The organism is Pseudomonas sp. CGJS7, from assembly GCF_036961695.1.
Genome location: NZ_JBAMDI010000023.1, coordinates 57,482 through 102,683, shown reverse-complemented (window position 1 = coordinate 102,683; position 45,202 = coordinate 57,482). Strand labels below are relative to the sequence as shown.

The following is a 45,202-nucleotide window of genomic DNA, read 5'->3' as shown; positions in this document are numbered from 1 at the left end:
CCCTCTGAACCACCACGCCCCTCTCCCCGACCCAGCGGCAAACCCAGCCCCCGGCCACCCCCGTCGCAAAACCACCGATCCGGCCCCTGCCGGCGCCACCATTCGCCGTAGTATCCTCGCCTTCCCAAGGCATCGAACGATACGGAGCGGCGGCATGAAAGCAGGGGTCTGGGTGCGGGTCTTCGGTCTGGCGCTGGTGTTCGCGCTGCTGGCCGCATGCAAATCCGGGCCGGTGCGCCGCGTGTCCGAGCCGGCCGCGCGCATTCAGCAACTGACCGTGCGCGCCGACGGCAGTTGGTCGGTGGACGTACGGATCGAGAACTTCAGCAGCATCCCGATGCAGTTCGATCGCCTGGACCTGCAGCTCAAGCTCGGCGACGACAGCGCCGGCCAATTGCAGGCGCAGCCGGCCTTGTCGATCGGCCCGGAGTCGGCCGACGTGGTCACCGTCGCGCTCAAGCCCAGCGGCACCGCCAAGCTCGCCATCGCCGACGCCCTGGCCGGCGGCCGCAGCCTCAACTACAGCCTCAAGGGCGAGATCGCGGCCACGCCCGATCAAACCAAGCAACGCGTCTTCAACATCGAGCGCAGCAGCGCGCTGAGCCCGGCGCCGGGCTTGCCCGGCGTGATGCGCTGACGGCCGCGATTCGGGATTCGGGATTGGCGATTCGCCCAAGCGAACGCCAGCCTCCGGTTCCGCCCGCCGCCTCATCCACTCCCGAATCCCCAATCTCGAATCCCGGACAGCCATGAGCACTTATAAAGCCCCCCTCACCGACATGCGTTTCGTCCTGTTCGACGTGCTCGGCGCCGAAGCGCAGTTCCAGCGCCTGGGCTACGCCGACGCCAGCCGCGACACGCTCGATGCGGTGTTGGAGGAAGGCGCGCGTTTCAACGAAACCGTGCTCGCGCCGCTCAACAGCGTCGGCGATCAGATCGGTTGCAGCCACGACAAGGCCACCGGCGCGGTCACCACGCCGCCGGGCTTCAAGCAGGCTTACACCCAGTTCGTCGAAGGCGGCTGGTCGGGCCTCACCGCGGAAGTGAAGTTCGGCGGCCAAGGCCTGCCGCACGCCGCCGGCGTGCCGCTCAAGGAAATGATCGACGCGGCCAATCTGGCCTGGGGCAACTTCCCGCTGCTCTCGCACGGCGCCACCGAAGCGCTGCTGCACCACGGCGAGGAGTGGCAGCAGGAAGTCTTCCTCAAGCCGCTGGTGGAAGGCCGCTGGACCGGCACCATGTGCCTGACCGAACCGCATTGCGGCACCGACCTGGGTCTGCTGAAGACCAAGGCCGAACCGCAGGCCGACGGCTCGTATTCGATCAGCGGCACCAAGATCTTCATCACCGCCGGCGACCACGACCTCACCGACAACATCATCCACCTGGTGCTCGCGCGCCTGCCCGACGCGCCGGCCGGCAGCAAGGGCATTTCCTTGTTCATCGTGCCCAAGGTCAAGGTCGCGCGCGACGGTTCGGTCGGCGACGCCAACGCGGTGCGTTGCGGCAGCCTCGAGCACAAGATGGGCATCCACGGCTCGGCCACCTGCGTGATGAATTTCGACGGCGCCCAGGGCTATCTGATCGGCCAGCCGAACAAGGGCCTGATGGCGATGTTCACCATGATGAACACCGCCCGCCTCGCGGTCGGCCTGCAAGGCCTGGGCCTGTCCGATCGCGCACTGCAGAACGCGCTGCGTTACTCGCGCGAGCGTTTGCAGATGCGCTCGCTGTCGGGCACCAAGTTCCCGGAACTGCCGGCCGATCCGATCATCGTCCACCCCGACGTGCGGCGCATGCTGCTGACCTGCAAGGCGCTGGTCGAAGGCGGCCGCGCGATGGGTTACGACGCCGCGTTGCAGGTCGATATCGCCCACGCCGCACCGGACGAAAGCGAACGCGCCGAAGCCGATGCGCTGATCGGTTTCATGACCCCGATCGTCAAGGCCTGCCTGACCGAATGGGGCGTGGAATGCACCTACCACGCGCTGCAGTGTTTCGGCGGCCACGGCTACATCGCCGAGCACGGCATGGAACAACTCGCCCGCGACGCGCGCATCACCACCTTGTACGAAGGCACCACCGGCATCCAGGCGCTGGACCTGCTCGGCCGCAAGGTCATGCAGATGCAGGGCGCGGGCCTGCAGGTGATGCTGAAGAAGATCGAAGCGTTCTGCGCCGAAAACGCGGACAACGCGGCGGTGGCCGAATTCGTCGCGCCGCTGCGCCAGGCCGCCGGCGAGTGGCTGCAGCTGACCATGAGCATCGGCAAGCGCGCCGCGGCCAATGCCGACGAAGTCGGCGCGGCTTCGTACGATTACTTGTTCTACTCGGGCTATGTCTCGCTGGCTTATTGGTGGGCGCGCAGCGTCGCCGCGGCCGAGGCGTCGAATCAGAGCCAGAGCTTCAAGGACGGCAAGCGCGAAACCGCGCGTTTCTACTTCAGCCGGATCCTGCCGCGCACGCTCGCGCACAAGGCGGCGATCGACAGCGGCACGGCGCCGTTGATGAGCCTGACGGCGGAGAGTTTCGGCGACTGAGCGGGAAGAGTCGGGATTCGAAAGAGCACCCGATCGCCCCTCACCTCACGCAAGCATTCCCCCCTTTGAAAAAGGGGGGTTAGGGGGGATTTGCTTTTAACCCGCGCCAGTCAAAGTTCCAGCGCTTCGTTTTGCGAGATCAAGAGCAAGAGCAAATCCCCCCTACCCCCATTTTTCAAAGGGGGGAATGCTTTACGTTGGGGGCAACAGCGATCGGGCCGATTCGAGCGTCGTCCCTCATCACGCCCCGCTCATGCCCTGACCGGCGGCACGGCGCTCTACACAAAATGTAACCGAGAGGGTATAAGCTGGTTTCCCGATGGAGACCGATAGAGCGAAGATCCGCCTGGTCAGAACCGGAACCCACGCTGAAATGCTTCAGCGTGAGCCGGACCCCTCCGGCGTCGGCGATCCTTATTCGCCCTGGACCGGCCCGCGCGCCGTCCCTCGCAACGCCCTGGAACGATTGAACTCGGTGCGGCTGTTGTCGCTCGATGCGCACGGCCGCGTGCTCGACTGGATGAACTGGCAGGAAGCCAGCTGCCTCTACGCGCGCGGCGCGGTCGCCTGGACCTTGGGCGATCCCTGCCTGCAGGTGCACGGCGGCATCAACCGTTTCACCGGCGAGCGCAGCGTGCTCGATCTGCACCCCATCGTCGCCGCGCGCGGACACGCCCGTCCCGGCGCGCTCGACCCCACGCCCGCGCTCACCAACGCCGCGCTGTTCGCCCGCGACGGCCATCTGTGCATGTACTGCGGCCACGACTTCCATCGCCCGCACCTGACCCGCGATCACGTGGTGCCGGTGTCCAAGGGCGGCCGCGACCTGTGGGAGAACGTGGTCGCCGCCTGCTTCGCCTGCAACTCGCGCAAGGGCAACCGCACCCCGCAGCAGGCCGGCATGCCGCTGCTGGCGGTACCGTATCGGCCCAGTTGGGTCGAACATCTGATCCTGTCGAACAGGAACATCCTGGCCGACCAGATGGCGTTCTTGAAAAACCAGTTGCCGAAGAACGCGCGACTCAGCGGTTAAGTCATGAAGGCCGTCACAGTATGTGGCGACCAGCCACATCCGACGTGCCGATATGCGCGCAAATGCGACGAATAACGCTCGTTGACGACCATCGTGTCGTCCCCGACACTCTTGGCCATCGACTTTCGGATGTGACCAGATGCCTCTGACCCTCGGTCTGACCGGTATGGACCCGGCGACGGAGTCTGCTTTGCAGACCGCCTTCAAGGTGGCCAATGCGCAACTCGGCGGACACTGGACCCTGGTTCCGGAACAACAAGCCCACTTCGTCGTCGTCGACATGGACAGCATGTACGGCCCGATGAGCTGGCTGCGTCTGCACGCCTCGGGCAAGGCGGTGGTCGCGCTGACCGCGGCCCAGCGCACCCAGGCCGATTATCTGTTGACCCACCCGTTCAACGCCGATTCGCTGGTGCGCCTGCTCGGCGAAATCGCGGTCCAGAACGGCAAGTCCCTGCCCGCCGCCGCGCCCGCGCCGACGGCGCCGGCCGCGGTGGTGGAGATTCCGCAACAACCCAGCACCGATCCGACCGCGGCGCTGCCGGATGTGGTGGTCGAACTGCTGCAGACCGACCTGGCCCAGGCCAAGGCCGCGGTGGCGCAGCAGGCGGCGACTTCCGCGGTCGCTCCCGTCGCGGCGACGCCGACGGCTGAGGTTTCGACAGCGCCGGCCACGCCCGCGCCCGTTGCTGCCGCACCCGCTGCCGCCACGCCCGTCGCTCCCGCACCTGTCGCGCAAGCGCCTGCAGCCCCGGCACCGACACCGGCGCCGAACGCAGGAGCCATCGCCGCTTCGTCTTCGGCGCCTTCCATCACCCTCAGCGGCGACGGCCTGCTCGACTGGCTGATGCCCGGCCGTCTGCGCGGCCTGTTGCGCGTGGGCAGCGGCGAAGAACGCATCCTGATCGACGCCGATCATCGCAAGTACCACGGCCCAGCCGCGCTCAAGCCGCTGTCCGGCCTGTTCGATCGCGGCTTCGCCCCGGCCGAATTCGAGATCCTGCCGGCGGCGCAGTGGGACAGCGCCGCGGCCCAGCTCGGCGCGCCGATGCCGCTGGCCCGGCTGGTGTGGTTCGGCAACCTGCTCGCCGGCCGCGGCCGGCTGGCGCCGGGCCACGATCCGCATCGCCGCTACCGCATGACCAAGTGGCCGCAGACCGAGCGCGAATACCCCAAGCACTTCCGCATCGCCACGGTGATGATGAAGGCGCCGGCGACGGTCGCCGAAATCGCCGAAGCCAGCGGCGTGACCGAGGCCGAGGTCGCCGACTTCATCAACGCCAACCTGGCCACCGGTTTCGCCGAGCCCGAGGGCGACCCGACCCCGGTCGAACCGGCCAAGTCCGGCGGCCTGTTCGGGCGCCTGCGCGGCCGCTGAGCCGGCTGCGCGACCGATCGTCGCAGCCGCGAGGTTGCGACGGCGTGCCGGAATCCGGCCAATGGCGGTATTCGGCACGGTTCGGCGCAGATCGGCCCGAATTGGCGTAATTTCAGCCCCGTTCGATGCCTGAGCCGCGCTTGCCGGCGGCCCGGGCCGAACTTCAAACGGTCACACTTCTTGCCCGCCTCACACTGGGGCAGGACAATACTCGACTAGCTGAATGCCAGATGGTCGTGATGATCGATTCACAGCGCTACCCGCGTCTTTCCCGTATCCAGGTCCCCGCCGATCTGCGCGGCTTTCCCGAAGAGGAACTGCCGGCGATCGCGGATGAATTGCGCGCCTATCTGATCGAACAAGTCGCCCTGGTCGGCGGACACTTCGGCGCCGGCCTGGGCGTGATCGAGCTCACCGTGGCGCTGCACTGGCTGTACGAAACCCCGGTCGACCGTCTGGTCTGGGACGTCGGCCACCAGTGCTATCCGCACAAGATCCTCACCGGCCGCCGCGATGAGATCCACACCGTCAAGCAGAAGGACGGCGTCGCGCCGTTCCCCAAGCGCGACGAATCCGAATACGACACCTTCGGCGTCGGCCACAGCTCGACTTCGATCTCGGCCGCGCTGGGCATGGCCATCGCCGCGCAGCGCAAGAACGACGACCGCAAGATCGTAGCGGTGATCGGCGACGGCGCGATGACCGCGGGCATGGCCTTCGAAGCGCTGGCCCACGCCGGCGGCATGGCCGATCCGGAACCGAACCTGCTGGTGATCCTCAACGACAACCAGATGTCGATCTCCGAGAACGTCGGCGGCGTGACCAAGATGCTCGGCCGCCTCACCGGCAGCCGCACGCTCAACGCGCTGCGCGAAAGCGGCAAGAAGCTGCTCGGCGACAAGCGCAAGCCCGCGGCCAAGTTCGTGCGCCGCTGGGAAGAACATTGGAAAGGCATGTTCGTGCCGTCCACGTTCTTCGAGGAAGTCGGTTTCCACTACACCGGCCCGATCGACGGCCACGACCTGCCCGCCCTGCTCGGCGCGATGAAGACGCTCAAGGGCCTGAAGGGTCCGCAGCTGCTGCACATCATCACCACCAAGGGCAAAGGCTTCGAACTGGCCGAGGGCGACCAGATCGGTTATCACGCGGTCGGCCCGTTCGATCCGGAAAAGGGTCTGGTCAGCAAGCCGGGCGCGAAGAAGCCCACCTATACCGACATCTTCAGCGAATGGCTGTGCGACATGGCCGCCGCCGACGAACGCCTGATGGGCATCACCCCGGCGATGCGCGAAGGCTCGGGCCTGGTGCGTTTCAGCAAGGAATATCCGCAGCGCTACTTCGACGTCGCCATCGCCGAGCAACACGCGGTGACCCTGGCCGCGGGCATGGCCTGCGAAGGCGCCAAGCCGGTGGTGGCGATCTACTCGACCTTCCTGCAGCGCGGCTACGACCAACTGGTGCACGACGTCGCCATCCAGAACCTCGACGTGCTGTTCGCGATCGATCGCGGCGGCGTGGTCGGCCCGGACGGCGCCACCCATGCCGGCAACCTGGATCTGTCGTATCTGCGCTGCGTGCCGAACATGGTGGTGATGGCGCCGGCCGACGAAGACGAATGCCGCAAGATGCTCAGCACCGGCCATCGCTACGAAGGCCCAGCCGCGGTGCGTTATCCGCGCGGCACCGGCCCCGGCACGGCGATCCAGCCGGGCCTGGACACGCTGCCGATCGGCAAAGCCGAACTGCGCCGGCAAGGCTCGCGCATCGCCCTGCTCGCGTTCGGCGCGATCGTCCCGGCCGCCGAAGCCGCGGCCGCCGAACTCGGCCTGACCGTGGTCAATATGCGCTTCGTCAAACCGCTGGACCGCAGCCTGATCCTGGAACTGGCGCACACCCACGAAGGCTTGGTGACCCTGGAAGACAACGTCGTCGCCGGCGGCGCCGGCAGCGGCGTGGCCGAACTGCTGGCGGCCGAAGGCATCGTGCTGCCGATCCTGCACCTGGGCTTGCCGGACGAATTCCAGCACCACGCCAGCCGCGAACAATTGCTGGCCGAAGCAGGACTGGATACGGCCTCGATCCGCGCCTCGGTGCTGAAGCGGTGGCCGCAGTTGGCGGCGCAGCCGGCGCAGCCGGCGCAGTCGGCCGCGGGCTGATCCGCGGCGTCGAGAGCCGCACGATGCAAAACAAAACGCCCGGCTTCGTGCCGGGCGTTTTCGTTATGGATTACGCCGTGGTCGCGTTTGCGCGGTCGCGGCTTGCGCCGCTCCTACAAGGGCTACAGCCGGTTCGTTTGCGACTGTAGGAGCGGCGCAAGCCGCGACCGCGCCAATTCGGCTACGGCGAAAGCGCGATCGCGCCCAATCAGCCCAACCAGAACGGCATCGCCACGAACGCGCTCAACACCGCCGCCGCCGCCACCTTGGTGCTGGCCTTCGGCGCCATCGTCATCAGCAACGTCCACGCCAGCGCCGACACGATCAGCGCCGCGGTCCAGAAGATCGGGCCTTGCGCCCAACCCCAGGCGTAGACGAACAAGCCGAAATCCAGCGCCAGCAATGCCCAACCCAGGCCGCGCAACGCGCGCGCGCGAGCCGGACGGAATGCGCCGGCGAACACCTGCTGATGGTGTTTTTCCAATCCCAGGCTCAGCAAGCACCACGCCGCCACGCCCAGACACAGTCCCAACCAAAGCATCGCTACGCGCTCCTCAACCGTCCGCCAACGCCGGATTGCGTCCGCCGTGCTCGCCGCCGGCGCGTTCGCGCCGCGGCTTGCGTTCCGGCGCCGGCTGCCGCGCCTTGGCGAAGGAACGCCGCGCCAGCAGCGCGAAGCCCGTCGCCAGCGCCAGCGCGGTCAGATCGACCGCGGCCAGGCTCCAATCGCCGCGGCCGATGGTCGCGATCAGATGGCTGTTCGGCGCGGTCGCCAGATTGACCAGCGGAATCAGCGCGAACGCGACCGCGTTGAGGGCGAAGAACTGGCCCCAGCCGCGTTTGTGCACGGCCGGAATCGCCGCGTACAAGCTCGCCGCGATCCACACCGCGCAGAACACCGTGATCTCCGCGCTCGCGCGCGCCGCCACGTCGGCCGGGATCAGACGATTGGCGATCACCATCGCCGCGCTCGCCAGCGGCATGCCGCCGACCACGCCCAGATTCAAAGCCTGGACCAAGCCGTAACCCGAAGCGCTGCCGGCTTCGGCGATCTTCTTGGCGCGCTTGTTCACCCACACCTGCATGCCGCTGGCGATCATCACGCAGCCGGCGATGCCCATGACGAAATACAGCCAACGCAAGGCGCTTCCGCCCCACTGCGCCATGTGCATGCCGCCGATGAAGGTGTAGGTCTTGTAACCGGCGGCCATCGGCCCGGACTGGTGCAGGAACTTGCCGTCGCCGGCGTCGTAGAACACCGAGTTGAAATTCCAGGCCACGTCGCGGCTGTGATCGCCGCCGAAGGAAATCGTCGCGCTGGTGTCGTCGGGATGGTGCACGCTGGCCCAGGTGATCGGCTGGCCCAGGCGCGCGCGCGCGTCGGCGACCAGCTTGTCGATCGGGTAGATACTCTTGAGCGGCTTGTGCGTTTCCGGGCGCTCGTAGCTGTCGCTGGCCTCGACGAAGAATTTTTCCGCGTCGCCGTTGTAGGCGGCGAACAAACCCGCCGGCATGTAGTTGGCGACGAAGATCGCCACGCCGGTGTAGGCGATCATCAAATGGAACGGCAGGCCGAGCACGCCGGTGAGGTTGTGCCCGTCCAGCCAGGCGCGCTGGCCGCCGTTCTTCGGCCGGAAGGTGAAGAAGTCCTTGAAGATGCGCTTGTGGATGACGATGCCGGTCACGATCGCCAGCAGCATGAACATGCCGGCGATGCCGACGATGTACATGCCCCAGGTTTCCGCGTGCAGGTTGTAGTGCAAGGTGAAGAAGAACTCGCCGCCGGCGGTCTCGGGAATCTTGGCGCCGGTGGCCGGATCCAGGGTGACCAGATCGGGCGTACCGACGTCGTAGTACACGCCGCCTTCCAGCGCCTTGGATCGCTCGCCCGGCAAGGTGACGTAATACGCATGCGGATGCGGCTTGGCGACCTTCTGCAATTGCTCGACCGCATGGGTCAGGCTGACGCTGTCGCCGCTGCGCTCGTGGCCGTGCAGCGCCGGCTGCATCCAGTGGGTGAGCTCTTTGTCGAAGCAGGCGATGGTGCCGCCGACGAAGATCACGAACAACAGCCAGCCGATGGTCAGCCCCGCCCAGGTGTGCAGCCAGGCCATCGCTTGCGAGAAGGTGTTCTTCATTGCGCGCTCCTCACGCCGCCGGCAACGTAGCTGGGGAGAACAACGCGACCGCGCCGAGCCACTTCGCCGCCGCCAGCAACAGCGCCGTCGCCAGCGCGGGCGCCCAGCACGCGCGCCAGGCGCTGCGCGCGGCGAAGGCGTACATCGCCGCCGCGCACCAGATGAAAAAGCTGAGCAGACTCGCCGCGACCACCCGGTCGACCCGCTCGAACGGCAGCACCATGCTCAGCACCGCGGTCGAGGCGTAGGCCAGCAGATAACCGAGCACCAGCGCCGCGAACGCGCGCACCGCGACCGCGCCGCGATAGCGCCAGGACAGCTTCGCGCGCGGCTTGCGCGCGGGCGCGGCGCCGGCGGACGGACGTTGCGAAGCGCGCGCGCTCGGAGGCGCGGACGCGGCGGCCGGATTGGCGAGGGTCTCGGTCATGCGGTATCGGTAGCGAAGGGCGGCCAAGCCGGGGCGGCATCCTGCCGGGTTGGCGGGCTCCCGCGCGGGCGGGACGGTTGCCAGTCTAGTTGGCAATAGTTCTCATTTGCAAACCTGGTCACGCCGCATCCGCGCGCTGGTGCGGCCGTTTACGGGTCGCGGCGCGCACAATCGCCTTGCCGCAACGGCCGGGTTACAGACCAGTACACAGTCCTCGGCGCGGACCGGCTACGATCCGGCTTCCCGCCCAAGCCCCGGCCTGCCCGCCCCCAGGAGCGCCACGGATGCGTCGAGCACTTGTTACCGCCCTGCTGTTGAGCGCGGCCCTGTCGGGCACCGCGGCGGCGCAGAGCGCGCCTGCCCAGAGCGCCGCCGGACCGGCCACGCCGCCGGCCGATATCCGCGACCTGGACACCCTGGTGGTCACCGGCGAGCAGCCCGGCCCGGGCATGTGGAAGATCATGCGCGGCGGCCATGTGCTGTGGATCCTCGGCACCCTGAGCCCGTTGCCCAAGGACATGACCTGGCTGTCGCGCGACGTCGAGGCGACCATCGCCGAATCGCAGGAAGTGATCGCGCCGCCGTCGGTGAGCTTCGGCACCGAGTTGGGCGTGCTGCGCACCATGATGCTGATCCCGACCGCGCTGAAGGCGCGCAAGAATCCCGACGGCAAGACCCTGGACGAAGTCGTGCCGGCCGATCTGTACGCGCGCTGGTCTACCTTGAAGGCGCGCTACATCGGCCGCGACGGAGGGGTGGAGAAATGGCGCCCGATCTTCGCCGCGCAGGAACTCTACGAAGCGGCGATCAAGCAATCGGGCATGAGCATGAAGGGCGTGGTGCAACCGGTGGTGGAGAAGACCGCCAAGCGCCACGGCGTGCCGATCACCGAAGCGCGGGTGACGCTGAAGATCGACGACCCCAAGGCCACGCTGAAGGAATTCTCCGCCAGCGCGCTGGACGACCGCGAATGTTTTTCCAAGACCCTGGCGCGAATCGAGGGCGATCTGGAATCGATGCGCGCGCGCGGCAACGCCTGGGCGGTCGGCGATATCGCCACCTTGCGCGCGTTGCCGCAGGGCGATCAGTACCGCACCTGCCTGGAAGCGCTGGCCGCGACCGGCGTGGCCCAGCGCTTGAACATCGGCGACCTGCGCCAGCGCGTGACCGCGCAATGGCTGCAACGCGCCGAGGCGGCGATCGCCAAGAACAACAGCACCTTCGCCACCTTGCCGGTGGCGGATCTGCTGGAGAACGGCGGGCTGCTCGATAAGCTGCGCGCGGCCGGGTATACGGTCGAGGATCCCTGATCGGGAACGCGATAGCGCCCCGCATCGCCGATCACTCGGCGACGCGGCGCACCTCGCCGCGATAACCATCGACCTCGACGGTTTCGCCGTCGCGCAATTGGCCGAGGATGCCGGGCAGATTCGCCACCGCCGCGATGCCGAACTCGCGCGCGACGATCGCGCCGTGCGACAGGAATCCGCCGGTCTCCATCACCAATCCGCCGGCCTTGAGGAACAGCGGCGTCCACGCAGGATCGGTGCTCGCCGCGAGCAGAATCTCGCCGCGCTGCAAGGCCGCGCCGTCGCCGGGATCGCGCACGATCCGCACCCGCCCGCGCACCCGTCCGGCGCCGATCGGCGTGCCCGACCACACCTGCCCGCCCGAGTCGCCGCGATCGGATGAGGGCGCTTCGGCAACGCTGGCGGTGTCGGCCCATTGTCCGTGTTCGACCACCAATTCCGTCTCGACCGAACTCGCCCACTGCAGCCGCGTCGCGCGCCGCTCCAGCGCCCGCGCCCGCACGTGCGTCGGCGCCAATCGGCCTTCGGCCGCATCGCAAATCTCTTCGCCGGTCAGTTCGAACACCTGCTCGACCGCGTCCAATCCGCCGATCTCGACCAGTCGCGCGCCCAACGCCAGCGCGGTGCGGCGCAAGGCTTCGAAGTACGCCATCAACGCACTGCGCGCGGCCTCGCGCTGATTGCAATCGTTGGCCGCGCTGCGCGCCAGATGGCGCAGCAAGGGCCGCTGCCACGCCGGCATGGATTCGCGCAGCCGCTGCCACGCCTGCTCTGAGAACTCGCCCTGACGGCGGCGCAACGCGATCGGGTCGCTGTCGTGCAGGCTTAAGGCCATGTCCAGCAGATAGCCCGGCTGTTCGCGCCAACGCGGATTGCGCAGATAGCTTTCGCCGATCGCGCGATGGCCGTAGCGTTCGAGAAAGGCTTCGAACTCGCGCCGGAAAGCGCTGGCCGCGGGCAAGCGCTCGCGCCATTGCGCGTCGGCGCGGGCCGGATCGCGCAACCACGCTTGCGCCTGGGCATCGCCCGCGGCCGTGTGCGCCAGCGCCATCAAGTCGTAGCCCTGTTGCGCGGTGACACTAGGTTCGCCGCCGGCCATCAATGCCGCCGTCAGCGCATGACCTTCGCCCGGGCACTGCTTGTCGATCAGATCGACCAGGCTGGTCAGGGTGCCGCCGGCCGATCCTTGCAGGAAAAACAGCGCGTCCGCGCCGCGCACCTGGGCCAGCTGCCGGCGCAACAGTTCGGCCAGCCCGCGCGTGCCCAGGGAAAGATCCTGCTCGCGCCACTGCCGCGCTTGTTCGCGCGCCCGGATCAAATCGGCCGCGGCCGCGCGCCGCTGCTTGCCGGCGCGGCGCATGTAGCGCAGCAAGCGAGCGCCGCGGCGCAGGCGGTCGCGCCAGGTCGGCGGCGGCACCGCGATTTCGTCCTGGCTGCCGCCGAGCAATCCGTTCATCGCCTTGGGCGCGATGCCGTAAGCGTCGAAACCTTCCCACTGGATCAGCGAGGCGTTCAAGTACACCCGCCCGCGATGCAGCGCCGTGTGCGGCACGCCGGCCAGCACCGGATAGCCGCCGAGTTCGTAGCCGAGCGTGAGCATGCGGTCGGCGGCGATCGCGTACACCGACCAATCCAGCGCCGACAACGGTTCGGGCAGGATTTCGCGGGTGTTGCCGCGCGTCCACCAGGTCGGCTGACGCTGCAGCGCCGGATAGGTATGCCGCGCCGCGGCGGTCACCGGCCGCGCTTGCACGATCCACACCCGCGCCCCGTCCCACACCCACTCGATGTCGAAATGCGGCCGGGCGAAATCCAGCGCGCGCGCGGCGTCCAGCGCCAGGCTCGCGATCTGCACCGCCTGCGCCGGTTGCAGCACCGCGCTGGCGGCTTGCTGCGCCGGGGTGTCGGCCAGTTCGGTGCCGCCGTCTTCGCGCGCGCGGCTGTGGCGCAGCTTGGCGCCGATGCGTTGTTCCAGCAGTTCGGGGCGGCCGTCGATGCGGCCGGTGCGCAAGCGGTATTCGTCGGCGTCGGCGATCCCGCCGACCATCGCCTCGCCCAGGCCCCAATGCGCGTTGATCGTTACCCGGTCCTCGCGTCCGCTCATCGGATCGCAGGTGAACGCCACGCCCGAGGCCACCGCCGGCAACAGCGGCATCACCACCACCGCCATCGCGGTGTCGTCGGCGGCGAAGCCGAAGCGCTCGCGATACGCGGCGGCGGCGCTGTCGTGCGCGGAGTCCCACACCTCCGCCACCGCTTGCGCCAGGGCTGCGGCGCCGCGCACGTTGAGGCAGGAACGGTGGATGCCGGCGAACGACGCGCGTTCGGAGTCTTCCTGCGGCGCGGAGGAACGCACCGCCAATGCGCGCTCGTGCCAACCGCGACGCCGCAATTCTTCGTCCAGCCGTTGCAGCAAGTCCGCCGGCACCGGATCGCCGCGGCGGCGGCCCTGGCTGGCCTCGGCGCCGATCACGAAACCTTCGGGCACGGCGATGCCGAGCCGCGCCATGCGCCCGAGCTGCCAGCCTTTGCCGCCGGCGCGCGCCGCGCCGGCCTCGGCCGCCTGCGCCCAGTCCAGCAGCGCGCTCATGCGCGTTCCTGCGCGCGCCCGGCGCCGTGGACGAACAAGTCCACCACCGCGGCGAACTCGTTCTCCAGGCGCGTCTGAGAGCGCTCCTGCGAGGCGTCGTCGTCCACCGCGACCCAGCGCATCAACGCGCCCAGGTACAGGTGCTGCAGCAGCGCGGCCAAATGCTCCGCCGGCAGGTCGGCGCGCACTTCCCCCGCGCCCTGCGCGGCCTCGATCAGGGCCTGGAACAAGCGCTCCATGCCGCTGCGCGACGGATCGCGGCCGCGGGTCCGCGCGTCCAGGCTCATGAAGCGGAACCGCAGGTAATGCGGCAGATACGGGCGCCGGCTCTGGCACCAGTCCGCGGACACCTGCAGCCAGCCCGACAGCCGCGCCACGAAGCTCTCGCGCTCGGCCAGGCTGGCGGCCAGACCTTGCGCGCCGCGGGCGATCTCGCCATGGAACTGGTGCGCCAGCAGCGCTTCCTTGACCGGGAAGTGGTTGTAGAGCGTGCCCTTGGCGACATCGGCCTCGGCCGCGATCTGCTCCATGGTCACCGCGTCGAACCCCTGGCGTTCGAACAGGGCGAACGCGGTCGCGGCCAGGTGGTCCAGGGTTTGCTGGCGCTTGCGTTCGCGCCGGCCGGGGTCGGGATCGGGGATTGGCGGGATCATGCCGAAGCCTAAATATGAACTATGGACAATTTTATACGTCGTTCAATTTTTAACGCAAGCATCGATCTGCCCTACCTCGACCCCGATCGATCCCCCTGCCCAGCCCCGTCGCCACAACGCAAACGGCCCGCCGGATCAGGGCGGGCCGTTGCAAGCGCACGAGCGCGGCGAGGGTCAGGCGGCGATGCGCGGCGAGACGATCGGCTTGGCGTCGCGGCCGAACACTTCGTAGATCCGGCGCAGCAACGCCGGGGTGTCGTCGAACACTTCGTGACGCAGACGCAGTCCAGCGTCCTCGCGAATCCAGAACTTGAGCACCCAACCGTTGTCGGTGCGCTCGAACTCGCCGGTCTTTTCCAAAGGAGTCGGGGTCATGGGCTTGCTCGCAATGCCGGCATCCTGCCCTGCCGGCCCGGGGTCGGGCCCGTTGGTTGGCCAGGCGTTATTGTCGCCGGAGGGGTTCGCACGGGCTGCGATTGCGCGGGGGCAGCGCGAAAATCTTCGTCCGAGCGCGGCGTTCGGCTGGCGCGCGTGCATCCGCCGACCTGACGAAATTCCCGATGATCCGATCGAACCGCGATCGCGGACGCCAACAAGCGAAAGCCCCGCGGATGCGGGGCTTCGCCGATGCCGAATATGCGCTTGCGGCGCTTACTGAGACATCGCCTTCTCCGGACGCTCCTCGCGCTGGCGCTGATCGTTGGCGTCCTGCGCGCGCACGTTGTTGGACACCTGCGTGGCCTGCTCGCTGCTTTCGCGCACCGATTGCTGCACCGCCTGCTGGGTGCCGATGCCGTCGGTGGCGCGGTTCAACTCGGGCCGGTCGCCCATCGCACTGAGTTGGACCACGCGCGCCAGCGATCCGTCGCGGCTCAGCTCGACCCGCTCGGGCTGAGTGATGCGTTCGCGCACGGCTTCGACAGTGAGCGCGGCGGCGAGGTTGCGGCTGTGATCGCCCGGCGGAATGCCGCGCGCGCGCTCGGCCTCGTGGACCTTGCCGAGAATCTGATTGAACAAGGGATTGTTCGGATTCTGCGGATTGGTCAGCAACTCTGGGCCGCCGACATTGCCCGGAACCGGTCGGGTTTGGTTGCCCGGCTGCTGCGGATTCGCGGCCGGCGCTTGCGGGTGCGGATGTTCGTGCGAGTGCGAATGCGGCTGCTCGCCCGGCACGGCGCGCGTGGGTGCGGCCTGAGTGCGTTCGCGCGCGGCGGTTTCGATCGCCTGACGGGTGGCGGCATCGGCCACGCCGGTGGGATCGAGCTGATGCGAACGCTGGAAATCGCGCACCGCGGTTTCGGTTTGCTGACCGTAGAAACCGGTCGCGGCGATGCGCTGCCCGCGCGCGTCGTGGAACTGCACGCCGAGCGTTTCCAGATTCTGCTGCAACGCGCGCACCGGCTCGCCGCGCTCGTTGCGTTGCAGACGTCCATCGCTCAGCGGATCGGCCGCCGGAGCCGCCGGACCCTGGGCGCGCTGCTGATTGTTCCAATAGGCTTCCGGATCGATGATCCGGTTATTGGGATCGCGCAATTGGTAATGCACGTGCTGGGCGATGTCGCGGTTGCCCGGAACTTCGCCGCCCATGGTGCCGATGGGATCGCCGGCCTGTACGCGCGTGGGCGGGTTGGTCACCTGCACCGAACGCGAATCCAGATGCAGGATCTGGTGGACGTTGCCCTGGTCGTCGCGGATGCCGACGGTGTTGTAGCCGCCGCCGGAAAACACCACCGTGCCGCTGACCGGCGAATGCACGGTCGGATGGCGCAGGTTGATGCCGCTTTGCCCGCCGACGTAGTTGAAATCCACGCCGCCGTGATCGTCGGGCCTGCCGTTGAGCGTGCGCGGGCCGAAATCGCTGGTCATGTGCGGGTTGACGCCGTTCTGCGGCGGCAGCATCACCCGCATCACTTCGTTGAACGAGCGCGGGCCGCTGGCTTGCTCGGCCGGTGCCGGCTGCGTCGGCTGCCCCGGCTGAGTCTGCGCGGGCGCAGGCTGCGACGGTGCGGTTTGCGCGGGTTGAGGCTGGGTGGTCTGCGCGCCCGGCTGCGGCTGAGTCTGGGTCTGGCCTTGAGTGCGCTCGCGCACCGCCGCATCGATCGCGGTCCGGGTCGCCTCATCGGCGATACCGCTGGGATTGAGCCCATGGGTTTGCTGGAACTTGACCACCGCTTCGCGGGTGCCGTCGCCGTAATAACCGTCCACGCCGACCGGCTGGCCGTTGGCGCGGGTGATCTCAAGCGTGGTCAGATTCTGCTGCAAGCCGCGCACGGTCCGATCGATCGAACCCAAGGTCTGCGGGCCGGCGCGGCCGTCCACCGGTTCCAGCCGCGCGCCGCGCTGATAGTTCTCCACCGCCTGCTTGGTCTCGGCGCTGAAATTGCCGTCCACCGTCAGCGGCCGGCTCTGGTTGTCGTTGATGCCCAGGCCGGCCAGATTAGATTCGAGCTTGCGCACCTCGCGGCCGCTCTCGCCCAACTCCAGCGTGGTATTGGCCGCGGCCCGGCGCGGCGCGCCGCTGGGAAGCGCGGCCAAGGCGGCGCTGACGTCGGGATCGTTGCGTTCGTTGGCCGGGTTGTAATTGGCGCTGGACACGCGCGCATGCGCGCGATCCATCGCCGGCTGCCGGGCCGGATTGTTGTAGTTGTTTTCGTAGCCCTCCGCGACCGACGCCGCCTTGGGACCGGCGTAGTACGAGACCCGCCCCTGGATCGCCTTGGCCTCATCGAGCAAGGCATCGTAGTCGCCGCCGTTGCGCAGCACGGTCTGCAATCTGTCCAGGCCGCCCGGGTACTGATTGGCGGTCTTGGCCAGGATGTTGATCGCCTCGAAACGGCGATCCTCGGAAATGTTGCGGCCGTGGGTGTTGACGATGTTCAGCGCCGTCTCGGTGGCGCTGCGGACTTGCGGATAGTCGACCTTCTCGTGAATCCATTGCTTGCCCTGCTCCGATCCCGCCCAGGCGTTGATGGTGTCGCGGGTGGAAGCGTCGATGAAACTGATCGAAGAACGCCGGCTGCCGCCGCGGGTCACCCCGCCGTCGCCGTGACTGAGCAGATCGGCGCGCAAGTCTGCGGTATCGCGAGGGAACGGCAGATTGTGGGCGCGGGCGTAAGCCGAAGCCTGGGCGATGATCCCGTCCACATAGGTGGTTTCTCCGGGCCGCAGCGCGCGGCTCTCGGTCGCCCCCAGCGGCCAGGTGCCGCGCTGGCCCAGATCGACCTGGATGGTGCCGATGCTGTAGCCGCTGTTGGCCGCCACCGCCGAGACCTGGCCCCACTCGCTGTTGCTGACGCCGGCCACCGACAGCCGGTACGACGCCGAGCCGCCTTCCGTGCCGCGACCGACGGTGAAATACACCGCGCCGGCCAGGGCATTCAAATTCCGGGTATCGATGTTCGCCATGATTCAATCCTTGAGATCGGACGACAGAGAGGGAACGAAAGGATCAGAGCTTCGCCAGTTCCAGATACGTTTCCAGGCGATCGGCTCTTTCGCTGATGCTGAGCGCTTCGGATTCGACCGATTGCAGATTTCCCAGCGGCCCGAGCTCATCGAACACCGAGGCTTCGAACGCACCGTCCTTCTGTTGCAATTGCACCCACACGCGTTGCGCTTCCACGATCTGATTGCGGCGTTCGCCTTGCAACGTGCCGATCAGTTGCTTGTAGACCTTGTTCAAGCGCGCGTCCTGGCGGCTGCGCTCGGCGGTCAGGCATTCGGCGCTGGCGATGGTTTGCGAGCCGGCGCGCTGCATGCACGCGGCGAACTCCGCGCTCAGGCCCTTGGGCGCGCGGTAGCTGCCGTCCGCAGCCGGCTGCGGCGCGCTGGCGCTGGCGCTCGCGGCGGTATCGGTGCGCGCCACCGGCTTGGCCGGCGCCTGCCCCGGAAACGCCTTGCCGAAGGCAGGGTCGACGATCTTGATCAGGGTCCAGCAACGGTCGCGGCGGAAGGTGTAGCGCAGGTTCGCGTCGGTGTCGGGCACCTCGAGGATGACGACGGCGCGGTCGCCTTCGGGCGACATCTCGCGGAACTTCAGCCCTTCCTTGGCCTGCTGCGCGCGATTGGGCATAACCGGGAACTGCAGCTTCGAGCGCGGCAGCGCCTCGACCGATTCGGCCGGCTCGGGCATCGCGGTCAGGTCGTCGAAGGCGGTGTCCACGGTTTCGGCGGTGAAAGCCTTCTGCAGCGCCGGATCCTCGGCGAAGGCGGCGACGAAGGTCTTCAGATCCTGCGACGGGCAGGCGATCGCCGAAGCCGTGCCGGACGCAGGCGCCGCGGCGGCGGCGGTCGCGGGCTTGGAGGAATCGCACGCGGCCAGCGCGAAGGTGGCGCTGGCGAGGATGCCGAGCCACAGGGGCGAGCACACGCGGGAGCGGTTGAGCGGAATCATGAGCGGCGGTCACCCCAGAGATGCGACGCGGCCGCGGTTATTCCGCTGGGGCGTCCAATGTCGAACAGCGAATGGCCGAAATATCCTGCGTTCCCAGGCGATTTGCAATCGCGCGCGCGGTTTCGCGCTGCGCTGCCCGGCCTCGCGCGAAGCGCGCCCGAGGCTCATGCGCTCAAGCAAAAGGCTGGGAACAGGCTGGAAACAGCCCGCAAACAAAAAAGCGGCCCCGGGAAAAACCCGTAAGCCGCTGATTCGATTCGCAATAATGGTCGGGACGGCCGGATTTGAACCGACGACCCTCTGCCCCCCAGGCAGATGCGCTACCAGGCTGCGCTACGCCCCGACGTGTACTGCGATGTCCGCTCGTTGCGAGCGGGCGGCAAGTATAGCCGCAACTGCGAGGATTCGGGATACAGGATTCGGGATTGGCAGAACGTGGCCGTTGCCCATCCGCGATCCCGGCTCGCCGATCCGGTTGCCGCGGACTTATCGCCGCAACAACTGCAACACTTCTTCCAATTCCATCCGCACTTGCTTGACGATCTGCGAGCTCAGCGCCGATTCGTCCTTGCCGGCGTCGCCTTCCAGACGCAGGCGCGCGCCGCCGATGGTGTAGCCCTGTTCGTACAGCAGGCCGCGGATCTGCCGGACCATCAGCACTTCATGGCGCTGGTAGTAACGGCGGTTGCCGCGACGCTTGACCGGGTTGAGGGTCGGAAATTCGGTTTCCCAGTAACGCAGCACATGCGGCTTGACGTCGCACAGCTCGCTGACCTCACCGATGGTGAAGTAGCGCTTGGCCGGGATCGGCGGTAGTTCGCGGTTACTGCCCGGATCCAGCATGCTCGCCTCCGCTGTAAGCCTCGACGCGTTCCTTCAGCTTCTGGCCCGGACGGAAGGTCACCACCGTGCGCGCCGAGATCGGGATTTCCTCGCCGGTCTTCGGGTTGCGCCCCGGCCGCTGATTCTTGCGGCGCAGATCGAAATTGCCGAAACCCGAGAGCTTCACCTGACGGCCCTGCTCCAACGCTTCGCGCAACGCATCGAAAAACGCGTCGACGAATTCCTTGGCTTCGCGCTTGTTCAGTCCGACTTCGTCGAACAGACGTTCCGCCATTTCCGCTTTGGTAAGTGCCATTGTGTCCTCTGCGCTACGCCGGGTTCGGGCGATCCGTCGCGGGTTCAGGCGCGCAATTTGGCGCCATGTTCCCGTTCCACGGCGGCCGTCACTTCGGCGACCACCGCATCTACATCCCGGTCGGTCAGGGTGCGCGATTCATCCTGCAGAATCAAGCCCATAGCGAGACTCTTGAATCCGGTTTCCACACCCTTGCCCTGGTAGCGGTCGAACAGCACCAACTGCCGCAGACTCGGGCCCGCGGCCGCATGAACGGTGGCCTGAACGGCCGCCCAGGACACCGAATCGGCGACGATGAACGCGCGATCGCGGCGCACCGACGGGTACTTGGATTGCGCCCCGGCCTTCGGGATGGCGCGCTCGACCAGACCGGCCAGGTCCAGCTCGAACGCGATCACATCCTGGTCCAGGTCCAGCGCGCGTTGTAGGCGCGGGTGCAGCTGGCCGATCCAGCCCAGCCGCTGCTCGCGGCCGCCGTCGATGCGATAGACATCGGCCGAACGGCCCGGATGGGCCCAGGCCGGCGCCGAGGGGCGGTAGTCCAGCTGCGCGCCGCTGGCCAGGGCCAGGCTGTCGAGGTCGCCGCGCAGGTCGTGGAATCCGACCGGCTTGGCCGCCACCGCCCATTGTTCGGCGTGGGCCGCGCCGCAGACCGCGGCGGCGACGCGCTGGGTCTCGATCGGCGCGCCGCCCTGCGGGCCGGAATCGCCGCTCTTGAACACGTTGCCCAGTTCGAACAGACGCACCCGGTCCTGCTGGCGCGAGGCGTTGCGGCCCAGCGCCGCGACCAGCCCCGGCAACAACATCGTGCGCATCACCCCAAGCTCGGCGCTGAGCGGATTGGCCAACGGCACCGCGCCCTCGCCCGCCTGCCACAGTTGCAGCCAGGCGGCATCGACGAAGGCGTAGTTGACCGCTTCCAGATAGTCGCGCGCAGCCAACTGGCGGCGCACGGTGGCGGCATCGACCCGGGTTTCGCTCGGCGCGATCAAGCGCGAGGCGCCGCCGGGCAAGGTCGTGGGAATGGTGTCGTAGCCGTGGATGCGGGCGATTTCTTCGATCAGGTCTTCCTCGATCGCGATATCGAAGCGGCGGCTCGGCGGCACCACCGTCCAGCCGTCGTCGCTGCGCTCGACCTTCAGGCCCAGCGCTTGCAGGATCCGCTCGACCTCGGCATCGGCCACGCTCAAGCCGAGCACGCGCGCCAGGCGGGCGCGGCGCAGCGCGACCGGCTGCGGCTGCGGCAGGTGCTCGGGCAAGGCCGCTTCGGTCACCGGGCCGGGCGTGCCGCCGGCGATGTCCAGGATCAGCCGGGTGGCGTATTCGATCGCGGTGCGCGGCAGCTCGGGATCGACGCCGCGTTCGAAACGGTGGCCGGCGTCGGTATGCAGGCCGAGCTTGCGCCCGCGGCCGATGATCGCGGCCGGGGCGAAATGCGCGGCTTCCAGGAACACATTGCGGGTCGCGTCGGTGACGCGGCTGTCGAAGCCGCCCATGATCCCGCCGAGCGCGATTACCCGCTGCGCGTCGCCGCTGCCGTCGGTGATCGCCAGGAATTGCTCGTCCAGGACCGCGTCCTGGCCGTTGAGCAATTTGGTGGTTTCGCCCGCGCGCGCATGGCGCACGCCGACCGGCCCGCGCAGGGTGTCGCGGTCGAAGGCGTGCATGGGCTGACCGAGATCGAGCATCACGTACTGGGTGACGTCGACCAGCAACGACAGCGGCCGCACGCCGCTGCGGCGCAGGCGTTCGGCCATCCACACCGGGGTCGGCGCGGTCGCGTCGACGCCTTCGATCACCCGGCCGCAATAGCGCGGCACATCGGCGCCGGCGCTGAGTTCGACCTGCATCGCCGCGTCGCTGGCGGCGGGCACCGGCGCGACGTCGAGCGCGGCGACCGCGCTGCCGGTCGCGGCGGCGACGTCGAAAGCGATGCCGCGCACGCTGAAGCAATCGGCGCGGTTGGGGGTGAGTTTGATCTCGATGCTGGCGTCGGGCAGACCCAGGTATTCGGCCAACGGGCTGCCGACCGGCGCGTCGGCCGGCAATTCCAGCAAGCCCGAGGCGTCCGGATCGACGCCCAGTTCCTTGGCCGAGCACAGCATGCCGAACGACTCGACCCCGCGCAGCTTGGCCGCCTTGATCGCGATGCCGCCGGGCAGCAGCGCGCCGACCTGGGCCAGCGGCGCGATCAAGCCCGCGCGCGCATTGGGCGCGCCGCAGACGATCTGCACGGTGCCCGTACCGGTCTCGACCTGACAGACCTGCAGGCGATCGGCTTCGGGATGTTTTTCCGCGCTGACGATGCGCGCGACCACCACGCCGTCGAGCGAGGCGCCGAGCGCGACGACTTCTTCGACTTCAAGCCCGATCGCGGTCAAGGTCGCGGCGAGCTGCTCGCGCGAGGCGCCGGTCGGGACGTGTTGGCGCAGCCAGTTTTCGGAGAATTTCATTGAAGGGCCGGGATTTGTGATTCGGGATTAGGGATTCGCAAAAGCGGGATTCGCCGGGCCGGGCCGGATTCGCTTGCGCGAATCCCGAACCCCGGATCCCGAATCCCGTTTCTCAGGCGAACTGCCTGAGGAACCGCACATCGTTCTCGAAAAAGCTGCGCAGATCGTCCACGCCGTAACGCAGCATGGTCAGCCGCTCCACGCCCATGCCGAAGGCATAGCCGGTGTAACGCTCCGGATCGATGCCGACGTTGCGCAGCACGTTCGGATGGACCATGCCGCAGCCCAGCACTTCCAGCCAGCGGGTGCTGCCGTCGGGCTGTTGCCAGGCGATGTCGACTTCCGCCGACGGCTCGGTGAAGGGGAAATAGCTCGGGCGGAAGCGCATTTCGAAATCGCGCTCGAAGAACGCGCGCACGAATTCGGCCAGCGTGCCCTTGAGGTCGGCGAAGCTGGAATGCTCATCGATCAGCAAGCCTTCGCACTGATGGAACATCGGCGTGTGGGTCTGGTCGCTGTCGCTGCGGTAGACCTTGCCCAGCGCGATCATCCGCAGCGGCGGCTTGTGCTCGAGCATGTAGCGCACCTGCATCCCGGAGGTATGGGTGCGCAGCAGACGCGCGACGCCGGCGCTGTCGGGCGGGAAATAGAAGGTGTCGTGCATCGCCCGCGCCGGATGGTGCGGCGGGAAGTTGAGCGCTTCGAAGTTGTGCCAGTCGTCCTCGATCTCCGGACCGTCGGCGAGTTCGAAACCCAGCCGGCCGAAGATGTCGGCCATGCGCTCCATGGTCCGGCTGACCGGATGCAGGCCGCCGCGCGCGGCGTCGACGCCGGGCAGGGTCACATCGATGGTTTCCGAGGCCAGACGCGCGTCGAGCGCGGCGTCGTCGAGCGCGCTCTTGCGCTCGCCCAGGGCGGTGGTCAGCGCGTCGCGCAGTTTGTTGATCGCCTCGCCGGCGGCCTTGCGTTCCTCGGCCGGCAGCGCGCCGAGTTGCTTGAGCTGGGCGGTGACGCTGCCGGACTTGCCCAGCAGGGCGACGCGCAGCGCTTCGATGGCGTCGGGAGAATCGGCCGCCGCGATGTCGGCCAGCGCCTGCTGCATCAGTTGCTCGGTCTCAGCCATGTGCTCTGATTTCCTTCACTTGCCTTGCGTTGAATTGCCTCGCGAGCGACCCCGGCGGAGTTCCTCCGCCCAGTTCCTCGCGTTTTCGCTGCCCGCCTGGATCAACTGCCTGGACGCCTCGTCGCAACCGGCCGCCGATTCCGGCGCGCCGGTGGCGACGGTGGCGTTGAGCACCACGCCGAACAACTTCTGGGCCGGAATCCGCTTTTCCAGTTTCTTCAAAATCGCGGCGACATCTTGGTCGTATTGCTCAACGCGCGCCTGGTCCAACACTTTGCACTGTTGGTCGCGTCCCTTCGCCAGCATCACCTCGCCGAAGCGCTTGAGTTCGTCGGCCTCGCGCTGCGCGCGTGCGTCCGACTCCTGCGCCGCGACTGCCGTCGATCCCGCCATGCCGCCCAGCAACGCCAGCGCCCACAACGCGCTTCGGCCGTGCCCGCAGATTCCTTTCATCGCCAGCTCCTTGGGTTCGACGACCCGTTTACCGGGTCCAGAAACGGCAATGGGGAAGGACTCGCGCCCTTCCCCATGCCTTAACCTCATGCCCCTCGCCGCGAACCTCGTGCGGGGCACGGGCTCGGGACGGGGAATGAAACAGGTTACGCCGCGAGCGCGCTCTTCGCCTTTTCGGCCAGCGCCGCAAAACCCTTCGCGTCGTGCACGGCGATGTCCGCCAGCACCTTACGGTCCAGGGTGATGCCGGCCTTCAGCAGGCCGTTGATGAAGCGGCTGTAGCTCATGCCGTTGATGCGGGCAGCCGCGTTGATGCGGGTGATCCACAGCGAACGGAACTGACGCTTCTTCTGCTTGCGGCCGATGTAGGCGTACTGCAGCGCCTTGGTGACCGCCTGCTTGGCGACGCGGAAGACTTTGCGGCGGGCGTTGTAGTAGCCCTTGGCCTGCTTCAGGATTTTCTTGTGGCGGCGACGCGCCGTAACACCACGTTTAACTCGTGCCATTGTTCAGTCTCCTCACAAATACGGAAGCATGCGGTCCAGACGGCCAGCGTCCTCGGCACGAACGTGGTTCGTCTGCCGCAGGTTGCGCTTCCGCTTGGTCGCTTTCTTGGTGAGGATGTGGCTCTTGTTGGCGTGGCCGCACTTGTACTTGCCGGAAGCGGTCTTCCGGAAGCGTTTGGCTGCCGCCCGATTGGTCTTGATCTTGGGCATTGCGATGTCCTTTCGGAGGTTTATGTCACTGGCCTGGGCGGTGGCACCTGTGCGCTTGCGCGCGGCCACTCTTTCCGTCCTGCCCTTGCCGGCTTGTAAGTCGTTGATCTAAAACGAATCTACGACAGGTCCGTGCTACAGCAAACAACAAACCCGGCGAACCGGGCCGCACATTATGCAGGCCTTGGTAACCCGATGCAAATCAGCGATTTAGAGCCTCGCCGGGAACTCGACTGGGGTGGGGACCGGCGCCGTGCTGGCCGGCGCGGGGCCGGCGGGCGCGGCGGGCGCAACCGGCGCACCGAACAGCCCGGCGTCGATGGCGTCGCCCAAGCGAGCCAGCGCCTGGGCCACCACCGCCGAGACCGAACGGTTCCATAGCGCCTGCTCGTCTGCCTTGGCCCTCTTGCCCGGCGGCATCACCAGGCCCTGCCCGCTGCCTGGGGCCTCATAGGCGGCGATCGCCCGCGCATGGAACGGCCGGCCGTCGATGCGAAGGTTGACGACCACGATGATTGGCGCCTTGCTTGAACCGATCTCCGCCACCCGGTAACTGCCAACGGTGTCGTCGTCGGAGCAGCCGGTTTTGTCCTTATCGTTGAGCAGGTCCGGAATTAATCCGGTGATCATGCGCCCCTGCATCGCGCGATAGCCGGCGGCGCTGTTGAGGTGGACGGCGAAATCCGTCAGTTCCACCGAACGCCCCGCCAAACGATCGCCGTATCGCTCCGTCAGGGCCGCCTGAACGATCGAGGCCGGTTCGGGCGTGATGTCCTGGCCGCCGACGCGTATCGCGTAGAACGAACACTTGGTGATGAGCATCGACTCGAACGCTGATTTCAGCTGCGCCGGCGGCCGCAGGTCGCTGAAAGAAAAGGCAGGTGCCCCGACCCGCGCCGGCCGATCGAGCGCAGTCGGATAACGCGCGGCGGTCAGCACGCACAGGGCCACGACGGCCACGATCCAGGAGCTGCAACGATGCGACATGGCCATTCCCCAACGGCATGAAGAGCCGTCGCGGCATCGGGCCGGAAATCGCGGCGCGCGAACGGCGGCGGGTTCGGAAGACGGAAAAGCGCGGACACCAAAGCAGCGCGGCGCCCCACGCGCGCGCGGCGATGCTCCCGTAAAGCCCGGGGCGCGGGCACGGCGCCCCACAAAACAAGGGCCGCGAACGCGGCCCTTGTGGATAACTCAGATCTTCTTCTTCGGCGCGATCATCATGACCATCTGCCGCCCTTCCAGGCGCGGACGCGACTCGACCACGATCTCATCGCCCAGGTCGGCCTCGATCCGGGCCGCCATTTCGCGGCCGAGTTCCTGATGGCTCATCTCGCGGCCACGGAAACGGATGTTGACCTTGACCTTGTCGCCCTCTTCCAGAAAACGGCGCATGTTGCGCAGCTTGATCTGGTAGTCGCCCTCGTCGGTGACCGGACGGAACTTGAGCTCCTTGATCTCGACCTGCTTCTGCTTCTTCTTGGCCTCGTTGGCCTTCTTCTGCTGCTCGAAGCGGAATTTGCCGAAGTCCATGATCTTGCAGACCGGCGGATCGGCATTGGGCTGGATTTCGACCAGATCCAGGCCTTCCTCTTCGGCCATGCGCAGCGCTTCGTCGCGCGTGAGCACGCCGATCATTTCGCCATCGCTGCCGATCACGCGCACGCGCGGTACGCGGATTTCCTGGTTCTTTCGATTCGGCTTCTCGGGGGTACTGATTGTTGCGTCTCCAAAATGATTCTGGCCGTCCCGGATCGTCGCCGGGACGGGATCTGTTGCGGGCTGCGCGCGGTTAGCCGGCCGCTTCGCCGTTCAAACGCGAGGCGAACTCGGCGACCGACATGGTCCCCAGGTCTTCCCCTGCCCGCGTACGCACCGCAATCATGCCATTTTCCTTCTCGCGGTCGCCGGCCACAAGCAGATAGGGCACGCGATCGAGCGTGTGCTCGCGAATCTTACGACCGATCTTTTCGTTGCGCAAATCGGCCTCGACCCGGAACCCTTGATTTGCAAGGAGTTTCCTGACATCGGCCACATAATCGGCCTGGGCGTCGGTGATGTTCATGACCGTGGCCTGGACCGGGGCCAGCCAGGCCGGGAACTGGCCGGCGTGGTGCTCGATCAGGATGCCGATGAAGCGCTCCATCGAGCCGACGATGGCCCGGTGCAGCATCACCGGGGTCTTGCGCTGGCTGTTTTCGTCGACGTATTCCGCGCCCAGGCGGCCGGGCATCATGAAATCGACCTGCATCGTGCCCAACTGCCAGGTGCGGCCGATCGCATCCTTGAGGTGGTATTCGATCTTCGGGCCGTAGAACGCGCCCTCGCCCGGCAGTTCCTGCCACTCCACCCCGCAGGCCGACAGGGCGCTGCGCAGCGCGCCTTCGGCCTTGTCCCAGGTGGCGTCGTCGCCCAGGCGCGATTCCGGGCGCAGGGCGATCTTGATCTGGATTTCTTCGAAGCCGAAGTGCCGGTAGACCGCCAGCGCCTGCTGGTGGAACGCGGTCACTTCCGACTCGATCTGGTCTTCCAGGCAGAAGATGTGGCCGTCGTCCTGGGTGAAGCCGCGCACGCGCAGGATCCCGTGCAGCGCGCCGGAGGGCTCGTTGCGGTGGCAGGAGCCGAACTCGCCGTAACGGATCGGCAGATCGCGGTAGCTGTGCAAGCCCTGATTGAACACCTGCACGTGGCCGGGGCAATTCATCGGCTTGACCGCGTAGGTGCGCTTCTCCGACTCGGTGAAGAACATGTTTTCCTTGTAGTTGTCCCAGTGGCCGGACTTCTGCCACAGCGACACGTCCAGGATCTGCGGGCAACGCACTTCGCCGTAGCCGCTGTCGCGGTAGACCTTGCGCATGTACTGCTCGACCACCTGCCAGATCGACCAGCCCTTGGGGTGCCAGAACACCAGGCCCGGCGCCTCTTCCTGCAGGTGGAACAGGTCCTGCTGCTTGCCGATCTTGCGGTGGTCGCGCTTCTCGGCTTCTTCGATGCGCTCAATGTAGGCGGCCAGCTGCTTCTTGTCGGCCCAGGCGGTGCCGTAGATGCGCTGCAGCTGCTCGTTCTTGGAATCGCCGCGCCAGTAGGCGCCGGAGATGCGGGTCAGCTTGAAGGCCTTGAGGAAACGCGTGTTCGGCACGTGCGGGCCGCGGCACATGTCGACGTATTCCTCGTGGTAGTACAGGCCCATCGATTTTTCTTCGGGCATGTCCTCGACCAGGCGCAGCTTGTAGTCCTCACCGCGCGAGGCGAACACTTCGATGACTTCGGCGCGCGGCGTGACCTTCTTGATCACGTCGTAGTCCTTGTCGATCAGCTCGACCATGCGCTTTTCGATCGCTTCCAGGTCTTCCGGGGTGAACGGGCGTTCGTACCAGATGTCGTAATAGAAGCCCTCGTCGATGACCGGGCCGATCACCATCTTGGCGGCCGGGTACAGCTGCTTGACCGCGTGGCCGACCAGGTGGGCGCAGGAGTGGCGGATGATCTCGACGCCTTCGGCATCCTTGGGGGTGATGATGCGCAGCTTGGCGTCGTGGTCGATGCGGTCGCTGGCGTCGACCAGCTTGCCGTCGACTTCGCCGGCGACGGTGGCCTTGGCCAGGCCGGCGCCGATCGAGGCGGCGACCTCCATGACCGATACGGGGTTTTCGAATTCGCGGCGGCTGCCGTCGGGGAGCGTGATGGCGATCATGGCGGGGTCTTATTGGGCGTAAGTGGTGCGGTGAACGTCCGCGTCGGCGGCGGCGACCCGGGTGGGTCGGATCGCGACGGCGGCTCGAACAGGCGATTCGGGGCGATCGGGGGACTGCGGCCCACCGGTCGGGCGCTGGCGGTTGCGGCGGCCCGGCGAACGGCGGACAAGAAAAAAGCGCCGCGAGGGCGCCTGCGTGAGCGGGGGCCTCGGGCGGTTCAGCGATGGGCGCGGGTAGTGTCCATGTCGCACGCTCGGCCGGCGTTCGCCGCGGGCCACCTCGATTCGGGACACGGCCGGATGCCGCGTCGCAGGGGTGAATAGTTGGGGACGCCGCCCGGCAAGTCAACCGCGCGATTGTGTGCGCCCTATCCATGTCCGAATGCGCCCCGGATAGGCAATCCTGGCACCTTCCGGTACCGTAAGTCGGACAGGGAAGCCATCTGCTTGGGGCGTGATGGGGCATAGGGAAATCATTCGCGGCCCGGGCCGCCCGCAACGCGTGCCACGCCGCCCTCGGCCGGAGCGCGCATGAGCGCGGACGCCGATCGGGCCGCCGGCGCGGCGCCCTCGCCGCCCAGCATCGGCGCGCTGGCCATCGTCCGCCGGGTGCTGCCGACCGTCTGGTATTACCGCGGCCGGGCGGCGTTCGGGGTGTTGCTGGTGGTGGCCACCAAGCTGGCGGTCACCGGCGTGCCGCTGCTGCTCAAGCAGCTGATCGACGCGCTCGACCAGAAACCCACGCCGCTGACCGTGCCGGTGCTGCTGTTGTGCGCCTACGGCGGGCTGCGCCTGTCCTCCTCGCTGTTCCAGGAACTGCGCGGCATCGTGTTCGCCCGGGTGCTGGCGCGGACCTCGCGCGAAATCACCTTGCGGGTGTTTTCGCATCTGCACGCGCTGAGCCTGCGCTTCCACCTGGACCGCCGCACCGGCGCGGTCACCCGCGATCTGGAACGCGGCATGTCCTCGGTGTCGGAACTGCTCGATACCGCGCTGTACACGATCGTGCCGACCTTCATCGAGCTGGCCCTGGTCACCTCGATCCTGGTGATCAGCTACGACGTCGGCTTCGCCGCGATCACCCTGGGCACGCTGGCGGCGTATCTGGTCTTCACCTTGCGCATGACCGAGTGGCGCCAGCGCTACTACAAGGCGATGAACGAGGCCGACACCGAGGCCGCCGCCGGCGCGGTGGATTCGCTGCTGAACTACGAAACGGTCAAGTACTTCAACAACGAACGCTATGAAGCGCAGCGCTTCGATCGGCGCCTGCGCACGCTGGAAGACGTCGCGGTGAAGAGCCTGAAGGCGCTGTCGCTGATCGGCATCGGCCAGGCCACGATCATCGCCATCGGCCTGACCGCGCTGCTGTGGCGCGCGACCGAGGGCGTGATCGCCGGCCGCATGACCCTGGGCGATCTGGTCCTGGTCAACGCCTTCCTGCTGCAACTGGCCGCGCCGCTGAACTACCTCGGGATGATCTATCGCGAGACCAAGCAGATGCTGGCCAACCTGGAGCGGATGTTCGCGCTGCTGGACGAATCGATCGAGGTGAGCGACCGCGAAGGCGCGGCGGATCTGCGGGTCGGCGGTGGCGAGGTGCGTTTCGAACAAGTCGATTTCCGCTACGGCGAACGCGACATCCTCAGCGCGATCGATTTCGTCATCCCCGCCGGCCGCACCGTCGCCGTGGTCGGCAGCACCGGCGCGGGCAAGTCGACCCTGGCGCGGCTGCTGTACCGCTCTTACGACGTCGGCGGCGGGCGCATCACCGTCGACGGGCAGGACCTGCGCGAGGTGAGCCAGGACTCGCTGCGCCGGCAGATCGGCGTGGTGCCGCAGGACACCGTGCTGTTCAACGATTCGCTGTACTACAACATCGCCTACGGCCGCCCCGACGCCAGCCGCGAGGAAGTGCTGGAAGCCGCGCGCGCCGCCCACATCCACGACTTCATCCAGGCCTTGCCGCAAGGCTACGACACCAACGTCGGCGAACGCGGGCTCAAGCTGTCGGGCGGGGAAAAACAGCGCATCGCCATCGCCCGCACCCTGCTCAAACGGCCGGCGATCCTGATCTTCGACGAAGCCACTTCGGCCCTGGACACCCACACCGAACACGGCATCCAGCGCGAACTCGACCAGGCCGCGCAAGGCCGCACCACCCTGGTGATCGCGCACCGGCTGTCGACCGTGGTCGGCGCCGACGAAATCCTGGTGCTCGAACGCGGCCGCATCGTCGAACGCGGCAACCACGCCGCCCTGCTCGCCGCCGCAGGCCGTTACGCGGCGTTGTGGGCGATGCAGCAATACGGCCACACCGGCGTGGCCGGCGCGTCCTCCGAACCCTCCACTACCGCAGCATCCACCGTTACGACATAGGACCCGTCATGACGATTTTGATAGTCAGCGATCCCTGGGACATCCACGCGCGCGCGGTGGCCTGGGCGTTGGAAAACGAAGGCGAAACCGTCCACTGCTGGTACACCCACGATTTTCCGCAAAAACACGGGGTCAGCCTGCGCGTGGACGGCCGCGGCGACGCGGGCGCCGATCCGGCCGACGTGTCGATGCGCTGCTCCCGCCACCATCGCGACTTCGCCGCGCGCGACATCGACACGGTGTGGCTGCGCCGCTGGTATCAGCCGCAGGCCTCGCCCGACCTGCACCCGGCCGACGTGCGTTTCGCCCAGGTCGAAGCCAACGAATTCATCCGCGCCACCGTCGGCCTGCTGGACGAAAGCCCGCGCTTCTGGATCAACCCGGTCGCGGCCAAGGCGCGCGCCGACCGCAAGGCCGCGCAGCTCAAGGTCGCGGTCGATATCGGCCTGACCACGCCGAGCACCCTGATTTCCAACGACCCGGCCGCGATCCGCGCGTTCTTCCACGAACACGGCGGCAAGCTGATCTACAAGCCGATGACCGGCGCCTCGTGGGTGTCGGAGGAAAAATCGCTGGCCACCTACACCGCCGCGATCAGCGAAGAACTGCTCGGCAACGACGCCTCGCTGTCGAACGCGCCGGGCATCTACCAGCCGCTGCTCGACAAGAGCTACGAGTTGCGGGTCACGGTGATGGGCCGCACCGTCATCGCTGCGCAGATCAAGTCGCAGAACTCCGGCGGTTACCTGGTGGACTGGCGCGCCAACGACTTCGACCAGGCCATGGGCTACACGCGCTATCAGTTGCCCGAAGCGATCGAGCGCGGCTGTCTGGCGTTGATGGACCGTCTGGGCCTGGTGTTCGGCTGCATCGACTTCGTGGTCACGCCCGCGGGCGAATACGTGTTCCTGGAGGTCAACGAAATGGGCCAGTTCCTGTGGCTGGAAGGGGTCAATCCCGACTTGCAGCTGCTCGATTGCTTCGTCCGCTTCACCCAGAGCCGCGACCCGAACTTCGTCTACGACTGGCGCGAGCCGACCTACCGCTATCGCGAATACTGGGACTCGATGCAGCAGCGCGGCGACGTCGATCCGGCCGCGCATTTGCACGTGCCGCTGCCGCGTACCTTCGAAATGCGCGAATGAGCGCGTCGCGGCGCCAACACGGGGCGGCGCCGTAAAACCAGGCCGGGCGGCGCGGGAATCGCGTTCTGCGCAGGCCAGATGCGAATAGAGCCGGCAGGCGCACCTCCCGGCTCTACTCAAATAATCCGTGGCGTGCGGATTACGGGATCTGATCCCCGTTGTCGGTCCGGTCGATCTCGTTGAACGGCTTGGTGCGGACAAAGGTCGACGCGGCGGCGAAGGACACTTCGTTGCCGGCATCGTCCGACATCGAGACGTCGATAGCGACCATGCGGCCGATCAAGCGGGTCTGTTCGTTCTGCATTGCCTACTCCTTAAGCGAATGGCGGCGGGATCGCCGCGATCCGAGCATAGGAAGCGCTAACGGGGCACAACAAGCTGTCAGTTTTGGCACATAGCGGGCCACGGACGGGGTGCTACACAAAAAAACACCAAAAATCCGCTATTTAGGCGGAATGAGGGCACTGAATAGACACGCCAAAATCGGCAAATACGGCCAGTACGGTCGTCCGATCCGATGCCCGCGCAGGCCGAATTCCGATGCCCGTCTTTGTGCGGCCGATACCCGCGCACATGGCTCATGCCACGCGAACCCGCGCATGTCGCGGGACGTCCAAGTCGAAGCCCCTCGCCCGCCGACCGAGCCCTCGACGCCGCGCCGATCGCGCAGGCATGGAGCGCATGCCTGCTGTGTCGGGCATGACCCGAACCGAACGCGTTCGTCTCTTGATGGAAGCCGCGCGCGGCCGCCGCTGGAATTTCTGTCGTCGTCCCCGGCGCCGGACGTTTTCGTCTTCATCGAGACCTAAGCGAGATCGCGGGCCGCTTGCGTCGACGCCGACGCTCGACCGCGGCCACAAAGAAAAACGGCGGATCCCGAAGGACCCGCCGTTCATATCCACCGAATTGGTGGGCGGTACAGGGTTCGAACCTGTGACCCCTACCATGTCAAGGTAGTGCTCTACCGCTGAGCTAACCGCCCGTCGCCGTATTTCGTTGCAAACTCCCCGGCGAGGGGCGCGCAGTGTAGCCCAGGGCCGGACGGGGGACAAGCCTTTTCGGTTTCGGCATCGCCGAATCGGCCGCGGCCGCGAAAAGAGCTTCGTTTCCCGGCTGCGCGCGGTGCGGCCAGGGTCAGCGCCCATCCCGCCCCGCCGGCGCGCTCAGGCCCCGAATCCCGCGTCCTTGAGCTTGCGCAGCTGATCGCGCACCGCCGCCGCCTGCTCGAACTCCAGGTCGCGCGCGTGCTGGTACATCTGCTGCTCGAACTGCTTGATCTTGGCGGCGAACTGGGCCGGGCTGAGCGAGGCGTACTCGGCGGTCTCCTCGGCGACCTTGCGCGCCTTGTTGCGGGCCTTGAGCGCCTCCGGATCGACCCGCGCGCCCTCCATGATGTCGACCACCGCCTTGGCCACCGACTTGGGGGTGATGCCGTGCAGTTCGTTGTACTCGACCTGCTTCTGCCGGCGGCGGTCGGTTTCCTCGATCGCGCGCTGCATCGAGTTGGTGACGCGGTCGGCGTACAGGATCGCCTTGCCGCGCAGGTTGCGCGCGGCGCGGCCGATGGTCTGGATCAGCGAGCCGGTGGAGCGCAGGAAGCCCTCCTTGTCCGCGTCGAGGATCGCCACCAGCGACACCTCCGGCATGTCCAGGCCTTCGCGCAGCAGGTTGATGCCGACCAGCACATCGAACTTGCCCAGGCGCAGGTCGCGGATGATTTCCACCCGCTCCACGGTGTCGACGTCGGAGTGCAGATAGCGCACCTTGACCCCGTGTTCGCCGAGGTACTCGGTGAGGTTCTCGGACATGCGCTTGGTCAGGGTGGTGATCAGCACCCGGTCGCCCATCGCCACGCGCTCGCGGATCTCGCCGAGCACGTCGTCGACCTGGGTCGCCACCGGGCGGATTTCGACCACCGGATCGATCAGGCCGGTCGGGCGCACCACCAGCTCGGTGATCTGCCCTTCCGACTTGCGCAGCTCGTACGGCCCCGGCGTGGCGGAGACGTAGATCGAACGCGGCGAGCGCCCTTCCCATTCCTCGAACCGCAGCGGCCGATTGTCCAGCGCCGAGGGCATGCGGAAACCGAACTCGACCAGGGTTTCCTTGCGCGAGCGGTCGCCTTTGTACATCGCGCCGATCTGCGGGATGGTGACGTGGGATTCGTCGACCACCAGCAGCGCGTCGGGTGGCAGATAGTCGAACAAACACGGCGGCGGCTCGCCGGGCATGTGCCCGCTCAGATGCCGCGAGTAGTTCTCGATGCCGTTGCAGAACCCGACCTCGGCCAGCATCTCCAGATCGAACTGGGTGCGCTGCGCCAGCCGCTGCGCCTCGACCAGCTTGTTGTTCGCGTACAGGTACTCCAGGCGCTCGCGCAGCTCTTCCTTGATCGTCTCGATCGCGTCGAGCACGGTGCGCCGGGTGGTGACGTAGTGCGAGCCGGGATAGATCGTGTAGCGCGGCACCCGCTCCAGGGTCTCGCCGGTCAAGGGATCGAACAGGGTCAGGTTCTCGATCTCGCCGTCGAACAACTCGATCCGCAGCGCCTGGGCGTCGCTTTCGGCCGGATGCACGTCGATCACCTCGCCGCGCACCCGGTAGGTCGCGCGGCGCAACTCGCTGTCGTTGCGGTCGTACTGCATTTCGGTCAGGCGGCGGATCAGCTCGCGCTGATCGATCCGCTCGCCGCGGACCATGTGCAGGACCATCCGGAAGTATTCGTTCGGATCGCCCAGGCCGTAGATCGCCGAGACCGTGCACACGATCAACGCGTCGCGGCGCTCCAGCAAGGCCTTGGTCGCCGACAGGCGCATCTGCTCGATGTGCTCGTTGACCGAACTGTCCTTCTCGATGAAGGTGTCGCTCGAAGGCACGTAGGCCTCGGGCTGGTAGTAGTCGTAATAGCTGACGAAGTACTCGACCGCGTTGTGCGGGAAGAACGCCTTGAACTCGCCGTACAACTGCGCCGCCAGGGTCTTGTTCGGCGCCATGACCAGGGTCGGCTTCTGCACCGCCTGGACCACGTTGGCGATGGTGTAGGTCTTGCCCGAACCGGTGACGCCGAGCAGGGTCTGCTGGGCCAGGCCGCTTTCGAAACCCTCGACCAGTTTGGTGATGGCTTGGGGTTGATCGCCTGCGGGGGAGTACGGCGAGACCAGCTGGAAACCGGAGGACTGGGAGGTGTCGTCCATCATGCTGACCGGGTGTGCGAATCGGTCAGTTTAGCCTGATCCGCGCGGCCGGGCCTCTGCGGCAAGGCCGCGGTGCAGGTATCGCGGACCGGTCCGGTCCTGAAACGACAACCCCGCCGTGATCAGCGGCGGGGTTGTTTGAACGGTTCAGCCGGGAGCTGCGCTTACTGGTCCCAGCACCCTTCCACTCCTACGGCGGCAGTTTTCAACCCCGCGGAGTCGATCGTCATGGTGCCGCACTTGTCCTTCTCCTGACCCGTGTTTTTCTGCGGCGTGGCCTTGATCTTGAACTGCGTCGCGCTGACGGCGCCGTCGAACTCCAGGGCGTAGAACTTCGCAGCCGGCTTACGCGGCGACTGGTCGAAGCCCGCGTAATCGGCGACCGAGGCCTTGCCGTCGTACTTGTTGTTCACCGTGTAGTAGCGCTCCATCGCCTGGGCCGCTTCCAGCAAGTCCGCCTTGGCCTGCCCTCTGCGGCTTTTGCGCACGCTGTCTTGATAGGTGGGGACCGCGATCCCCACCAGGATGGCCACGATGCCCACGGTCACCATCAACTCGATGAGCGTGAATCCTCGATTCTTGCGCTTCGCTCCGATCATCGGCTGCAGCTTCATATCGTCGATTCCCCTTTATCGGATCTGGCGCCAGGACTGACGTCCGCACGGCCTTGGCAAGTAGTACGGCTGCGAGCCGGAGGTCTGGATCATGACCGAGCACTTGGACTTCTTGGCGTCCTCGATCGCGGTCGGACCCGCTCCGCCTTCCACGTAGTTGACCTTGTCGCCGGCCAACACGACCACGTCCTTGACCGGCGCGGTCATCGGCTTGCCGTTATCGGATTTCAGCTTCGCCGCGCCGGTGCCGGCCTTGCCTTGAGCGCCGGTCGGCGAGCCGATCCGCGCGTTGTACAAGGCGCTGCCGCCATCGACCGCCGCCAGGCCGTAGAGCCAGTTGTTGCCGTCGGTCGCGCAGGCGTCGGTACTGGTCGGGTCGAAGGTCGGGAAGAACACGATGCCGTTCTGGATTCGCGGATTGCCGACCATGCGCTCGCCGGTGGCCTTGGGATTGCCGGCCGAACCGACATCCACGCCCAGATCCAGGTACCAACCCAGAACCCCCAATGCCAGACGCTTGTTGCCGGTAAGAATGCGCTCGCCGTTCTCCTCCTTGACGATGAACTGACGCTGCAACTTGCTCCGCCCGGCCACCGGCTCGTTCGGATCCATGACGCCGTACATCGTCTGGATTTCCGTGCTGGTCGGATCGCCGTCGAACGAGAAGCTGCCGGTACCGAAGAAGATCATCGCCCGGTTGTTGACGCTGGTGGCCTCCAGGCCGCCAACGATGGGCTGGCGCTTGGCGAAATCGTCGTTGTGGCGGGCCACGAACAACGGCTTGCCGTCGAAGGCGACCTTATTGCTGCGCAGGTCGAACTTCCACAGCGCACCGTTCAAGTCGCCGGCGTACACCGTATCGGCGTAACCGTCGCGGCGAGGGTCATCGGTGGTGCCGGTGAAGCTGTCGATCACGATGATGTTGCCCAGGCCGTTCTTGGTCCGGGTCGGCTTGTTGGCGCCGGTTTCCTCGGCGGTGATCGCGGTCACCGCGCCGGTCATCACGTCGACGACGAACAACACCGCCTTGCCGTTCTTGCTGCCGTAACCGTTGCCGAAAATCGCCTTCCAGGTCACCGTGCCCGACGCGTCCTGGACCGGAACGATCGCCGGCTTGCCCAGCACGCTGCCCAGGTCGTCGGCCTTGTTGGCGGCGCCAGACTTGTCGGTGAGCTCCCACAATACTTTCAGCGTGCCTTGATTGGTGACATCCAGGCCGAACACGCCGCGCCCGCCGGCGCCGACGCTGGCGACCAGCACCGACTTCCACGCACCGGCGCTGTAAGCGTCGGCCGCGGTGATCGGGCCATCGACGTAGTAGCGGTGCTTGAACACCTGGTCGTTGCGGTCCGCCGGGTTGTACGGGAACAGCAGGTTGCCCATGTGGCCGAGCGAAGTCGACGGGATATAGGCGAAGCTCTCGCGGCCGCTGGTACCGTCGAACGCGTGGAACATGCCGTCGTTGGCGCCGACGTACACATAGGGCTTGTTGTAGGTGAATTTCTGCTTCAGGTACTTGCCGTACTCGCGGCCATCGACGACACCCCTTGAGTCCTTGAGCGCCATGTAACCGTAGTCGTCGCCCTTGGACGTAACCAGCGGCGTGGAGTTGACGATATCGCCGAGCAGCGTGGTGCGCTTGCGCAGCTTGCCGCCGTCGTGAGCCCTGCTACCGCGCAAGTAAGCAATGGCGTCCGTGCCGCTCACCCCGGGGGTCGTGCCGTCGGTGATGCGGTTGAACTTGCCGGCGCAGTTCTGCAGCGGATCGTTGCACAACGCTTTCAGGATCTGCTCGTCGGTGCCCATGGTCGAGGCCTGGAACTGCTTCGTCTCGACCTTGACCGAATCGGCCGTCAACACGCCGTAGCTGATGTTGCGCCCGGCGTCGGCCAGCAGGGAGCTGGCCTCCCACAACTGCACGAACTCGATCTTGCCGGTGATGTTGTTGTAGGTCGCCTTCGACCCGAACAGGCGGGAGAACCAATCGGTACCGCTATTGCCCGACTCGTAAGTCGGCGTCACCGACAACGTGTTGCTGCCCACGCGCGCACCGACCAAACCGATGCTGCCCGACGGCGTCTCGCCGCCGCCCAGCGAAGCGATGATCTCGCGCATCGCCGAGGTGATGTCGGCGGGCGTGGTGGCGTTGATGAACTTGCCGCGACCGTTCATCGTCGCGTGCCAGATTTCATCGACCGTGGTCGGATTGCTGTCCTGACGCGTTTCCCAGGCCGGGAAAGTCACGTACGGATCGGGCGAATTCTTGATTGGGTCATAGGTGTTGCCGTAAATCTTGCCCTTGGCGCCAAGAGTGACGCCGTAGAAATTCATGTGCAGATTCTTGTTGCAATCCAACTTGGGATCGTTGGGAGTGGTCTTGCACGCATCCGGGACGGGAACCTTGCCCGCCTCCATGTCATCGCGAAGGTTGACCTGATAATACGCCGCGGCGTGATCGGCCATCGTATTGCTGAAGGTATCCTTCAACGGATCAGGAAATTTGGCATCCCCCAACAGATCCTTATCGAGGGGCGGGCCACTGGTATTGCTGTAGCCATCGGTGAACAACATGCCTGCATTGATCTGACACGCCGATTTAATCGGAGCGCCTGGATCGTCTTTCTTTCGCATGAACTGCCTGCCCACGTGGCGGACGGCCCAACGATTTGGCGTACCGCCGGAGGCGCCCAGCTTCAACAGCTCGTTGTTATAGAAGTCGCGCTTGTCGGTGTCCTTGTCCATGTCGCGCATGGTCACCGCGTTATAGTTGTACTCAATGACGTTGTTGTTTCCGTCGGTAACGGATTTACCGCCAGCATTGATGGCGAACATGCCGATCCGCATGCGGCTGACGGTATCCATCGACAAGGTCAGCGCGGCCTTCATCGCTCGATTGCGATTGCCGTAATAGCTGAACCAATTTGCGAAATTTACGATCGCCTTTTCGTAATTGACGGTATTGTAGTTGCCCGGCTTGATCTCATATTTATACAGCGCGCAACCATCGCCGCATGCGTTTTCGATCTTGTCCGGCGTACCCGTGTAGCCCGATGCCGCACCGGCCGTGGCCGATTTCATGTAGTAAACCGCGGGGAAGTACTTGATCGCCACGTAGCAACTGGCGCTCATCTGATGGCCGCTCGCACCGACTTTCCTCAACGTGCCGGGCACTGTTTCCTGACCGGTCAACCCGCCGCAATCCGTGAGCCAGATTCGATTGCCTCGCCGGTCATAATCCCAATTCACATACTTGTACATGAAGTATTCGGTACCCGCGGGCAGATACATGCCCTTCGGAACACGGAAATACTCCTTGAAATTTCTTGTCGGATCGTAGGCGAACAACGAGTTCGTCAAATCGTAGGTCGGAGCGGTATCGCTAGACGGATCCGCACTGGCAGCGGTCTTCGAAGAATCGGGATAGTCCTCGATCTCCGTCCCGTTCTCCTTTGGACGCTTCCATCGCAAGTAGGTGACCGACGGGTTGAAATATGCCGGATTGAATTCCGACGATCGCGCAAAACCGTACTTGTCGAACGGAGGTATGGCGCCATAGCCGTTGTTGCCGAAACTGTTTTCGAGGTTCGCGTTCCGCGTCGGCATGACGTAATAGAACTCGTCGGCATCGTTAGCGTCGTTCTGGGTGCGCATGCGCGCGTCGGCCCCGGTACCGGTAAAAAAGCCGTTCCCCACTACCGTCCCGCTGGCGTTTGTTCTCGCGTCTTCCGCGATATTCCAAAATGCGCCGCCATCGCTGCCTTTGAACAAGGTCTGGAACGTCATCGAACCCGAATCGTCCACGGCCATGATGAAAGCCGGAGCGACGGTGACGCTGGAGTTGAGCGGAGCCTGGGCCAGATCGCCATCGGCTTGCAATGCGTTGGCGTTGTAGTACCAGTACGCGCCGCCGGCCGCTACGAGCAGCAGCGACGATGCGGTGATGAGAGTGCGGGCGGAAGCCATGGGCTGCTCCTCAAGGTACGGAAATGGTGTCGATGACCGAGTCGGACCCCGGATTCGACCCGCGATCGACCGCGTAAGCGGTGACCTGGAAAATAAGATTGGTGTTCTCGCTGAGCGGCTCCTTGCCGCTGCCGATAGGCCCACCGGCGGTGACGCATTCGTCGATGCGCCGGCGATAGCTCAGCTTGCGCGTGGCCGGCAGCGGATCGGCGTACTTGAGCGTCTTGGCCCAGGCGGACGGATCGAATCCGTCGAACGAGCAGATCGCTTCGTCCAGATCCAGCGGATACTCGCCGCCGCTCTTGACCTGCATCGCCAGTTCCACTTCGTTTTGTCGCACCAGCCCCTCGGCGTTCTGGAACGCCAGACTGGCCGAGCGGTAGCTCGAGGTCATGCGCTCCTGCAAGCCGGTCACCTGCAGCGCGGTGATGCCGATCAGGGCCAGCAGCACCAGCATGATCAAGGCGACATACAGCACGGCGCCGCGCTGGCCCGAACGGCGGCCGCCACCTGCGGCGAGAGTCCGGCGATTACGATGGATATTCATGATCATCCTCAGTTGCCGAACAGACGGTTGCGCAAGGCGATATTGGCCTCGTACACGTTGCGGTAGCGCCCGTCGCCCGGAAGCTTGTACGAGGTGCCCAACGCCAGCGGCGAGGTGGTCTTCTGCACCGCCGACGCCGGATCGGTGCTACGCACCAACAACCCGACCTGCAACGCACCCACTCGCTGCCACGCCACCCGCAGATCGTCCTTCGGCAGCAGGTCGGCGACGCTGCGCACGTTCTCGATCAAGCCGATCGGCTGTTGAGTGGCATCGGTCACCGAATCCTGACCGAACAGGAACTGCATGTTCTCCACGCCATCGACCAGTTGTTCGGGCGCCCCACCCGCCAGCACCACCTTCGCGGCCGCCGGTTCGATGTTGTAGCGCGCACGGTACAGCGAGGGCTGATCGCGGTCGTTGAGGCCGACGTAATAGACGAAGCTGTCGGCGCGATACACGCGCGACTGACCGGGAGCGAATGTGTCCGAACCGTCGAACTCGCTTTGGTTGACCGCGCCCTTGGTAATGGTGAGAACCGTGGGCTTGGTGGCGTTGCCCGGAGCGACTGCGGTAGCGTGGAACATCACCACCGCGCGGCAATCGGCGATCGCGAACAAGCCGCCTTTGTCTATGTCCTGAGTCAATACCGGCCATTGCGCGCCGTTGACGGAAATCTTGCCCGGAGCGAACTCGGTGATGTCCGCGCTTTCGGAAGAAAGCGAGCGCAGGATCAACACGTCGCTGCCCTTGATCGGCTTGGGCACCAGATCCATCAGGCTGGCCGGCAACTCCGGACTCCAATCGGCCTTTCCACCCGCAACCAGCGTATTCAGATCGACCGTGCCGCCGGGGGCGGTACCCACGGCGTCGAAGCCTTGAATGGAGAAATCGAACCGCAGCGCATCGACGTTGCCGATACCGGTCGGTACCGTGCTGTAGTTGCTTCGATCCGACAGGAATAGCTCACCGAACATCCCCGGAGTGGGCGAGTTGAAGTGGGCCTGATCGTTGACGCAACCGAAATGCCCGGCCAGGCGCGCATCTCGCTGCAGGTAATCCAGAGCGAAGCGCGAGGTTTCCTGCACCCGCGCCAGACCTTGCGCCATCTGGAACGAAGTCTTGGAGGCCGAGAAGATCTGCACCAGGCCGAGCAGCAGCAGCGTGCTCAGCAACAGCGCGACCATCAGCTCGATCATCGACAGACCGGCTTGGGAAGGACGATGGCTCACAGGGTGCTCTCCATGGTGAACGAGGTCGTTTTGTCGGTGACCTTCCAGCGCGAGTCGTCCCAATCGATCTTGATCGTCACCGCGGGCCCCTTGTTCGGCGCGGTAACAACGGTAACCACGCCCACCGCGGTCGGGCCCAACGCCATCTTCAACTTGCACGCGAACTCGGCGGTCTGATCTTCGGGCTTGAGCGTTCCGGTCTTGGTGCAAGACGTGGCGGAGACGTCGGCGGCCTTGAAGGTGCCGACGTACTTGTTCACCAGCAGGCGATTGCTGCGGATATCGTCCATCAACTCGCTGGACAGATTGGTGGCGATGGTGCGGTTGTTGCTGCTCTGCGCCAGACGCAGATTGGTGGTTTGCAACAGCGCCAAACCCAGCAGACCGATGCCCAGCACCAGCACGCTCATCAGCACCTCGATCAAGCTCAACCCGCGCATGCGGGCGAGCGATACCGGTGCGCGGCGAAGCGGCGAGGAACGGCTCATGCGCATGTCTCCTTCTTGACCGAAACGCGACCGACGCCGCTGACAACGATGGCGCGTTTGTTCTCTTCCTTCGCCTTGCAAGTTTTGGACTCGAGCGAGATCTGGAAGGCCTTGCGCGCCTGGGTACGGCCGCGTTCGTCGAAAACGAGATCGGGAACCTTGCCGTCCTCCTTCACGACCGTGAACTTCACATCCTTCGGCAGATCGACGACGCGCTTGATCTCGGTGTCCTTGTCGAAGCCGCCGTTGTTGTTCTCGTCGGTCCAGACCAACATGCCATTGCTCCAATCCCCACCGCAGTCCTTGCCAGTAGCGTCCTTGGAACAGACATGCGAGCTGCTCTTGCTGCGCAAGGCTTCCGAGCGCGAGAAGTTGAGCGTGGCCAGAACCAGATTGGTCGCCGAGCTGACCCGGTTGGCGCGCATCGCAGCGCTGAAGCTGGGCAAGGCCAAGCCGATGAGGATCGCGGCGATGACGATCGTCACCATGAGCTCGATCAATGTGAAACCGGCGGAGCGCCGACTAGCCATGAGCGTTTCTCTTCCCCAGAAGACGATCAGGATGCTAACAGTCGGAATTACCTAGAAAAGGTGCCAGACCGACGAGCGGTCTGGCGGAGTTAGCCAGTGGTTTTGTGCCTCGGAATAGTCCGACAGACGTCACGCCTTAGTCCTACCAACGGTCGCGCTGTCGCCCGGTTCCGGCCTGGGCGTGCGCGGCCTCAAGCTGGCCGCCACTCCCGTCAGCCAAGGATTGGCCATGCAAAGCAGAGCTCTGGACCCGTTCGAATTCGTTCTCGCCGTACTGCTGGTCAGCTTGCTCAGCGTGATGGCCTGCGCGGCGCTGGGCGCCACCAGCCGCAGCGCCCACGCCGAGTTGCTGCGGCTGGGCCTGAACGGCCTGTTCGCCCAGGCCAGCCGGCACGCGGTCGCCAGCGGCGTGTCGGTGGTGCTGTGCCCGGTCAAGGGCCTGCCCTACCGGTGCAGCGGCGGCAGCGATTGGAGCCGGGGCTGGATCGGCTTCACCGACCTCAACGGCAACGGTCAGTTCGACTGGGAAGACCGGCTGCTGCGCCGCGACCTGGCCCTGCCCGACGGCCTGCGCCTGTGCGCCCTCGCCGGCCGCAAACTGATTCGTTTCGAACCGCGCGCGGGCAAGATCGTCAGCGGCGGCGGATTCGTCCTGTGCGACGTGCGCTGCCCCAGCGAAGCGGTCGCGTTGCGGCTGTCGAACCAAGGCAGTCTGCGCACGGAGGCGGCGAGCGTCGCGGCCGCGCAACAGTGCCTGTTGAAGTAGATGCAGTGATCGATGCCGACGGCTTCGCGCGACAGCGCTATCCATTCGAAACGCCGTTAGCGCCGCCTGGCCGCAATCGGCATCCGCAGCTTGCTTCCTGCGCGCTCGGCGAACGAAATCTGAGCGCGATGCGGGATTCGTCGATCCACTCCCGCGACCATCCGGCGCGCACTGCACGCGCACCGAACCGAAGAATCCGGACAAAAGAAAAGGCCTCGCATTTCTGCGAGGCCTTCCGGTATTTGGCGCCCGAAGTTGGACTCGAACCAACGACCCCCTGATTAACAGTCAAGTGCTCTAACCGGCTGAGCTATTCGGGCGGGGCTGCATATGATGCTCACTGAACCGGCCGGCGTCAACACTTCGCTGCAAAGAAATGAACAACGCCGGTTTTACCGGGCTTCCGGGCCGCTTCCCGCTCAGGTCACGACGCGGTAACACGGCCGGTATTCGCCGGCGATCTTCATCCGGCGCTGCTCGACGAAGGCCCGCAGCAGTTCGTCCAGCGATTGCATCATGTCCGGGTCGCCGTGGATTTCGAACGGGCCGAATTCCTCGATCCGGCGCATGCCGTCTTCCTTGACGTTGCCGGCGACGATGCCGGAGAACGCGCGGCGCAGGTCCGCCGCCAGTTCGTGCGGCTTGCGGCCGTGGTGCAGGTCGAGCGCGGCCATGGCTTCGTGGGTCGGAATGAACGGGCGCTGGAACGCCAGCGGAATGTCGATCGACCAGTTGAAGAAGAACGAGTCCTTCTGCTCGATGCGGTACTCGCGCACCTTGCGGATGCCGTGGGCCATGCGCTTGGCCACCAGGTCGGGATCGCCGACGATGATTTCGTAGCGCGAGGTCGCCGCTTCGCCCAGGGTCAGGCGCAGGAATTTGTCGATCTGCTGGAAGTACGGCGCCGACGCAGTCGGGCCGGTCAGGATCAGCGGGAACGGCAAACCGGCATTTTCTTCGCGCAGCAGGATCCCGAGCAGGTACAGGATTTCCTCGGCCGTGCCGACGCCGCCGGGGAACACGATGATGCCGTGGCCCATGCGGACGAAGGCCTCCAGGCGCTTCTCGATGTCCGGCATGATCACCAGGTGATTGACGATCGGGTTCGGCGACTCGGCGGCGATGATGCCCGGCTCGGTGATGCCGATGTAGCGCATGTTGCGCTTGCGCTGCTTGGCGTGGGCGATGGTGGCGCCCTTCATCGGCCCCTTCATCGCGCCCGGGCCGCAGCCGGTGCAGATGTCCAGGCCGCGCAGGCCTAGCTCGTAGCCGACCTGCTTGGTGTAGATGTATTCGTCGCGCGAGATCGAGTGGCCGCCCCAGCACACCACCAGATTCGGATCGGCCGGGTGCAGGATGCGGGCGTTGCGCAGCAGGCCGAACACCGAATCGGTGAGGCCGTCGCTGCTGTCCAGGTCGCGGCCGCCGCCCTTGCCGAGCTCGATCGCGGTATAGGCCAGGTCGCGGACCACCGCGAACAGCAGTTCGGCGACGCCGCGGATGATCTCGCCGTCGACGAAGGCCATGGCCGGGGCCTTGACCAGGTCGATGCGCATGCCGCGGTCCTGCTGGTGGACCTCGATGTCGAAGTCCGGATACAGCTCGCGCGCCGCGCGCGGGTCGTCGGAGGCGCTGCCGCTGGTCAGCACCGCCAGGGCGCAGCGGCGCAGCAGGTCGTGCATGCCGGTGGACGCATCGCGCAGGCGCGCGACTTCGTCGCGGGACAGGACATCGAGCCCGCCTTTGGGATAGATGCGGGCGTTGACCGTCGGCAGGACGGCCGTGGTGGGGGTTGCGGTCATTGCGTTTTCTCTGGGTTTTTCATCGTTTAGTTGAAGAAGGACTCTAGCAGCTTGGCCTTCGCCGCGGCGGCCGCCTGCTCGTGCCGGACGTGTCCGCGGCCGTGCCGCCCCACCCCGTCCGGCCCGGTCCGGATAAACCGGCGGCCCCATAAAAAGAAAAACGGCCGGGGTCGCCCCCGGCCGTCGTTCGTGGCTAACGATACCGCAAAATCAGAAGCGGTAACGGAAGCTCAGCTGAGCCGCCCAACGCGAGATGCCCTTCTCGTCGTAGATCTGTTCCGGATCCGGGGTGTTGAAGCGGTAGATGTACTTGCCGGTGGCCTGATCGATGCCGCCGTAGTCCACCA

General features: G+C 66.2%; 38 protein-coding genes and 3 tRNA genes (1 of these 41 only partly in view). 10 read left to right on the top strand and 31 right to left on the bottom strand.

Features of this window, described 5'->3' with window-relative positions; genetic code table 11:
- Positions 1-154 precede the first annotated feature (154 nt).
- The 5 genes from V7787_RS16445 (at position 155) to dxs (ending at position 7,107) form a co-directional block, all read left to right on the top strand.
- Positions 155-637: an LEA type 2 family protein gene (locus V7787_RS16445; protein WP_336088671.1), complete on the top strand. Its 483-nt coding sequence runs from the start codon at positions 155-157 to the stop codon at positions 635-637.
- Between the two features lie 112 nt (positions 638-749).
- Positions 750-2,540: an acyl-CoA dehydrogenase C-terminal domain-containing protein gene (locus tag V7787_RS16440; protein WP_336088670.1), complete on the top strand. Its 1,791-nt coding sequence runs from the start codon at positions 750-752 to the stop codon at positions 2,538-2,540.
- Between the two features lie 373 nt (positions 2,541-2,913).
- Positions 2,914-3,573 (top strand): HNH endonuclease, encoded by a 660-nt coding sequence (locus V7787_RS16435; protein ID WP_336088669.1) that lies wholly within the window; start codon positions 2,914-2,916, stop codon positions 3,571-3,573.
- A 139-nt stretch (positions 3,574-3,712) separates the two neighbouring features.
- Positions 3,713-4,951 (top strand): hypothetical protein, encoded by a 1,239-nt coding sequence (locus tag V7787_RS16430; RefSeq protein ID WP_336088668.1) that lies wholly within the window; start codon positions 3,713-3,715, stop codon positions 4,949-4,951.
- 239 nt (positions 4,952-5,190) lie between these two features.
- Positions 5,191-7,107, top strand: coding sequence for a 1-deoxy-D-xylulose-5-phosphate synthase (gene dxs / locus V7787_RS16425; protein WP_336088667.1), 1,917 nt, complete (start codon positions 5,191-5,193; stop codon positions 7,105-7,107).
- Between the two features lie 208 nt (positions 7,108-7,315).
- Here the strand turns inward: dxs and V7787_RS16420 are convergent, their stop codons facing one another.
- The 3 genes from V7787_RS16420 to V7787_RS16410 are packed head-to-tail and all read right to left on the bottom strand — an operon-like array spanning position 7,316 to position 9,672.
- Positions 7,316-7,648, bottom strand: coding sequence for a DUF3325 domain-containing protein (locus V7787_RS16420; protein ID WP_336088666.1), 333 nt, complete (start codon positions 7,646-7,648; stop codon positions 7,316-7,318).
- A 13-nt stretch (positions 7,649-7,661) separates the two neighbouring features.
- A complete protein-coding gene (locus V7787_RS16415; protein WP_336088665.1) occupies positions 7,662-9,245 on the bottom strand; it encodes a PepSY-associated TM helix domain-containing protein in 1,584 nt (527 codons plus the stop codon).
- Between the two features lie 10 nt (positions 9,246-9,255).
- The gene (locus V7787_RS16410; protein WP_442965316.1) at positions 9,256-9,672 is read right to left on the bottom strand and encodes a hypothetical protein; all 417 of its coding nucleotides are present in this window, start codon (positions 9,670-9,672) and stop codon (positions 9,256-9,258) included.
- Between the two features lie 284 nt (positions 9,673-9,956).
- Here V7787_RS16410 and V7787_RS16405 point away from each other — a divergent pair, with 284 nt between their 5' ends.
- The gene (locus tag V7787_RS16405; RefSeq protein ID WP_336088664.1) at positions 9,957-10,982 is read left to right on the top strand and encodes a TraB/GumN family protein; all 1,026 of its coding nucleotides are present in this window, start codon (positions 9,957-9,959) and stop codon (positions 10,980-10,982) included.
- Positions 10,983-11,013: 31 nt separating this feature from the next.
- Here the strand turns inward: V7787_RS16405 and V7787_RS16400 are convergent, their stop codons facing one another.
- The 16 genes from V7787_RS16400 to thrS all read right to left on the bottom strand — a co-directional run bounded on the left by V7787_RS16400 (position 11,014) and on the right by thrS (position 28,195).
- Positions 11,014-13,572 (bottom strand): PEP/pyruvate-binding domain-containing protein, encoded by a 2,559-nt coding sequence (locus tag V7787_RS16400; protein WP_336088663.1) that lies wholly within the window; start codon positions 13,570-13,572, stop codon positions 11,014-11,016.
- On the bottom strand, positions 13,569-14,225 hold the full coding sequence (locus tag V7787_RS16395; protein WP_336088662.1) for a TetR/AcrR family transcriptional regulator: 657 nt from the start codon (positions 14,223-14,225) through the stop codon (positions 13,569-13,571). The genes V7787_RS16400 and V7787_RS16395 overlap by 4 nt, the downstream gene beginning before the upstream one ends.
- 174 nt (positions 14,226-14,399) lie before the next feature.
- The gene (locus V7787_RS16390; RefSeq protein ID WP_336088661.1) at positions 14,400-14,600 is read right to left on the bottom strand and encodes a hypothetical protein; all 201 of its coding nucleotides are present in this window, start codon (positions 14,598-14,600) and stop codon (positions 14,400-14,402) included.
- A 276-nt stretch (positions 14,601-14,876) separates the two neighbouring features.
- Positions 14,877-17,630 carry a peptidoglycan-binding protein gene (locus V7787_RS16385; protein WP_336088660.1) on the bottom strand — a complete coding sequence of 918 codons (2,754 nt, stop codon included), beginning with the start codon at positions 17,628-17,630 and terminating at the stop codon, positions 14,877-14,879.
- A gap of 43 nt (positions 17,631-17,673) precedes the next feature.
- On the bottom strand, positions 17,674-18,618 hold the full coding sequence (locus tag V7787_RS16380; RefSeq protein WP_336088659.1) for a lysozyme inhibitor LprI family protein: 945 nt from the start codon (positions 18,616-18,618) through the stop codon (positions 17,674-17,676).
- A gap of 266 nt (positions 18,619-18,884) precedes the next feature.
- Positions 18,885-18,961: transfer RNA gene (locus V7787_RS16375), tRNA-Pro, on the bottom strand.
- Between the two features lie 143 nt (positions 18,962-19,104).
- Positions 19,105-19,461, bottom strand: coding sequence for a MerR family transcriptional regulator (locus tag V7787_RS16370; RefSeq protein WP_336088658.1), 357 nt, complete (start codon positions 19,459-19,461; stop codon positions 19,105-19,107).
- Positions 19,442-19,756: an integration host factor subunit alpha gene (locus V7787_RS16365; RefSeq protein ID WP_036101930.1), complete on the bottom strand. Its 315-nt coding sequence runs from the start codon at positions 19,754-19,756 to the stop codon at positions 19,442-19,444. Before V7787_RS16365 ends, V7787_RS16370 begins: the two co-directional genes overlap by 20 nt.
- A gap of 44 nt (positions 19,757-19,800) precedes the next feature.
- On the bottom strand, positions 19,801-22,209 hold the full coding sequence (pheT, locus tag V7787_RS16360) for a phenylalanine--tRNA ligase subunit beta (RefSeq protein WP_336088657.1): 2,409 nt from the start codon (positions 22,207-22,209) through the stop codon (positions 19,801-19,803).
- A gap of 112 nt (positions 22,210-22,321) precedes the next feature.
- Entirely contained in the window at positions 22,322-23,332 is a 1,011-nt protein-coding gene (gene pheS / locus V7787_RS16355) for a phenylalanine--tRNA ligase subunit alpha (RefSeq protein WP_336088656.1), read from the bottom strand.
- Positions 23,333-23,347: 15 nt separating this feature from the next.
- Complete coding sequence (locus V7787_RS16350; RefSeq protein WP_336088655.1) at positions 23,348-23,785, bottom strand: hypothetical protein; 438 nt, start codon at positions 23,783-23,785, stop codon at positions 23,348-23,350.
- Positions 23,786-23,931: 146 nt separating this feature from the next.
- Positions 23,932-24,291, bottom strand: a complete 360-nt coding sequence (gene rplT, locus V7787_RS16345; protein WP_336088654.1) for a 50S ribosomal protein L20 — start codon at positions 24,289-24,291, stop codon at positions 23,932-23,934.
- A 12-nt stretch (positions 24,292-24,303) separates the two neighbouring features.
- On the bottom strand, positions 24,304-24,501 hold the full coding sequence (gene rpmI / locus V7787_RS16340) for a 50S ribosomal protein L35 (protein WP_027083463.1): 198 nt from the start codon (positions 24,499-24,501) through the stop codon (positions 24,304-24,306).
- Between the two features lie 210 nt (positions 24,502-24,711).
- On the bottom strand, positions 24,712-25,488 hold the full coding sequence (locus tag V7787_RS16335; RefSeq protein WP_336088653.1) for a hypothetical protein: 777 nt from the start codon (positions 25,486-25,488) through the stop codon (positions 24,712-24,714).
- Between the two features lie 207 nt (positions 25,489-25,695).
- A complete protein-coding gene (gene infC / locus V7787_RS16330; RefSeq protein ID WP_336088675.1) occupies positions 25,696-26,220 on the bottom strand; it encodes a translation initiation factor IF-3 in 525 nt (174 codons plus the stop codon).
- Positions 26,221-26,293: 73 nt separating this feature from the next.
- A complete protein-coding gene (gene thrS / locus V7787_RS16325) occupies positions 26,294-28,195 on the bottom strand; it encodes a threonine--tRNA ligase (RefSeq protein ID WP_336088652.1) in 1,902 nt (633 codons plus the stop codon).
- Positions 28,196-28,726: 531 nt separating this feature from the next.
- On the opposite strand from thrS, the gene V7787_RS16320 reads away from it, so the two are divergent.
- Both V7787_RS16320 and V7787_RS16315 read left to right on the top strand, forming a co-directional pair.
- Positions 28,727-30,574 (top strand): ABCB family ABC transporter ATP-binding protein/permease, encoded by a 1,848-nt coding sequence (locus V7787_RS16320; RefSeq protein ID WP_336088651.1) that lies wholly within the window; start codon positions 28,727-28,729, stop codon positions 30,572-30,574.
- An 8-nt stretch (positions 30,575-30,582) separates the two neighbouring features.
- Positions 30,583-31,719 (top strand): hypothetical protein, encoded by a 1,137-nt coding sequence (locus tag V7787_RS16315; protein WP_336088650.1) that lies wholly within the window; start codon positions 30,583-30,585, stop codon positions 31,717-31,719.
- 139 nt (positions 31,720-31,858) lie between these two features.
- On the opposite strand, the gene V7787_RS16310 is transcribed toward V7787_RS16315, so the two are convergent.
- From V7787_RS16310 to V7787_RS16270, 9 genes are all read right to left on the bottom strand, one after another.
- Positions 31,859-32,023 carry a hypothetical protein gene (locus tag V7787_RS16310; RefSeq protein ID WP_336088649.1) on the bottom strand — a complete coding sequence of 55 codons (165 nt, stop codon included), beginning with the start codon at positions 32,021-32,023 and terminating at the stop codon, positions 31,859-31,861.
- Positions 32,024-32,626: 603 nt separating this feature from the next.
- Positions 32,627-32,701 (bottom strand) — tRNA-Val (locus tag V7787_RS16305).
- A 181-nt stretch (positions 32,702-32,882) separates the two neighbouring features.
- A complete protein-coding gene (uvrB, locus tag V7787_RS16300) occupies positions 32,883-34,913 on the bottom strand; it encodes an excinuclease ABC subunit UvrB (RefSeq protein ID WP_336088648.1) in 2,031 nt (676 codons plus the stop codon).
- Between the two features lie 164 nt (positions 34,914-35,077).
- Positions 35,078-35,527 (bottom strand): type IV pilin protein, encoded by a 450-nt coding sequence (locus tag V7787_RS16295; protein WP_336088647.1) that lies wholly within the window; start codon positions 35,525-35,527, stop codon positions 35,078-35,080.
- A 15-nt stretch (positions 35,528-35,542) separates the two neighbouring features.
- Positions 35,543-39,490, bottom strand: a complete 3,948-nt coding sequence (locus V7787_RS16290) for a pilus assembly protein (protein ID WP_336088646.1) — start codon at positions 39,488-39,490, stop codon at positions 35,543-35,545.
- A 10-nt stretch (positions 39,491-39,500) separates the two neighbouring features.
- Positions 39,501-40,037, bottom strand: a complete 537-nt coding sequence (locus V7787_RS16285) for a pilus assembly PilX family protein (RefSeq protein ID WP_336088645.1) — start codon at positions 40,035-40,037, stop codon at positions 39,501-39,503.
- A gap of 8 nt (positions 40,038-40,045) precedes the next feature.
- The gene (locus tag V7787_RS16280) at positions 40,046-41,269 is read right to left on the bottom strand and encodes a PilW family protein (RefSeq protein ID WP_336088644.1); all 1,224 of its coding nucleotides are present in this window, start codon (positions 41,267-41,269) and stop codon (positions 40,046-40,048) included.
- Complete coding sequence (gene pilV / locus V7787_RS16275; RefSeq protein ID WP_336088643.1) at positions 41,266-41,757, bottom strand: type IV pilus modification protein PilV; 492 nt, start codon at positions 41,755-41,757, stop codon at positions 41,266-41,268. Before pilV ends, V7787_RS16280 begins: the two co-directional genes overlap by 4 nt.
- Positions 41,754-42,287, bottom strand: a complete 534-nt coding sequence (locus V7787_RS16270) for a GspH/FimT family pseudopilin (protein WP_336088642.1) — start codon at positions 42,285-42,287, stop codon at positions 41,754-41,756. The genes pilV and V7787_RS16270 overlap by 4 nt, the downstream gene beginning before the upstream one ends.
- Before the next feature lie 229 nt (positions 42,288-42,516).
- Here V7787_RS16270 and V7787_RS16265 point away from each other — a divergent pair, with 229 nt between their 5' ends.
- Together V7787_RS16265 and V7787_RS16260 are read left to right on the top strand one after the other, a co-directional pair.
- Positions 42,517-43,053 carry a GspH/FimT family protein gene (locus V7787_RS16265; RefSeq protein WP_336088641.1) on the top strand — a complete coding sequence of 179 codons (537 nt, stop codon included), beginning with the start codon at positions 42,517-42,519 and terminating at the stop codon, positions 43,051-43,053.
- A 5-nt stretch (positions 43,054-43,058) separates the two neighbouring features.
- Positions 43,059-43,334: a hypothetical protein gene (locus V7787_RS16260; RefSeq protein WP_336088640.1), complete on the top strand. Its 276-nt coding sequence runs from the start codon at positions 43,059-43,061 to the stop codon at positions 43,332-43,334.
- Here the strand turns inward: V7787_RS16260 and V7787_RS16255 are convergent.
- From V7787_RS16255 to V7787_RS16245, 3 genes are all read right to left on the bottom strand, one after another.
- A tRNA-Asn gene (locus tag V7787_RS16255) sits at positions 43,297-43,373 on the bottom strand. The genes V7787_RS16260 and V7787_RS16255 overlap by 38 nt on opposite strands.
- Before the next feature lie 99 nt (positions 43,374-43,472).
- Positions 43,473-44,855, bottom strand: a complete 1,383-nt coding sequence (ppnN, locus tag V7787_RS16250) for a nucleotide 5'-monophosphate nucleosidase PpnN (RefSeq protein ID WP_336088639.1) — start codon at positions 44,853-44,855, stop codon at positions 43,473-43,475.
- 210 nt (positions 44,856-45,065) lie between these two features.
- Positions 45,066-45,202: the 3' portion of a TonB-dependent receptor gene (locus tag V7787_RS16245; protein ID WP_336088638.1), read on the bottom strand. 3,073 nt of this gene lie beyond the right edge of the window; 137 of the gene's 3,210 nt are visible here — the last part of the coding sequence; the start codon falls outside the window, past its right edge; it ends in the stop codon at positions 45,066-45,068.

Excerpts from the sequence above, each read along its gene's own strand:
- V7787_RS16445 (WP_336088671.1), top strand. The coding sequence starts at position 155 with ATGAAAGCAGGGGTCTGGGTGCGGGTCTTCGGTCTGGCGCTGGTGTTC.
- V7787_RS16440 (WP_336088670.1), top strand. The coding sequence starts at position 750 with ATGAGCACTTATAAAGCCCCCCTCACCGACATGCGTTTCGTCCTGTTC.
- V7787_RS16435 (WP_336088669.1), top strand. The coding sequence starts at position 2,914 with ATGCTTCAGCGTGAGCCGGACCCCTCCGGCGTCGGCGATCCTTATTCG.
- V7787_RS16430 (WP_336088668.1), top strand. The coding sequence starts at position 3,713 with ATGCCTCTGACCCTCGGTCTGACCGGTATGGACCCGGCGACGGAGTCT.
- dxs (WP_336088667.1), top strand. The coding sequence starts at position 5,191 with ATGATCGATTCACAGCGCTACCCGCGTCTTTCCCGTATCCAGGTCCCC.
- V7787_RS16420 (WP_336088666.1), bottom strand. The coding sequence starts at position 7,648 with ATGCTTTGGTTGGGACTGTGTCTGGGCGTGGCGGCGTGGTGCTTGCTG.
- V7787_RS16415 (WP_336088665.1), bottom strand. The coding sequence starts at position 9,245 with ATGAAGAACACCTTCTCGCAAGCGATGGCCTGGCTGCACACCTGGGCG.
- V7787_RS16410 (WP_442965316.1), bottom strand. The coding sequence starts at position 9,672 with ATGACCGAGACCCTCGCCAATCCGGCCGCCGCGTCCGCGCCTCCGAGC.
- V7787_RS16405 (WP_336088664.1), top strand. The coding sequence starts at position 9,957 with ATGCGTCGAGCACTTGTTACCGCCCTGCTGTTGAGCGCGGCCCTGTCG.
- V7787_RS16400 (WP_336088663.1), bottom strand. The coding sequence starts at position 13,572 with ATGAGCGCGCTGCTGGACTGGGCGCAGGCGGCCGAGGCCGGCGCGGCG.
- V7787_RS16395 (WP_336088662.1), bottom strand. The coding sequence starts at position 14,225 with ATGATCCCGCCAATCCCCGATCCCGACCCCGGCCGGCGCGAACGCAAG.
- V7787_RS16390 (WP_336088661.1), bottom strand. The coding sequence starts at position 14,600 with ATGACCCCGACTCCTTTGGAAAAGACCGGCGAGTTCGAGCGCACCGAC.
- V7787_RS16385 (WP_336088660.1), bottom strand. The coding sequence starts at position 17,630 with ATGGCGAACATCGATACCCGGAATTTGAATGCCCTGGCCGGCGCGGTG.
- V7787_RS16380 (WP_336088659.1), bottom strand. The coding sequence starts at position 18,618 with ATGATTCCGCTCAACCGCTCCCGCGTGTGCTCGCCCCTGTGGCTCGGC.
- V7787_RS16370 (WP_336088658.1), bottom strand. The coding sequence starts at position 19,461 with ATGCTGGATCCGGGCAGTAACCGCGAACTACCGCCGATCCCGGCCAAG.
- V7787_RS16365 (WP_036101930.1), bottom strand. The coding sequence starts at position 19,756 with ATGGCACTTACCAAAGCGGAAATGGCGGAACGTCTGTTCGACGAAGTC.
- pheT (WP_336088657.1), bottom strand. The coding sequence starts at position 22,209 with ATGAAATTCTCCGAAAACTGGCTGCGCCAACACGTCCCGACCGGCGCC.
- pheS (WP_336088656.1), bottom strand. The coding sequence starts at position 23,332 with ATGGCTGAGACCGAGCAACTGATGCAGCAGGCGCTGGCCGACATCGCG.
- V7787_RS16350 (WP_336088655.1), bottom strand. The coding sequence starts at position 23,785 with ATGAAAGGAATCTGCGGGCACGGCCGAAGCGCGTTGTGGGCGCTGGCG.
- rplT (WP_336088654.1), bottom strand. The coding sequence starts at position 24,291 with ATGGCACGAGTTAAACGTGGTGTTACGGCGCGTCGCCGCCACAAGAAA.
- rpmI (WP_027083463.1), bottom strand. The coding sequence starts at position 24,501 with ATGCCCAAGATCAAGACCAATCGGGCGGCAGCCAAACGCTTCCGGAAG.
- V7787_RS16335 (WP_336088653.1), bottom strand. The coding sequence starts at position 25,488 with ATGTCGCATCGTTGCAGCTCCTGGATCGTGGCCGTCGTGGCCCTGTGC.
- thrS (WP_336088652.1), bottom strand. The coding sequence starts at position 28,195 with ATGATCGCCATCACGCTCCCCGACGGCAGCCGCCGCGAATTCGAAAAC.
- V7787_RS16320 (WP_336088651.1), top strand. The coding sequence starts at position 28,727 with ATGAGCGCGGACGCCGATCGGGCCGCCGGCGCGGCGCCCTCGCCGCCC.
- V7787_RS16315 (WP_336088650.1), top strand. The coding sequence starts at position 30,583 with ATGACGATTTTGATAGTCAGCGATCCCTGGGACATCCACGCGCGCGCG.
- V7787_RS16310 (WP_336088649.1), bottom strand. The coding sequence starts at position 32,023 with ATGCAGAACGAACAGACCCGCTTGATCGGCCGCATGGTCGCTATCGAC.
- uvrB (WP_336088648.1), bottom strand. The coding sequence starts at position 34,913 with ATGGACGACACCTCCCAGTCCTCCGGTTTCCAGCTGGTCTCGCCGTAC.
- V7787_RS16295 (WP_336088647.1), bottom strand. The coding sequence starts at position 35,527 with ATGAAGCTGCAGCCGATGATCGGAGCGAAGCGCAAGAATCGAGGATTC.
- V7787_RS16290 (WP_336088646.1), bottom strand. The coding sequence starts at position 39,490 with ATGGCTTCCGCCCGCACTCTCATCACCGCATCGTCGCTGCTGCTCGTA.
- V7787_RS16285 (WP_336088645.1), bottom strand. The coding sequence starts at position 40,037 with ATGAATATCCATCGTAATCGCCGGACTCTCGCCGCAGGTGGCGGCCGC.
- pilV (WP_336088643.1), bottom strand. The coding sequence starts at position 41,757 with ATGAGCCGTTCCTCGCCGCTTCGCCGCGCACCGGTATCGCTCGCCCGC.
- V7787_RS16270 (WP_336088642.1), bottom strand. The coding sequence starts at position 42,287 with ATGGCTAGTCGGCGCTCCGCCGGTTTCACATTGATCGAGCTCATGGTG.
- V7787_RS16265 (WP_336088641.1), top strand. The coding sequence starts at position 42,517 with ATGCAAAGCAGAGCTCTGGACCCGTTCGAATTCGTTCTCGCCGTACTG.
- ppnN (WP_336088639.1), bottom strand. The coding sequence starts at position 44,855 with ATGACCGCAACCCCCACCACGGCCGTCCTGCCGACGGTCAACGCCCGC.